Source organism: Rhizobium sp. 05N430 (assembly GCF_056396985.1).
In genome coordinates this window covers 673,846-729,245 of the sequence record NZ_JBFTMO010000001.1, presented here as the reverse complement: position 1 = coordinate 729,245, position 55,400 = coordinate 673,846, and the positions used below count along the sequence as shown (strand labels likewise).

The following is a 55,400-nucleotide window of genomic DNA, read 5'->3' as shown; positions in this document are numbered from 1 at the left end:
GACGATCTCACGGCGGATCGCTTCATCCACCTCGGTCAACGCCGTCATGTCGAAGTCGTCGCCGAGCAGGCGCACCAGCGCCAGGCGCTGATCCGGCTGGATCGCTTCGAGCAGGTCGCCGATTTCCGATTCGTGCAGGCGCGCCACATTCTGGCGCAGGAAAATCGTGTCGCGATCAGCGATCGCCGCGCCGAGCAGCGCTAGAAAATCGCTGCGAACGTTGCCGTCCTCGTCATAGATGTCGGCGTCTTCGTCCTCTGGACGCTTGCGGATGCGTTCGTCTTCTTCGCTTGCCGTCATTTGCGCCTCGCATCCAGGATCATAACAGTTACGGCTTTCCTGCCGCGTTCGAGAATGGCGGCGGAAAAGGCATTGTCAACAAGCGGATAAACGAACCCCGCCAGCCGTTGCGGCAGCATAAGTCCCCGTCCCTGCTAACCGAATTGGCTCCTTGCGTCTAGCGTCCAAAACCATGTCTGCGGATGACAATGCGCCGTTGCGGCGATAGTTTCCGCAACCCGAATATCAGGAGCTTATGAAAACATGACGATCCGCCCGATCCTGCGCTATCCGCATCCCGGATTGAAAACAGTCTGCGCACCTGTCAGCACCTTCGACGGCGATCTGCAGAGCCTTGCGGGCGATCTCCTGGACACCATGCGGGCCGCACCCGGCGTTGGGATCACGGCGGCCCATATCGGCATCTTCCAAAGGGTGGTGGTGATCGAACTCAGCAAGGCCGATGGCGTGCGGACCTATGTCAATCCGGAAATCCTCTCGTCTTCGGCGGAACCTTTGCGCCAGATGGAAGGCAGTGTCTCCATGCCCGGCGCGACAGAGGAGGTCATCCGGCCCGGCGCAATCCGTTTCCGCTATCAGACCGTGACCGGCGAGACGAAGGAGGAAAACGCAGATGGTTTTCTCGCCATCTGCATCCAGCATGAGATCGACCAGCTCGATGGTATCTTCTGGCTGCAGCGCCTCTCCAAGCTCAAGCGCGACCGGCTGATCCGCAAATGGGAAAAGGCCGCCCGCTAATTTCATAAAACTTCCACGAACCAATCCGGCCGATGAGCGTTCTTTGAGCATGACCTTGAAGGAGGACGATCATGCCGAAGACCGACGACAAGAGCACCATTTCACGCGAAGAAGATTATCGCGACTACGAGGAGCGCAATCTCGATGACGGCTGGCCCTATTCCGACAGCCCCGGCGCATCCTCGGCAAAGCCCGCCAACGGCGCCTATGGCGAGACATCAGCCAATTTCGACCGTGACCGCAACGGCGGCTTCCGCATCGATGGAACCGACGAGGACGGCAATGAGAACCGTCTGAGGGATTCGCTGACGGCAGATATGATCGATCGCAGCGAGAGCGACGATCTGGAAGCCCGCGTCTCCGAAAACCTCGAAAACATTCCTGATCTCGACGCAGACAGCATCGACGTCCATGCCGACGGCCATACGATCACGCTGGAAGGTTCAGTCGAGACGATCGGAATTGCCCGCAAGGCCGAACTCGGCGCGCTTTCCGTCGATGGCGTCCACCACGTTCGCAACCGTCTTGAGACGACAGGCGTCGACTCGCATATCCCGAACGAGGATTAGCTTCAATAATTGTAGAAACGAATGATGTATTCATGGGTTGTATGTTTCGATAAACCCGGCCGCACACGCGGCCGGGTTTTGTTGTTTTGATAGGTTGCTAACCTATGTCACAAAACGGTGAAATATCGCCACAGAATCGTGAATTACATGGACAATTCGTAATCCGCACTGGCCATACGCTCCCACAATTTCGCCTCAATTCAGGAGCGAACTCGTACCTGCCGAGGGTTATCGTTTCGTTGTTGATTGCAACAACTGATTGAGGAGATATCACATGAGAATCAAACTTGCAGCCACCGCGGCCCTGTTTGCCATTGGCGTCGCATCGTCCGCTTTCGCCGCTCCCATGTACGACGACAGCTACGTCCGCCCGATCCGCATCAGCCCGCCGAAGCCTGTTCACTACACCGAACATGCCCCTCCGGCCTATTCCGACGACTACACCAATGACAGCGACGGCTGGTACCAGACCAAGATGGCCGCGCCCAAGAAGATCAACTATTCCAAGCTCGAAGCCCAGCGCCTTCCGCCGTGCAAGAACCCGGCCGAACTGACGGGCGTGCAGACCAGAGCCGGTGATGGCGGAGCTTCCGATACCGATGCCTGCCGCGACGTTGGCACGCACTGACCGCGACGAAAACGCAACAAGAGCCGCATGTGCGGCTCTTGTTTCATCCCCGCGGCGATCAGCCTCGAACCTGAAGCAATGTGGCCGGACCGCCCGGGAGACTATCGTCGAAAACCGCGCAGGAGAGTTTTCCCCCGAAGACACAGCCGCTGTCGAGATTGGTCCGATTTCCCGTCGTTCGCGGATTGGCCGGTGACGGCGTATGCCCGTGCACCAGATGCTTTCCCCAGAACTCACCTGATACATCGTCTTCGAAGCGCAGCCACATCAGGTCATGCGGCGCTTGATCCTCTAGATAGAGCCCTTCCCTGACGCCGGCATGCACGAAGATGCGATGCGGATCCGTGTGTAGAAGCGGCAGTGCCGCCATCCAGTTCAAGTGCGGCGATGGAACCGGTCCGCCGTAAGAGGTCAGCGTCTCGATCCCGCCATTGTCCAGCCACCACGATTCGTTATGCCGCCCATCATGAGCACCCGTTGCCATGTCCTCGTGATTGCCCTTCAGCGCGATCCATTGCCAGTCCGGCGAGCGCGGCCCTGCCATCAGCGTCTCCACGACGGCACAGCTATCTGGGCCACGGTCGATATAGTCGCCGAGAAACACGACCTTTCCTGATGGCGCATAGTCTTCCACCCGCTCGATGATCCGCAACAGCGGGCCGATGCAGCCGTGGATATCTCCAATGGCAAAGGTGAGGCTCAATGCGCCGCGCTCCCTGTCGATATGACAAAGGAATAACTAGCGTGAGGCAGCCAGTCGTCGATAGCGCCGAAACAGCTGCCAGCGGCTCAGATTTTACGTCAGCAGAATGAGATAAGAAACTGTAGAAAAAGAAAAACCCGCCGAAGCGGGTTTACTTTGGTGCGGTCGAGAAGACTCGAACTTCCACGGGTTGCCCCACAGCGACCTCAACGCTGCGCGTCTACCAATTCCGCCACGACCGCATCGTGGTAGAGCCGATTTGCGTCGGCGAGGCAGCATGTAGCAAAAGCATTTTGGGCGCACAAGAGCGATATGACAGATTTTTTCAAAACAAATCACAGCATTTGAATTGGTTATCAAACGAGGCCATATAGCAGCATGCCGCTGAGCCTTTGCGGCAAGGGAAAAGTCCATGCTGCGTACCGATCTTCAACTCTCCATGTTTCCACAGGCCGGCAACAAACCCGTGCGCTGGCGCATCGCCGATGAGCTGGTGCCCTATGAGCTTGCTGTGGAAACCATGGAGCGCGAAGTGGCGTTGATTGCCGATGGCGGCGACGAGCTCGTCTGGCTCGTCGAACACCCGCCCCTCTACACGGCAGGCACAAGCGCCGATGCCAAGGATCTCGTGCAGCCCGACCGGTTTCCGGTCTTTGCGACCGGCCGCGGCGGTGAATACACTTATCACGGCCCCGGTCAGCGCGTTGCCTATGTGATGCTCGATCTCAAGCGACGCCGTCAGGACGTTCGCGCCTTTGTCGCAGCCCTCGAGGACGTCGTCATCCGCACGCTCGATTCGATGAATGTCCGCGGCGAGCGGCGCGAGGACCGCGTTGGCGTCTGGGTGCGGCGGCCGGAAAAGCCGTTGCTGCCGGATGGCACGATGAGCGAGGACAAGATCGCCGCCCTCGGCATCCGCCTGCGCCGCTGGGTGACCTTTCACGGGCTGTCGCTTAACGTCGAGCCTGATCTCGATCATTTTACCGGCATCGTCCCCTGCGGGATCTCCGCCTATGGCGTCACCAGCCTAGTCGATCTCGGCCTGCCGGTGATGATGTCAGATGTCGACATCCGTCTGCGTCAGTCGTTCGAATCGGTTTTCGGAGAAACCATCTCAGACGCCTAGATCATATTGATCCGGCGCGGTTCCTGTGGTTGATGGCTGTGTTCCCGAAAGCGCAGCATGTCTCAGCCACAATCATACCAGAACCCGCTTCAAGGCATGGCCATCATGGCCAGCGCCATGATCGTCTTGCCGGCCATGGATGCGATCGCCAAATATATGGCGACGTTCGAATCGATGTCGCCGGGCCAGGTCACGTTCTACCGCTTCTTCTTCCAGCTGGTCTGCACGCTGCCGCTGCTGCTCTATATCTTCCGCTGGAAGGCATTGTCGGCCAAGCGTCCGTGGATGAACCTGTTGCGCGGCGCGCTGCATGGCGCAGCCAGCCTGCTGTTCTTCGTCGCCGTCAAATACATGCCGCTCGCCGATGTCTTCGCCATCTATTTCGTCGAGCCGTTCATGCTGACGGCGATGTCGGCGATGTTCCTGGGCGACAAGGTCGGCTGGCGGCGCTGGACGGCCATCGTGGTCGGCTTCGGCGGCGCGATGATCGTGATCCAGCCGAGCTACGAGATCTTCGGCCTGAAGGCGCTGCTGCCAGTTTTCTGCGCCTTTCTCTATTCCCTCTACCTGTTCCTGAACCGGGCGATCGGCGATGCCGATTCTCCGATGACGATGCAGACCATGGCCGGCATCGGCGGCACGCTGTTCATGTCCGTGGCACTTGCGGGCGGTGCAGCCGCAGGCATTCCGGATTTCGAGATTTCGCTGCCCTCGTCCGTCCTCGGTCTGGTCCTGCTTCTGCTTCTCGGAACGATCTCCGGTTATGCCCATATGCTGATCGTGCGCGCCTTCCGCCTGGCGCCGCTCTCGCTGCTTGCTCCATTTCAGTACTTCGAGATCATCTCGGCAACGGTTCTCGGCTACGCGCTGTTCAATGATTTTCCCACACTTTCCAAGTGGATCGGCATCGCTATCATTGTGGCCTCGGGGCTTTTCATCATCTGGCGCGAGCGGGCGCAGTCGAAATCTGTCAATTCCGTCTGAACGGCGCGGCATTTCGTTAACTGTCGTTGTTCAGGGATCTTCAATTCGCCCGCGCTAGAACCGTCTCCGGCCTCATGATGAGGTTCTGGAGACAAAAAATGAGCGAATTTCGACTCGCTTTCCCGGCATGTGTCATCGCCGGAAAGCATCGGCTTGCCGCCGACGATATCGGCCTTTTGCGCAAGCACAGCTTTCCGGACGGCGTCCGGACATCCGACGACGTCGTCGTCATGCTTGCCCTCAACAATTCCTGCCCCGAAAAATGCCAGGAATGGAACGCGTTCTTCGTCGAGAACCTGGCAGGCTTCATCGTCAACTACACCTATCCGCAGGGCTCGCTCGACGCGATCAACGTTGCCTGGATCATGCGCATGTTTGCGACTGACGGCGTCGTGAATTCCGCACTCGAGCTGGAGTTGGTGCTGCACATCATGGAGATTTCCTCCCATGTGCCGGACGAGCTGCGCGCCTTCGCCCTCGACCAGCTGCGTCTTGCGATCACCGACAATGTCGGCGGTTACAAGCTTTCGCGCGCCGTCGATCGCAAGGGCATCACCCGCCAGGATATCGATTTCGTCATGCGTGTGCTGCGCAATGTCAGCGAAGGCGGCGTCATTCCGGTTTCGCCGGTGACCCATGGCGTTCTCAGGCGGATCGAGACGGAGACCCTGCCCGCCTCGAACCATCCCCGCTGGGTGGAAATCATGCGGGCGCTCGAACTTCGCGACTATCACCAGCCGCGCACCAGCCGCTGGCTACGGATTGTCGATGACGAGCAGGCGGTCGCCTGACCCCCACGCCATAAAGCTGAATATCTGCAAGGTTTTCGCACGATTGTGCGTTCTGAAGTTTCTGCGTAGAACTTCAGGACGCATTTTTCGGGTGGAGTCTGCATGTTCAAGAAAATCCTGATCGCGAATCGCGGCGAGATCGCTTGCCGCGTGATCAAGACTGCGCGGCGTATGGGTATCCTGACGGTCGCAGTCTATTCCGACGCGGATCGGGACGCGCTTCATGTCGAAATGGCAGACGAAGCCATCCATATCGGCCCCGCCCCGGCTTCGGAAAGCTATCTGGTGGCCGGGAAAATCATCGCTGCCTGCAAGGAAACGGGCGCCGAAGCCGTACACCCCGGCTACGGCTTCCTCTCCGAACGCGCCTCCTTCTGCGAAGCGCTGGAGAAGGAAGGCATCGTCTTCATCGGACCGAAGCCCAAAGCGATCCTCGCCATGGGCGACAAGATCGAATCGAAGAAATTCGCCAACGCCGCGAAGGTCTCAACGGTCCCCGGCTATCTCGGCGTCATCGAAGATGCCGTCCATGCGGAAAAGATCGCCGGCGAGATCGGCTACCCCGTCATGATCAAGGCCTCTGCCGGTGGTGGCGGTAAAGGCATGCGTATCGCCTGGAGCGAGAGCGAAGTCCGCGACGGTTTCGACCGGGCACGCTCCGAAGCAAAGAGCTCGTTCGGCGACGACCGCGTCTTCATCGAGAAATACATCGTCGATCCCCGTCATATCGAGATCCAGGTACTCGCCGACGGGCACGGCAATACCGTCTATCTCGGCGAGCGCGAATGCTCGATCCAGCGCCGCAATCAGAAAGTCGCCGAAGAGGCGCCCTCGCCGTTCCTCGATGAAAAGACCCGCAATGCGATGGGCGAGCAGTCTGTCGCGCTTGCCAAGGCCGTCGATTACCAGAGTGCAGGAACCGTCGAATTCATCGTCGATCGCGACCGCAACTTTTATTTCCTGGAAATGAACACCCGGCTGCAGGTCGAGCATCCGGTGACCGAACTCGTCACCGGCGTCGATCTCGTCGAACAGATGATCCGGGTTGCCGCCGGTGAAAAGCTCCCCTTCGTGCAGAAGGACATCAAGCTCAACGGCTGGGCGATCGAAAGCCGTCTCTATGCCGAAGACCCCTATCGCAACTTCCTGCCCTCGATCGGCCGCCTGACGCGCTACCGCCCGCCCGAAGAAGGCAAGCAGGGCGACGTGATCGTCCGCAACGACACCGGCGTCTACGAGGGCGCCGAGATTTCCATGTATTACGACCCGATGATCGCCAAGCTCTGCACCTGGGCGCCGGACCGGCTGGCGGCTATCGATGCGATGGCCGAGGCGCTCGACGCCTTCGTCGTCGACGGGATCGAACATAACGTCCCGTTTCTTTCGGCACTGATGAAACATCCACGCTGGCGCGAGGGCCGCCTGTCGACCGGCTTCATCGCCGAGGAATATCCCGATGGTTTTGCCCCGTCCGAACCGGACGCCTGGCAGCAGACTGCTCTCGCAGCCATCGCGCTCTCGGCATCGCTGATCGAAACGAGCCGCCGCGAGCGCCACGCCGACCGCCTGCGTGCGGCCAGCAGCGATCTGCGCAGCGACTGGGTGGTGAGGATCGGCAAGGACTATGTCGGCCTCTCGCTGACCGACGGCCATGTCACCATCCCCTTCGACATGGGGATGAACGCAGGCGGTAGCGAAATCCAGGTTGTCACCACTTGGAGACCGGGCGAGCCCGTCTGGTCCGGAACGATCGGCGGCGTCAAAGTCATTGCCCAGATCCGCCCCATCCTGAATGGTTTGCGGATCGACTGGCAGGGGCTTTCTGTCCGGACGAAGACGTTTACGCCGCGCCACGCGGAACTCGACAGGCTGATGCCGGTGAAGCTGCCGCCCGATACGTCGAAACTCCTGCTCTGCCCGATGCCCGGCCTTGTCGTGTCGATCTCGGTGTCCGAAGGCCAGGAGGTCAAGGCCGGCGAAACGCTGGCGGTGGTCGAAGCCATGAAGATGGAAAACGTCCTGCGCGCCGAGCGCGACCTCGTCGTCGGCAAGGTCAAGGCGAAGCCGGGTGAAAGCCTGGCGGTCGATGCCGTCATCATGGAATTCGCCTGACCCATTCCGGGACAGCCGCAGCCTTTGAGAGCCTGAAAGCCAAGGATTTTTGTTAAGACGCCCGCTCTATGATGAGGCGTTTTCGTCCTGTGGCTGGGCCGGAGTTGCGAATGACGGCCCTTCAATCGGCAGGCTTGCTGCTATCGATCAATCTTGGCCTGCTCTGGCTGTTGATGCGTATGCCACTCGGGCAGCGCACGATCAGCGTCGTCAGAACCTTCCGTTGTCCGCCGGAAACACTCTGGAAGGCGATCAATCCCGCTGGCGAAGCCGCTGATTGGCATCACGCCGTCATCAGCAGCCGGCCGATCGCACATCGTCCTGGGTTCGTCGAGCAGGTTTACAGTCATCTCGACCGCAATGGAGAGCCGCTGCGCCGCGTCCTGGCGCTCGACCCGCTCCCGGCTGGCGGCGTTCATGCCTTCCGCTCGCGGATTGCCGACGATAGCACGCTCGATCCGCAGTTCTGGACGCATTACACCGAGAGCCGCATCATCAGAGCAACGCCCCAAGGGTCCACACTAGAGATCAGTCAGACCGATCACTATCGCGGTCTCGCTTTCCTGCTCTTCCGCTATTTCGTTCTGCAGCGGGAGGTAAGGTCGCTGCAGGGCTGGCTGGAAACCGGCATTTCGAAGCCGCAGGGTTACTTCGAAGGTCCGTTGGTGCAGACAGGCCTGGCGATCCTCTCGACGCTTCTGCTCTGGCCGTTTTTCGGGCTCAACGTCAGCGGCCTGATGATCTCCACCTTTCTCACGCTGGTCATCGTGCTCCATGAGCTTGGCCATATGGCTGCCTATCGCGCCTTTGGACACAAGTCAGTGCGGATGATCTTCGTCCCCCTGCTCGTCCGTATCGCCATTGGCGGGCGGCCGTACAAGAATCTCTTCGAGGTCGCGGCCTGCGCGCTGATGGGCGCCGGCATGTCGGCTTTCCTCGTGCAGATCGTCATCACCGCATACCAGGGGATCGGTCATGGCCTTCTGCCTGCCAGTTTCGGACGGCCACTGCTTGTCTTCCTGCTGATTCTTGGCGCCTTCAATCTGCTGAACCTCCTGCCCATGCATCGCTTCGACGGTGGACAGGTTCTGCGGCAGATCTTTCGCACCCGCCATTCGCTGATGACGGCGAGTTTCGCTGTCACAGGCTGCATTCTCGCAATCGGCTGGGAAATCGGATTGTCGAACAACCTGCTGATCGCCGGCCTCGTCGTCTTCATCCTGCTGAGCATGATCGGCTCGGGATCCGTCAAGCCGCGCCAAAAGCTTGATGAGATGAATGATGGTGAGCGCATGCTTGTTGCATTCGGGCTTTATGCGGCAATCGCGATGCACGGCTATGCCATTATTTTCGCGAGCGAAAACCTCTTCTGACGTTTGCGGCAAACTCGCTGCCGCATCCCGGACAAAGTGTCTTTTGATCAAGCTTTTTGCTTGAGCCTCCCTCACCCGGCGTGCCAATGTCCGCCATCAAATCATATGAGGGAGATCAGACGATGGACGTTCGCGCCGCAGTCGCCGTTCAGGCCGGCAAGCCGCTTGAGGTCATGACAGTTCAGCTTGAGGGACCACGCGCCGGAGAGGTGCTGGTCGAGGTGAAGGCGACTGGCATCTGCCATACCGATGATTTCACCCTGTCGGGCGCCGATCCGGAAGGCCTCTTCCCGGCAATTCTCGGTCACGAAGGTGCAGGCATCGTCGTCGATGTCGGCCCCGGCGTCACCTCGGTGAAGAAGGGCGACCACGTCATTCCGCTCTACACGCCTGAATGCCGCGAGTGCTATTCCTGCCTGTCGCGCAAGACCAACCTCTGCACATCGATCCGTGCGACGCAGGGCCAGGGGCTGATGCCCGACGGCACCTCGCGCTTCTCGATCGGCAAGGACAAGATCCACCACTATATGGGCTGCTCGACCTTCTCGAACTTCACTGTTCTGCCGGAGATCGCCCTCGCCAAGGTCAATCCGGACGCCCCGTTCGACAAGATCTGCTACATCGGCTGCGGCGTCACCACCGGCATCGGCGCCGTCATCAACACCGCCAAGGTCGAGATCGGCTCGACGGCGATCGTCTTCGGTCTCGGCGGCATCGGTCTGAACGTGCTGCAGGGCCTGCGCCTTGCCGGCGCCGATATGATCATCGGCGTCGATATCAACCCCGACCGCAAGGAATGGGGTGAAAAGTTCGGCATGACGCATTTCGTCAATCCGAAGGAAGTCGGCGACGATATCGTGCCCTATCTCGTCAACCTGACGAAGCGCAACGGCGACCTGATCGGCGGCGCCGATTACACGTTCGATTGCACCGGCAATACCAAGGTCATGCGTCAGGCGCTCGAATCATCGCATCGCGGCTGGGGCAAGTCTGTTATCATCGGCGTTGCCGGCGCCGGCCAGGAAATCTCGACGCGTCCGTTCCAGCTGGTCACCGGCCGCAACTGGATGGGCACGGCCTTTGGCGGCGCGCGCGGCCGCACCGACGTGCCGAAGATCGTCGACTGGTACATGCAGGGCAAGATCCAGATCGACCCGATGATCACCCATACGATGCCGCTCGAAGACATCAACAAGGGCTTCGAGCTGATGCACAAGGGCGAAAGCATCCGGGGCGTGGTGGTCTACTGAGGAGAGTGATGCGGAATGCGGTTCGACGTTGAAATCGCCTGCGGCTTTGTCGCAAATCGATCCTGATTTGGGAGCCGTGGGCAGCTGAGGAGGAGAAGCTGAACATGGCAAACCAGGTATCGATACACCCGCTGCTCGATGGCGGGGTGAAGAAGGGTCAGGCGAATTTCAACGGCGGAACGCTTGTCTGCGCCTGTACGGACAAGCCCGTGAAGGTGGCGGTCAAGGGCACGGTACTGCACAACCATGCCTGTGGCTGCAGCAAGTGCTGGAAGCCCAAGGGCGCCGCATTCTCGATCGTGGCAGTGGCGGCGCATGAGAATGTCTCGGTTCTGGAGAATGGCGACAAGCTTCACGTCGTCGATCCCGAAGCGCTGATCCAGCGCCATGCTTGCAAGCAGTGCGGCGTTCACATGTACGGACCAGTGGAGCGCGATCACGCGTTCAAGGGGCTGGATTTCGTCCATCCCGAACGCTTCCAGGAAAGCGGTTGGCCTGAACCGGGCTTTGCGGCTTTCGTCTCCTCGATCATCGAGACCGGCACGCCGCCTTCAGCGATGGCGGGCGTGCGGGGCAAGTTCAGAGAGATCGGCCTGGAGACCTACGACTGCCTCAATCCGACGCTGATGGACGTCATTGCCACCTGGGTGGCAAAGAAGGCCGGCACACTGAAAGAAGCCTGACATCTTGAACCGATGGCAGCCGCCGGACTATGAGAGCCGAAAGAAAGAACGCTACGCGGTAACGCGCGGCGTTCCAGCAAGAACAGATTGAACTTCATGATCTATGTCGATGCAGACGCCTGCCCGGTCAAACCGGAAATCCTGAAGGTTGCCGAGCGCCTCGGCATCGAGGTCACCTTCGTCGCCAACTCTGGCCTACGCCCATCGCGCGATCCGATGGTGAAGAACGTCATCGTATCCAATGCGTTCGACGCGGCTGACAACTGGATCGCCGAGCATGCAGGTCAAGGTGACGTCGTCGTCACCGCCGATGTACCGCTTGCCGTGCGCTGTGTCGCAACCGGCGCGCTCGTCAGCGGCCCGACCGGACGCGTCTTCGACGACACCAATATCGGTATGGCGAGTGCCATGCGCGACCTCGGCGCCCATCTTCGCGAGACCGGCGAGAGCAAGGGCTACAACGCCGCCTTCAGCCCCAAGGACCGCTCACGGTTCCTGGAAACATTCGATCGCCTCTGCCGGCGCGCCAAGGCCGCCAGCCCCAATACGGACAATCAGCCATGATCATCATTTCCCAGGCAACCGCTTTCGGCGGCATGCAGGGCGTCTTCAGCCACGCTTCAGAAGCCTGCAACTGCGACATGACCTTTGCAGTCTTCGTGCCGCCGCAGGCGATCAAAGAGCCCTGCCCTGTGCTCTGGTATCTCTCCGGTCTCACCTGCACCCATGCAAACGCCATGGAGAAGGGCGAATACCGGCGCATGGCCGCCGAACTTGGCCTGATCATCGTTTGCCCCGACACCAGCCCGCGCGGCAACGATGTCGCCGACGAGCTGACCAATTGGCAGATGGGCAAGGGCGCCGGCTTCTATCTCGACGCAACGGAATCGCCCTGGGCCGAGCACTATCAGATGTACACCTACATCACCGAAGAGCTCCCTGCCCTGATCGCCGAACAATTCCGGGCCGACATGAGCCGTCAGGGCATCTTCGGCCATTCGATGGGCGGTCACGGTGCGATGACCATCGCGCTGAAGAACCCGGAGCGTTTCAAGAGCTGCTCGGCCTTCGCGCCGATCGTCGAACCTTCGACAGCAGACTGGTCGGCACCTGCGCTCGGAAAATATCTCGGCACGGATGAGACCAAATGGCGCCAGTATGACGCCTGCGCGCTGGTAAGCGATGGCGCACGGTTCCCGGAGTTGCTGATCGATCAGGGCAAGGCCGACGGCTTCCTGGAAAAGGGCCTGCGCCCCTGGCTGTTCGAAGAGGCGATCAAAGGCACGGACATCGGTCTGACGCTCCGCATGCACGAGCGCTACGACCACTCCTACTACTTCATCTCGACCTTCATGGACGACCATTTGAAGTGGCATGCCGAGCGGCTTGGGTAAGGCGCAAGAAACGGGTGGCATGGCAGCTATGCCAATTCCTACCTTGAACTCGGCCGTTACTCCGCGCATATAGAAATCAACGCAGACGACTGCGGCGCCCGATCCCCTCGGGCGCAAATGTCGCGGGGACGGCCTCGCTCTTGAAAAGGAGAGTAAGATGGCTTGGTTCCTGCTGTTTCTAGCCGGACTTTTTGAATGTGGTTGGGCGATCGGTCTGAAATATACTGATGGCTTCACGAAACCCATGCCGACCGTTCTCACCGTCATCTCGATGGTGATCAGCGTCGTACTTCTGGGACTTGCAGTAAAGACACTGCCGATCGGCACGGCTTACGCGATCTGGACCGGTATCGGCACGGTCGGCACGGTTCTTCTCGGCATCTGGCTGCTTGGCGATCCCGCCACCGCATCTCGCCTCGCCTGCATCGCACTGATCGTTGCAGGCATCGCGGGGCTGAAGCTCACCGCATGAGATAAAAACGCCGCGGGCTAAAACCCGCGGCGTCTTCTTTAGGCGTTGCGCTTGTCCACCGACAGCGCGCCAGCTCCGGCGAAAACCAGGAACAGGAAGATGAAGCAGAACAGGATCGCTTCGCCGCCGCCGTTGACCGCCGGGTAGAAGCCGCGCGGGAAATGCGCCATGAAATAGGCGATCGCCATCTCACCGGACAGCAGGAAGGCAACCGGCCGCGTCAGGAAGCCGACGAGAACGAGCAGACCACCGATAACCTCAAGCAATGCGGCAACGAGGAAAAGCGGCGGCAGCGAACCACCCTCGCCTTGCGGGATGGGAAAAGCGAAAAGCTTCATCGTGCCATGCTCGATAAAAAGCAAAGCGGTGAAAATTCTGAGCGCAGCCAGCGCGAAGGGTTGGTAGGCGTTCAGGCGATCAAAAATACCAGACATAAGGACTCTCCTTTTAGGGGCGCAAGAGCGTTAGCGCGTCGCCATTCCCAAGAAAAATCACGGAATGCCAACGTCTATTCACTTCTTCGACAGTGCGTAAACAGCTGAAAGGACAGTTTTATTCGCTCATAACGGAATGTTGTCATGCTTCTTCCAGGGATTGGAGAGATCCTTGTTGCGCAGCATCTTCAATCCGCGCGCCAGACGGCGGCGCGTCGAGTGCGGCATGATCACCTCGTCGATGTAACCGCGCTCGGCGGCAACGAAAGGCGACAGGAACCGGTCCTCGTACATTTTCGTATGCGCCGCGATCTTCTCGGGATCGGCAATATCCTTGCGAAAGATGATCTCGACCGCGCCCTTGGCTCCCATGACGGCAATCTGTGCCGTCGGCCAGGCATAGTTCAAGTCGCCGCGCAGATGCTTCGACGCCATCACGTCATAGGCGCCGCCGAAGGCCTTGCGGGTGATCACCGTCAGCTTCGGAACCGTCGCTTCGGCATAGGCAAACAGCAGCTTTGCTCCATGCTTGATCAGGCCGCCATATTCCTGCGCCGTCCCGGGCAGGAATCCCGGCACATCGACAAAGGTCACCAGCGGAATGTTGAAGCAATCGCAGAAGCGCACGAAGCGTGCGGCCTTGCGTGACGCGTCGCTGTCGAGCACGCCGGCCAGCACCATCGGCTGGTTGGCCACGAAGCCGACCGTAGAGCCCTCGATGCGCCCAAAGCCGCAAACGATATTCTTGGCAAAGCTCGCCTGAATCTCGAAGAAATCGCCCTCATCGGCGACCTTCAGGATCAGTTCCTTGATGTCATAGGGCTTGTTGGCGTTGGCGGGCACAAGCGTATCGAGCGACTCGTCCACCTCTGTCACCGGCTGGTAACATTCGATTTCCGGGATCGGCGATGTGTTCGACAAGGGCAGGAAATCGATCAGGCGGCGCACCTGCAGCAGCGTATCGACATCGTTGTCATAGGCGCCGTCGGCAATCGACGAGCGCGTCGTATGCACGGAGGCGCCGCCGAGCTCTTCGGCCGTGACCGTCTCGTTGGTCACAGTCTTGACGACGTCGGGCCCGGTCACGAACATGTAGGACGTATCACGCACCATGAAGATGAAATCGGTCATAGCCGGCGAATAGACGTCGCCACCGGCACAAGGCCCCATGATCACTGATATCTGCGGGATGACGCCCGATGCCAGCACGTTGCGCTGGAACACTTCCGCATAGCCGCCGAGTGCCGCAACACCTTCTTGGATGCGCGCGCCGCCCGCGTCATAGATACCGATGACCGGCGCGCGGTTCTTCAGCGCCATATCCTGCACCTTCATGATCTTCTCGGCATGCGCTTCCGAAAGCGAGCCGCCGAAGACGGTGAAATCCTTGGCGAAGACGAAGACGGTACGACCGTTAACCGTGCCCCAGCCGGTGACGACACCGTCGCCGGCAAAGCGGGTTTTTTCCATGCCGAAATCGGTCGAACGGTGCTCGACGAACATGTCGAACTCTTCGAAGGATTCTTCATCGAGGATCAGGTCGATTCGCTCGCGAGCCGTAAGCTTGCCACGCTTGTGCTGCGCATCGATGCGCGCCTGCCCGCCGCCAAGCCGCGCTTCGTCGCGCCGGCGCTCAAGCTCCTCGAGAATTTCCTTCATGAAAACTCCTCCTGCCGCCAGCGTGGCATTGATCAGCCGCGCCCGGCCGTCAGCTTGAATGCCGAGCGAAGCCGCGCGGCAATATCTTCTGCGAGAATCTGATCGGCCATCGCAGGATCGTTGGCGAAGCTCGACACGTCGAAGGCCGAGACGCCGATCACCGACCCGTCGTCGACAGAGGCAGCATCGGCGGTAATCTTCGCGACGTTGCGGTTGTTGTCGAAGCCCTGCCCCTTAGTGACGGAAACGATGCGGATCGTCAGCACGACGCGCGGATAGACGTCGGTGCGGACCGTGGCATTGATGGCGGCATTGACGCGGTCGCTGATGCCTGACAGCAGAGGCCCGGCGATCCCGGGACCACCGAGAACCACGGCACTTCTGACGTCATATACAGGGGCTGGCGGCTCGCTCGAACCCATGCCGGCGCAGCCGGTCAAGGCAGCGCAGATCATCGCTATCTGGCAAAAACACAACCGCAGCAACTTCATTGAAAAAACCTGCACCCATCCCCACTCAGGAGTCGCAGAGTTCGTCATTATGGCGGTCAAAGCAATATGTTTCAGGCCCTTAGCGCCAAAAAAACATCCGCCGACGCCTTGAAGTCCTCGAAGCGCTTGGCGCGGCGCTCTTCGGCTTCCTCGTCGCTGCCCCAATGCTCGATCGTCCAGTCCTCGTCGAGATGCGCAAGCGACCAGGCTTCGTCCATCGTCAGGTGCCGCTCGGCAAAAGCCAGCGCCAGAATTGCCGATCCAGTCAGCGTCGTCATCGTATGCAACGCGGCAAGCGCCAGCGCGCTATTATGGCGGCGAAGCGTCACGTCGAAAGCCGCGATGGCGTCACGCGGCTGCTCATGATGGATCACGCCCTCGATCAGCAGGAAGCGCGCGCCGAGATCGCCGGCCGCCCAGTCGAGCACCGGATCCCAGCGCTCGGCCTGGCGCTGCACCAGCAGCTCCGGCTGGTCGGCGCGGTAGCAGAGAAGATCGCTGGAGGAAAAGCGCACAATATCGTCGAACACCGCCTGTGTGTCCGTCGCCACGCCGTCGAGCGCCGTGTTCACCAGCCGCGTCACAGGCATGGTCGCCGGATCGATCACCTCGGCCTGCGCCTGCCATTCGGCAGAGAGCAGATCGGCAAGCGGCTTGGTCGGCACGGCAAGGATTTTCTTGGCAGGCGTGCGGACAGGCCGGCCGTCGAGCAGAATCGCAAATCCGGCATCCTGCTCGGCAACGGAAACGTCCTTGTAGAAGCGCTTCGGCAGGGGCTTCTTCATCTGGATCTGCGCGCGGCGGATCGGATCGGGATGGCTGAGTCCTTCGGAAAGGTCGTTCAACAGGTCGCGCATGGCGTCACCTCAAAAATGGTCGAGCACGTCGTTCGGATGATGGGCGATGGCATCGGCACCTGCAGCAATCAGCTCATCGACACTGGCATATCCCCAGGATACACCGATCGCTTTGGCGCCCGCGGCCTTCGCCATCTGCATATCGTAAATCGCATCGCCGATGACAACGGTATCCGCAGCATTCATCCCGGTTTCGTCACAGCATTCGCTCACCATGGCCGGATGCGGCTTCGACGGGCAATCGTCGGCTGTGCGCGAAACGATGAAGTGTGGCGTAAAGCCATGGATTTCAAGAACGCTGACGAGGCCACGCCGGGACTTGCCGGTCACGGCACCGATCAGGATATCGTCGCGTGCCGCAAGCGTTGCAATGACGGGCTTGATACCGTCGAAGAGCGGCACGTCCATGCCGGGTTCGCCGCGCACATCCATGTAGATTTTCTTGTAATGCGCGGTCATCGCCACCGCCTCGTCATCAACATGCGGTTTGCCCTGCATCCGGGCAATGGCGATATCGAGCGTCAGGCCGATGATCGACTTGGTGCTTTCGATCGCAGGCCGTGGATGGCCGAAGGCCACGAAAGTCCGTGCCATAACTTCATGGATCAGCGCAGCACTATCGACAAGCGTGCCGTCGCAATCGAACAGGGCGAGCTTCATTCGTAGTCTTCCCGATCCGCCTCTGCGAGGTCGAGGCCGAGCAGGTTCCAGGTCTGCACCATATGCGGCGGCAGCGGCGCGGTGACCCGCAGACGGCCGCCATTCGGATGAGGAACGTCGATCTTGCGCGCATGCAGATGCAGCTTCTTCTGCACGCCGCCGGGGAAATCCCAGTTATGGTCGTCGTCGAAATATTTGGGGTCGCCGATGATCGGGTGGCCGATGTGCAGCGCGTGCACACGCAACTGGTGCGTACGCCCGGTATAGGGCTCCATCTCCAGCCAGGCGAGGTTCTGCGCTGCCGTTTCGCGCACCTTGTAGTAGGAGATCGCGTGGTCGGCCCCCTCCTCGCCGTGCTTGCAGACCCGCATGCGGTCACCGTCCGGCGTCTGCTCCTTGACGAGCCAGGTCGAGATCTTGTCCTCGTGCTTGCGCGGTACGCCCTTCACCAGCGACCAGTAGGTCTTCTTGGTGTCGCGCTCGCGAAACGCCGCCGTCAGCTTTTGCGCCGCGCCGCGGGTGCGGGCAATCACCAACACGCCCGAGGTGTCGCGGTCGAGCCGATGCACCAGCCGCGGTTTCTCGCCCTTCGGGCTGGTCCAGGCCTCAAGCATCTTATCGATATTGCGCGTCACGCCCGATCCGCCCTGCACAGCAAGGCCGGCCGGCTTGTTGAGCACGATCACCTTGTCGTCCTCGTGCAGGACCATACGCTGCAGCAATTCGTAGTCGCCACCATGCTTCAGATCATGGCCGGCGATCGGAGTGTTCTTCTTGGCGTCAACGTCGATCGGCGGAACGCGTACCACCTGCCCGGGCTGTACCCGCGCATCGGTCTTGACGCGGCCGCCATCGACACGCACCTGGCCGGAGCGCAGGAGCTTCTGGAGAGGACCGAAGCCCAGGCCCGGAAAATGGATCTTGAACCAGCGATCGAGCCGCATGCCCGCCTCGTCCGGTTCGACGGTGATATGTTCAATGCCAGCCATGAAAGTACTTTCGGAAAGAGTTGCCAGCGCCAGGCGCGGCCTTTGCCGGTGGCTTTAGAGCATTTTTGTCGAAAACGGAAACCCGAATCTCAGATCAGCGCCCGCATCAGCGCAAGACCGGCGACAACGGCAGCCATCGAGAGACCGACGCTGGCAGCGATATAGACGCCGCCAAGCACGGCTTCGCCGCGTTCGAAAAGCGAAATTGCGTCCAGAGAAAAGGCTGAGAACGTCGTGAAACCGCCGAGGAAGCCGGTGATCAGCAAGAGCCGCAACTCTACCGACGCATTGAAACGGCGGGCGATCATCTCGGCAAACACGCCGATGACGAAACATCCGGCGACATTGACGATCAGCGTGCCCCACGGAAAGTTGGGACCCCACAGCCTGAGCGACCACTGGCCGACGAAATAACGCAGGAGAGAGCCGAGAGCGCCACCGGCGGCAACGAGAAAAGCCTGGAACATGGCTCTGTTTAGCGCAGCAGAAGAGCATTTCCAATCGTTTCCCGGTAATTCCGGCAGATCGGTAAAATGCGAGTATTTTCCTTAGCCGGGAGCCAACGCCACACCGGTATCGTCGAAAGCATGACACAGGTCGTGACCATATCGGCAAGCACTGCGGCTGCCGCCTTCGACTCGTTGCGGATCGCTCCGCGCGTTCCGGCAAGCATGGCCGCGAAGGATGCCCGCAGGATTGCCGAGCGCCAGCTGCGCGGCGTCGAAGCGGCCGACGAACATGAAGAAATGCCGAACATCATCCAGTCGACGGAAGTGGCGCTGGACCTGATGACCAAGGGCAACAAGCAGCCGCAGGCAGGCCTGCAGCACGCGCTTAAATCCTACGAAGACTTCTAACTTCTGTCCCCGGAAGGCAGAAAGGCCCGCGGTCTGTGACGCGGGCCTTTTTGTTAATTGCCTTGACGGGCGTGTTACTTGCCCTGCGCCGAAAGCACCTTCAGCGTCACATCGACCTTGCCCGCCTTTTCGAATGTCAGCGTCACCGGAACTGTGTCACCCTGCTTGAAGGGCGCCGTGACCTTCTGGAACATCAGATGCAGGGCGCCGGGCTCAAGCTTGACGGTCCCGCCCGCAGGAATGGCGATGCCACCCTTCAGCTCACGCATCTTCATGACGTTGTTCTCGGTCTTCATCTCGTGCATCTGCACCTCGCCAGCATTTGGCGACGTGATGGCGACAAGCGTATCATCGCTCTTGCCGTTGTTCTTGACCGTGAAGAAGCCACCGCCGACAGGTTGGCCCGGAAGCATCGCCTTGGCAAAGGCACCGGATATTTCGAGATCGCCGATCTTCGCCTCGTCGCCCGCGGGCGCCGCCATGGCCATTCCGGCCATGCCGCTCATGTCCATGCCGGCCATGTCGTCGTGGCCATGGCCGTGATCGCTGCCCTCGACCACCTTCAGCACCGGCGCCGGGCTCTTCAGCTTGTGCGGATCGCTGCCATCGGCGGCGATCTGATCCCAGGCCTCGACGGTATCGCCGCAGAGCTGCGTGACCGGGAAAGCCAGCGAGGTGCCGGCATCGACGCCGGAGACCTTACCCTGGATCACGAAGGTGTCGTAGAAATCATCGGAGAGATTGCCGCCCTTCCAGCGGATCTCGATCGCGCCCGACTTCACCGACGTACCGTGATTGTCGTAGCTCTTCTTGTAGTCGCCCTTGATGACTTCGAGCTCCCAGCCGGCCTTCGGCTGCGGCTTGGCGAAGACGAAGCCTTCCGGCAGCTTGACGCGAACCTCGTTGGTCGGCTTGCCGTCACAGCCATGCGGCACCTGCAGCGTTGCAAGGATCGTCGCTTCCTGCGGCGCGTCGGCGTCGAGGAAGGTCACATGAGCGCTTGCCGCGGTTGCGGCAAAGGACAGGGCGGCGGCAAGGCCAAGTGTCTGGGCAGTCTTCATCGGATATCTCCTGGCCGGCATCCGCATAGCTTGTGGCGGTGTCCGGCAAATATAGCGTTTCGGTTCAGGCTGGAGATCAGGCCAGAACCGGCGGCCCCCGCGATTTCGGCTGAGCCACGGCGCGAAGCGGCAGGGCGGCGATATCGCTCGTCAGGCCGTTCTCGAACGAAGCAAAATCGAGCTTCAACCATCCGGCAGCGTCCGGCGCGGGCAGGATCACCGAAGCAGCGAGGCGACAGACGTCGCAATTCGGCCCCATCGGGATCCGCTTGCCTTCGTCATCCTTGACGGTGACGCAGAGCGAGGCGAAGGAACCGTCAGGCAGTGTATATTCAGCAGCGTTGTAAAGCGGCTCGGCGCCGAGTTGCGGCAGCTGGTGCCCAAGGCCGAGCAAAAGCAGGCTCAGCGCGCAGATCATGCGCGTCAGCATCCCGGCTTTTCGGCTCCTTGCAGTCATCCAATCCCCTCACCGCTGATGTCGCGATTAATCACTTTATTGGCGAAAAGCAAAAGCCGATTTGCCGCAGAATGCAATTCGCGCCGGGGCGGCGCGACAAAAATTTGCTCGGTGGCGACATTCCCCTCTTGCCAAGCACCCGTTCCGCCCGATAATTGCCGCAACCTTGTTGGGAGAAGCTGGTTTGCAAGAACCGGTGCCGAAGGAGCAACCGCCCCGGAAACTCTCAGGCAAAAGGACCACAAGGGGCAGACGGAACTCTGGAGAGAGGCGTTCTCGAAACGCTCGCCGAAGGGATAACAATCTCAGGCGCAAGGACAGAGGGGGCTCGATAACAGGGCGTAACCGCGCCTTCATTTGAGCCCGCGCATGGACTTCCACGCGCAACGACCGGAGGCGTCATTGGACGATACTGCTGCCCTCAAGAAAACCCCGCTTCATGCGATGCATCTGTCGCTCGGCGCCCGCATGGTTCCCTTCGCAGGCTACGACATGCCGGTGCAATATCCGGCCGGCGTGATGAAGGAACATCTGCAGACCCGCCAGGCTGCGGGCGTCTTCGACGTTTCGCATATGGGCCAGGTGATCGTTAAGGCGAAGACCGGCAAGTATGAGGATGCGGCCCTTGCGCTCGAAAGCCTCGTGCCCGTCGATATTCTCGGCCTCGCCGAGGGACGCCAGCGCTACGGCTTCTTTACTGAAGAGCACGGCGGCATCCTCGACGATCTGATGATCTCCCATCTCGACGACCACCTGTTCGTCGTCGTCAACGCCGCCTGCAAGGACGAAGACGTCGCCCATATGCAGAAACATATCGGCGACCGCTGCGACATCACCGTACTCGACCGCGCGCTCGTTGCGCTGCAGGGACCGCGCGCCGTCGATGTGCTCGCCGAACTCTGGGCCGATGTCGCCGCCATGAAGTTCATGGACGTGCGTCACTGCCGCCTGCACGACGTTTCCTGTCTCGTTTCCCGTTCGGGCTATTCCGGCGAGGACGGCTTTGAGATCTCCATTCCTGCGGACAAGGCCGAGGATGTCACCAAGCGGTTGCTTGAGCATCCCGATGTCGAGGCAATCGGCCTCGGCGCCCGCGACTCGCTCCGCCTCGAGGCCGGTCTCTGCCTTTATGGCAACGACATCGACACGACGACGACGCCTGTCGAAGCGGCCCTCGAATGGGGCATGCAGAAGGCCCGCAAGACCGGTGGCGCCCGCTCCGGCGGTTTCCCGGGTGCTGCACGCATTCTCTCCGAACTCGACAATGGCGCCACGCGCCGCCGCGTCGGCCTCAAGCCCGAAGGCAAGGCGCCGGTGCGCGGCCATGCCAAGCTCTACGCCGATGCCGAAGGCAAGACCGAGATCGGCGAAGTCACGTCCGGTGGCTTCGGCCCGAGCGTCGAGGGACCTGTCGCCATGGGTTACGTGCCCGTTTCGCACGCGGCTGCCGGAACCGAAATCTATGCTGAAGTGCGCGGCAAGTATCTGCCTGTTACCGTCAGCGCCCTGCCCTTCATCACGCCGACCTACAAACGCTGAACCTTTTCCAGAGAGGACCTTTCCATGCTGAAATTTACCGAAGAACACGAATGGCTGAAGATCGAAGGCGGCGTTGCAACGGTTGGCATCACCAATTACGCGGTCGACCAGCTCGGCGACCTGGTTTTCGTCGAACTGCCTGAAGTCGGCGCAAGCTTTGGCAAGAACGACAACGCAGCGACCGTCGAATCCGTGAAGGCTGCTTCCGACGTCTATTGTCCGCTTGATGGCGAAATCACCGAAGTGAACCCGGCCATCGTTGCCGATCCGTCGCTGGTCAATTCCGATCCGCAGGGTGCCGGCTGGTTCTTCAAGCTGAAGCTTGCAAATGCGGCTGATGCCGATGGCCTGCTCGACGAGGCGGCCTACAAGGAGCTCATCGCGTAATGACGACGCCGACGGAATTCCAGTTTACCGACTACCAGCCCTATGACTTCGCAAACCGCCGTCATATCGGACCGTCTCCGGCCGAAATGACCGATATGCTCAAGGTCATCGGCTATAGCAGCCTCGACGGGCTGATCGACGCGACCGTGCCGCCCTCCATCCGCCAGAAGGCGCCGCTTGTCTGGGGCGCGCCGATGACGGAACGCGAGGCGCTCGACAAGCTGCGCGAGACCGCCAACAAGAACAAGGTTCTGACCTCGCTGATCGGCCAGGGCTATTACGGCACGATCACGCCGCCGGTCATCCAGCGCAACATCCTGGAAAACCCGGCCTGGTACACGGCCTACACGCCCTACCAGCCTGAAATCTCGCAGGGCCGCCTCGAAGCGCTGCTGAACTACCAGACGATGATCTGCGATCTGACCGGTCTCGATGTCGCCAACGCATCGCTGCTCGACGAAGCGACGGCTGCTGCCGAAGGCATGGCGATGGCCGAGCGCGTCTCGAAGTCGAAGGCCAAGGCCTTCTTCGTCGATGCCGCCTGCCATCCGCAGACGATCGAGCTGATCAAGACTCGCGCCGAGCCGCTCGGCTGGAGCGTTATTGTCGGCAACCCGTTCACTGATCTCGACCCCGTCGATGTCTTCGGCGCGATCTTCCAGTATCCCGGCACCCATGGCCACGTCCATGATTTCACCGGCCTGATTTCCCGCCTGCACCAGACCGGCGCCATCGCCGTCGTTGCCGCCGATATCCTGGCGCTCACGCTGCTCAAGTCTCCGGGCGAAATGGGCGCCGATATTGCCATCGGCAATTCGCAGCGCTTCGGCGTTCCGGTCGGTTACGGCGGTCCGCATGCGGCCTATATGTCGGTCAAGGACGCACACAAGCGTTCGATGCCCGGCCGCCTCGTCGGCGTCTCCGTCGACGCCCGCGGCAACCGCGCCTACCGCCTGTCGCTGCAGACCCGCGAACAGCATATCCGCCGCGAGAAGGCGACGTCGAACATCTGCACCGCGCAGGTTCTGCTCGCCGTCATGGCCTCGATGTATGCCGTCTTCCACGGCCCCAAGGGCATCAAGGCGATCGCACAGCAGGTCCACCAGAAGGCCGTGCTGATGGCCAAGGGTCTCGAAAAGCTCGGCTACACGATCGAGCCCGAGACCTTCTTCGACACTGTAACCGTCGATGTCGGCCACATGCAGGGCGTCATCCTGCGCTCGGCTGTTGCGGAGGGTGTGAACCTGCGCAAGGTCGGCGCCACCAAGATCGGCATGAGCCTTGACGAGCGCACCCGCCCGGCAACGCTGGAAGCCGTCTGGCGCGCATTCGGCGGCAACTTCGCAGTTGCCGAATTCGAGCCGGGCTATCGCCTGCCGAAGGGTCTCGCCCGCACCAGCGAGTACCTGACGCATCCGATCTTCCACATGAACCGCGCCGAAAGCGAGATGACCCGCTATATCCGCCGGCTCTCCGACCGCGATCTGGCACTCGACCGCTCGATGATCCCGCTCGGCTCCTGCACGATGAAGCTGAACGCCACGGCGGAAATGCTGCCGATCACCTGGCCGGAATTCTCGGACATCCATCCTTATGTCCCGGCGGACCAAGCGCTCGGCTACCGCGAGATGATCGACGATCTGATCGAAAAGCTCTGCGCCGTCACCGGCTATGACGCCTTCTCGATGCAGCCGAATTCCGGCGCGCAGGGCGAATACGCGGGCCTGCTGACGATCCGCAACTACCATATCGCCAATGGCAATGGTCACCGCGACGTCTGCCTGATCCCGACTTCGGCGCATGGCACCAACCCGGCTTCGGCCCAGATGGTCGGCATGAAGGTCGTGGTCGTCAAGGTTCGCGAAAACGGCGATATCGACCTCGACGATTTCCGCGCCAAGGCCGAGCAGTATTCTGAGAACCTCTCCTGCTGCATGATCACCTACCCCTCGACGCATGGCGTATTCGAGGAAACGGTGAAGGAAATCTGCGACCTCGTGCACAAGCACGGCGGCCAGGTCTATCTCGACGGCGCCAACATGAACGCCATGGTCGGCCTGTCCCGCCCAGGTGACATCGGCTCCGACGTCTCGCACCTCAACCTGCACAAGACCTTCTGCATTCCGCATGGCGGCGGCGGTCCCGGCATGGGTCCGATCGGCGTCAAGTCGCATCTGGCGCCCTTCCTTCCGGGTCACCCGGAAAGCGACGGCCGCCCGGGTGCGGTCTCCGCGGCAGCTTTCGGCTCGGCATCGATCCTGCCGATCTCCTGGAGCTACTGCCTGATGATGGGCGGCGACGGCCTGACGCAGGCAACCAAGGTGGCGATCCTCAACGCCAACTACATCGCAGCCCGGCTAAAGGGCGCCTATGACGTGCTCTACAAGTCCGAAGCCGGCCGCGTGGCGCATGAGTGCATCATCGACACCCGCCCGCTGGTCGACAGCTGCGGCGTGACGGTGGACGACGTCGCCAAGCGCCTGATCGACTGCGGTTTCCATGCGCCGACCATGAGCTGGCCGGTTGCCGGCACGCTGATGATCGAGCCGACGGAATCGGAAACAAAGGCCGAACTCGACCGTTTCTGCGAAGCCATGCTGGCGATCCGCCAGGAAGCCCGCGACATTGAGGAAGGCCGTTCCGACAAGGCGAACAACCCGCTGAAGAACGCCCCGCACACGGTCGAAGACCTGGTCGGCGAATGGGATCGCCCCTATTCGCGCGAACAGGCCTGCTTCCCGCCGGGCGCTTTCCGCGTCGACAAATACTGGTCGCCGGTCAACCGTGTCGACAATGTCTTCGGCGACCGCAACCTGATCTGCACCTGCCCGCCGCTGGAAGACTATGCCGAAGCGGCCGAGTAAGGTCTGAACAACGAAACGCCCGGCTTGGTCCGGGCGTTTTCTTTTCTCGAAAGCTTGTGAGCAGCCCGAGTGAAAGCTAAGGGTCTCCCACTTTCAGGCAATCACAGGTGACACTGCCATGGCAAAATCCGACGACGATCTCACGCAGGTTCCCTGGGAAAAACCCGTGCTGCTCGCGCTGGAAGAACCCGGTGTCTACGTAACCATCAACACGACACAGGCAGCCTCCTGGGCGATGATCGAGGACTGGCCGACGGAAGACGGCCCGGCGCTCGACAAGGCGCTGCTGATCTGCGCCGACGTCATCAGGGGCAAGGCCAGCAATGAGCAGGCCCGTCAGGCCTTTATCGCCGCGGCTGTCGAAGCAGGCATCGATATCAAGAAGTGACTGGCAATCAGGGTATCCTGCCGCGGCAGGCCCAGGCGATGTTGGCAAAGGAACGCGGGCCGTCGGGCCGCCCGGCTTCATAGGCATCGCGTACCGCCGCATCGGCCTGCGCCCTCTCCGCGCCGCCGAGCTTGCCCATGAATGCGCCGAGCGGCCCTTCCCCCGCGGCAATCGGTTTCCAGTAGTCCTCGAAATTCTCGTAATCCATGCGAACGAGCAGCTGCGTCTCCTCGACATCGAGAAGACCGCCGTCGACGAAGGCCTGCTTCATCTCGCCGGGCTGCATCATCGGCTGAAAGCAATAGCGGGCGCGGAGCTGCCGCCCGCCCTCGCCGAGAGCGGCCACTGTATCGATCATCATCCGCATGCCCGGCATGCCGCCGAGATGATCCCAGACCGCCGCCGCAACCACGCCACCCGGGCGCACGACACGCCGCATTTCGGAAATGGCCTTCGGCGCTTCCGGAACGAAATGCAGGACGAGCAGCGCCAGCGCCCGGTCGAAACTCTTCGCCTCGAAAGGCAGCGCACAGGCATCCGCCTGCCGCACCGTAATGCGCGGATCGTTGTTGTGACGGATCACCTCGTCGATGAATATCTGCGAAAAGTCGATTGCCTCGATCGCGCCGACATTAACGGTTTCTAACAGCGAGAAGGTAAGGCTTCCTGTGCCGCAGCCGACATCGAGCACCCGATCGCCATCCTCGACACCTGAAAACGCAATGAATGACGGCGCGAGCTTGCGGCTCCAGCGGCCCATCAGCTGCTCGTATCCATCCGCCTTGTGAACATTGAAGCTTGAAGACATCGCCGCCTCCACCATCAGGCCGCATCGTACTCCCCGGTCGCAACGACGCCAAGTGCGGACCGCTCAGCCAGCATTCACGACCTGCACCAGTTCGACACAGATCGTGCATCCAGCTGCGGCCACCGTTAACGAAACGCGTTCAGCATTCACTAAGCTCCGGCTGCTATAGGACAGTGACGGGACGCGTGGGGAATACCGGCCGATGAACATCTCAAGCATCATGAATACTGCATCGTCGGGCATGCGGGCGCAGACCAACCGCTTCGCCGCCGCTGCCAACAATGTCGCGAACTTGAGCACCCCGGGCTACAGCCGTGTCGACCCCGCAACGCTCACCACGGATGAAGGCCAGCCGGCCGATCTCGCCTCCGAGATGACCGACATGATGCAGGCGACGCAGGCTTACAAGGCAAACGCCGTGGTTTTCGAAACCGGAGCCGACATCTGGCAGTGGCTGGCCACCATCAAGCGCGACTGAATTACCCGAGAAGATTGATCGCGGCATAGCCAAGCACGGCAATGCCAAAGCCAATGATCAGCCAGCCGGAAATGCGGCGGATCAGCAGCGTCACGTCGCTGGAAATCCTGTCCCTGGCAAGATTGACCGCCGCACTCAGCGCCACCCACCACGCCATCGCCCCGAAGAAGACGCCGATGACGATCGCTGCCGTCTCCGTGACCGTATTGCCGTCAACAAGCCCGAGGCCCGCGAACAACCCGCCGAAGGATAGCAGCGCCCCCGGATTGGAGATTGCCAGCAGAAAGGTCGAGGCGATCAGACGGAAGAGATTACCGGCGCCCACTTCCCGCGCTGTAGCCGGCGGCGTCACCAGGTCGCGGATGCCGAGGAAGAGAAGCAGCACGCCGCCGACGGCAGCGATCATCAGCGAATAGGTATCGACGACGTCGGAGACCATCGCGAGACCCGCAGCGGCAACCAGCGCGTAGATGGAATCTCCGAGTGCCGCCCCGATGCCGATCGCCGCACCCGAGACGAAGCCACGGTTCAGGCTGCGGTCGATGCAAAGCGTCGCGATCGGGCCCGGCGGTATCGTGATGACGAGACCAAGCAGAGCGCCTTTGGCAAACAGCAGAAGCAGCGTTTCGATGATCATGCCTGAGAGATGTTACGCCGCCGCGATCGGACAACTGCAAAACAAAAAAGCCGCCATTGCTGGCGGCCTGTTGGTGGCCATCGGACCGCCTATCAATGCGAAGCGGTCACGACGGGATTGCCCTGAGCGGCGAGTGCCGCGAGATCGGCGGGCTTCAGCTCGACGGATTCGCCGCAGCCGCAGGCCGATGTCTGGTTCGGGTTGGTGAAGGTGAAACCGGAGCGCAGCGTCGTCTGTTCGAAGCCGAGCTGGGTCCCGAGCAGATAAAGCACCGCCGAGGGCTCGATCCAGACGCGCGCGCCATCGCGCTCGATCAGGTCGTCCTTCGGATTGGGCTCTGTCACCATGTCGATGGTATATTCCATCCCGGCGCAGCCGCCCTTCTTGATGCCGACGCGAATACCCTTGGCATCCGCTCCTGCACCGCCGACGATCGCCTTCACGCGATCGGCCGCTTCCTGCGTCATGCTCATCACTGCAAAGCCCATCGGCTCATTCTCCTTACGCACACGGATTGAAGGTCCGGTGTTTCATGAATCAAATGTAGTGCCAGTGGCTTAACCGATCAATACCAGCCGCCAATTAGTACCAGCCGACAGCAACCTGCGCCTCTTCCGACATTCGGTCAGGCGTCCACGGCGGATCGAAGGTCATTTCGACCTCAACACCGGACACACCCTCGACGGAACCGACGGCGTTTTCCACCCAGCCCGGCATCTCGCCGGCCACGGGGCAACCGGGCGCCGTCAGCGTCATCATGATCTTCACCATGCGGTCGTCTTCGATGTCGATCTTGTAGATCAGCCCGAGTTCGAAGATATCGGCAGGAATTTCAGGGTCGTAGACCGTCTTCAGCGCCATGATCACGTCGTCGCTGAGGCGTGCCAGCTCTTCGGCCGGAATGCTGGAATGCACGATACCCTCGCGCACGTCGATCTTCTGTTCGCTGTCATCCAGGCTCATAACTTATTCCTCAAGCAAAGAACTTGCGCGCGTATTCAAGCGCTTCGGCCAAAGCATCGACCTCGGCACGGGTATTATACATGCCGAAGGATGCACGGCATGTGGAGGTCACGCCGAAGCGTTTCAAGAGCGGCATGGCGCAATGCGTCCCGGCGCGAACCGCAACACCGCGCCTGTCGATCACCGTCGAGACGTCATGGGCATGCAGGCCGGCAAGCTCGAACGAGAAGATACCGCCCTTGCCGGGCGCCGTGCCGATGACCCGCAGCGAGTTGACGTCGCGCAGCCGCTCCGTGGCATAAGCCGTCAGATCGGCCTCATGGCGGGATATAGCTTCGCGGCCGACCTTTTCCATGTAGTCCAGCGCATAACCGAGACCGATCGCTTGCACGATCGGCGGCGTACCGGCTTCGAAACGGTGCGGCGGCTCGTTATAGGTGACGTTGTCCTCGGTAACCTCGAAGATCATCTCGCCGCCGCCCTGGAATGGGCGCATGGCACGAAGCCGATCCTTCTTGCCGTAGAGAACGCCGATGCCCGACGGACCATAGAGCTTGTGGCCGGTCATCACATACCAGTCGCAATCGAGATCCTGCACGTCGACAGGCATATGAACCGCACCCTGCGACCCGTCAACCAGGACAGGAATGCCGCGCTCATGGGCGATGCGGCAGATTTCCTTGACCGGAACGACGGTGCCGAGCGCATTCGACATATGGGTAATCGCCACCAGCTTGGTGCGTTCCGTCAGGCTCCTTTCGAAGGCCTCGATGTGAAACGCGCCCTCGTCATCGACATCGACCCAGACCAGCTTGGCGCCCTGGCGCTCGCGGATGAAATGCCAGGGAACGATATTGGAGTGATGCTCCATGATCGACAGCACGATCTCGTCGCCCTCGCCGATCTCCGGCATGCCCCAGCCATAGGCGACCGTGTTGATCGCTTCGGTCGAGGACTTGGTGAAGACGATATCGTCAACCGAAGGCGCGTTCAGGAAGCGGCGCACCTTTTCGCGCGCAGCCTCGTAAGCCTCGGTTGCCGCATTCGAGAGAAAATGCAGGCCGCGATGCACATTGGCATATTCGTTCGAATAGGCATGGCTGATCGCGTCGATCACCGCCTGCGGCTTCTGCGCCGAGGCGCCGTTGTCGAGATAGACCAGCGGCTTGCCATAGACCTCTTTCGCCAGGATCGGGAAATCCTTGCGAATTGCTTCGACATCATAGGCGGCCGGCGTAGTCTGGTCCATAGCAGACCCTTTCGGTTCTCGCTCCTTGATGGAGCCTTAGTAGTAAGGCGTCGGGCATACCGACAAGCGTCGCCCCTTGCTCCGCGTCATCCTCGGGCTTGTCCCGAGGATCCAATCACGTCGCAGCGCGCTCGATGGCGGTAGATGCTCGGGACAGGCCCGAGCATGACGAGAGAGGAGAAACCTCCCTCCCTTCGCAACCTCAGGCGTGCTTTTCGAGCCAGACCGAGATTACGCCCTCGAGCGCTTCGACCAAGGCCTCGTCTTCCAGTTCTTCGACGATTTCGGCGACGAAGGCATTGACGAGCATCGCCCGCGCCTTGTTCTCCGGGATGCCGCGCGCCATCAGGTAGTAGAGATGGTTGTGGTCGATATCGGCAACCGTCGCGCCATGGCCGCACTGCACGTCGTCGGCGAAGATTTCGAGCTCCGGCTTGACCGAGAACTCGGCATCATCGGACATCAGCAGCGTATTGCAGGCCATCTTGGCGTCGGTCTTCTGCGCATCCGGAGCAACCCGGATCATGCCCTGGAAGACGCCCTTGGCGCGGTCGAACACGACGTTGCGGATGATCTCCGTCGAGCCGGTGTTCGGCACGTTATGGCCGAGAACCATGGTGACGTCGGTATGCGTATCGCCGCCGAGCAGGTTGATGCCGCGCAGCGTCAGGTCGGAACCCTCGCCCGTCGCCTTGATATGCAGTTCCTGGCGCACCAGCTTGCCGCCGGCATTGATGACGAAAAGCCTGAACTTGGCGTCAGCGCCGAGATCGACGCGGATCTGGGCGAGATGCGTGTCATCGGCGCCCTGCTGCTGCAGGATGATCCAGGTGAGCTCAGTGCCTTCGCCGATCGTGATGTCACTGACGTGAGATACCAGCGCCGCATCCGATGTCACCGTCAGGTGGCGTTCGATCACGGTCCCCTTGACGTTGGCGCCGAACGTCACCGGCAGACGCGTATGGATCTGACCGCCGGCATGGACGATGTCGATTTCGAGAGGCTTGTCGAGTTCGGTGCCATCGGCAACGTCGATCACGTAACCGTCGCGCACGAAGCTGCCATTGATACGGCCGACCGCGTCATCGGCACCGAGTGCGCCGAGCGACGTCGCAGCCGAACCGTCGAGCAGATGCTGCGCGTAGCTGGAGACGTCGAGATCGCGGACCGAAGCCTTGGCATCGACATGACCCTGGACGATCGAAAGCACCGAGGATCCCTCGACGAGCGGCTTCACGCTCTTCGACGCGGCATCGCCGGCAACAGCCGGAACCGCGCGCAGCAGGTTCTTCAGATCGGTATAATGCCAGGCCTCAACGCGGCGCGTCGGCAGACCGGACTTCTTCAGATCGTCAAGCAGGCGGTCGCGCGTCGCGGTGACCGCGCCGTCGCCCGGCAATTCGCCGAACTGGTTGTTGAAAGCCTCGATCAGCGCTGCTTCCGCAGCAGTCAGGCGGCTCGTCGTCTGCATGTTCATGGACGTCGTCCTTTCCGCCTCGATCAGGCTGCCGCTCCGATGATGTCGGCATAGCCATTGGCTTCCAACTCATGCGCCAGCGTCTTGTCGCCTGATTTGATCACCTGGCCCTTGTAGAGAACGTGGACGGTGTCAGGCACGATGTAATCGAGCAGGCGCTGGTAGTGGGTGATGACGATGACGGCGCGATCCGGCGAACGCAGCGCGTTGACGCCGTCGGCCACGATCTTGAGCGCGTCGATGTCGAGGCCGCTATCTGTCTCGTCGAGAATGCAAAGCTGCGGCTGCAGGAGCGCCATCTGCAGGATTTCGGCGCGCTTCTTTTCGCCGCCGGAGAAACCGACGTTGAGCGGGCGCTTCAGCATCTCGGTGTTGATCTGCAGCTTGGCGGCCGCATCCTTCACCAGGCGCATGAAATCAGGCGTCTTCAGCTCGTCTTCGCCGCGCGCCTTGCGCTGCTCGTTCATCGCCACCTTCAGGAACTGCATGGTGGCAACGCCCGGAATCTCGACCGGATACTGGAAGGCGAGGAAAATGCCCTTGGAGGCACGCTCGGCAGCGTCGAGCTCGAGAATGCTCTCGCCATTATAGAGAATGTCACCCTCGGTGACTTCATAGTCTTCGCGGCCCGACAGGATGTAGGAGAGCGTCGACTTGCCGGAGCCGTTCGGCCCCATGATCGCAGCAATCTCGCCGGCCTTCACCGTCAGGTTCAAACCACGAATGATCTCGGTGCCGTCTTCGGCGATGCGGGCGTGCAGGTTTCTGATTTCAAGCATGTTCTTTTTCCATAAAAGCGTTCGGAAACGGGCGCGCTCAGTCGCGCCCCTGAATAGTCAATCGCGACGGCGTCAGCCGACAGACCCCTCGAGCGAGATGCTGATCAGCTTCTGCGCTTCGACGGCAAATTCCATCGGCAGCTCCTGCAGGACTTCCTTGACGAAGCCGTTGACGATCAGGGCGATCGCCGCTTCGGTCGGAATGCCGCGCTGCAGGCAGTAGAAGAGCTGGTCTTCGGAGATCTTCGAGGTGGTCGCCTCGTGCTCGAACTGCGCGGTCGAATTTTTCGCCTCGATGTAGGGCACCGTATGGGCGCCGCACTTGTCGCCGATCAACAGCGAGTCGCACTGCGTGAAGTTGCGGGCGTTGGACGCCTTGCGGTGGGCCGAGACCTGGCCGCGATAGGTGTTCTGCGAGACGCCGGCAGCGATACCCTTCGAGACGATGCGGCTCGACGTGTTCTTGCCGAGATGGATCATCTTGGTGCCCGAGTCGATCTGCTGATGGCCGTTGGAAACGGCGATCGAGTAGAACTCGCCCCTGGAATCGTCACCGCGCAGAATGCAGGACGGATACTTCCAGGTGATGGCAGAGCCGGTTTCGACCTGCGTCCACGAGATCTTCGACCGGTCGCCGCGGCAATCGCCGCGCTTGGTGACGAAGTTGTAGATGCCGCCCTTGCCCTGGGCGTCGCCCGGGTACCAGTTCTGGACCGTCGAATACTTGATCTCGGCATCATCGAGCGCAACGAGTTCGACGACAGCCGCGTGCAGCTGGTTTTCATCGCGCTGCGGCGCTGTGCAGCCTTCGAGGTAGGACACATAGGCGCCTTCTTCAGCAATGATCAGCGTCCGCTCGAACTGGCCGGTGTTCTTCTCGTTGATGCGGAAATAGGTCGACAGTTCCATCGGGCAGCGAACGCCCTTCGGAACGAAGACGAACGAGCCGTCGGTGAAGACGGCAGAATTCAGCGTCGCATAGTAGTTGTCGGTCGTCGGGACGACGGAGCCGAGATACTTCTGAACCAGCTCCGGATACTCGCGGATCGCCTCGGAGATCGACATGAAGATCACGCCGGCCTTCTTCAGCTCCGCCTTGAAGGTCGTAACGACGGAAACGCTGTCGAAGACCGCATCGACGGCGATCCGGGGCTTTTCGACACCGGCCAGGATTTCCTGTTCCTTCAGGGGAATGCCGAGCTTCTCGTAGACCTTGAGGATCTCGGGATCGACTTCGTCAAGCGACTTCGGGCCCGGCGTGCTCTTCGGCGCGGCGTAATAATAGAGGTCGTTGAAATCGATCTTCGGATAATCGACGCGTGCCCAGTTGGGCTCTTCCATCGTCAGCCAGCGCTTGTAGGCGTCAAGGCGCCATTCCAGCATCCATTCCGGCTCCTGCTTCTTGGCAGAGATGAAGCGGATGATGTCTTCGGACAGGCCCTTGGGTGCCTTGTCCATTTCGATGATGGTCTCGAAACCGTATTTGTACTGATCGACGTCAATCTCGCGGACGCGATCAACCGTTTCTTGTACGGCTGGCATGTCGTTCTCCAATCTCGCCGGATAAAGGGCCGGCAGGCTGTCGTGCGGGCATTTTTTGATTGCCCCTTATGTAGTGGGCCAAAAGGGCCTTTTCAGCCCTGATGGCAAGCGGAAATTTCCGTTTCCGCAATTTTCTGAGACGCTCAGGCCGCCTCTCCGGCCAGCCTTCGCCGCCCGGCAATTTTCGCAAATGCGCCGAGCGCCCGGTCTATGTCTTCGTCACTGCTCGCAAAGCCGAGCGAGATTCGCAGCGCCCCCAGTTGCGGGTCATGGCCCATGGCGACCAGGACATGGCTTTCGCCCACCTTGCCCGAAGAACAGGCCGAACCCGCCGAAATCGCCACACCTTCGAGATCGAAGGCGATCTGCCCCGTCTCGGCTTTCAGCCCCGGCAGCGTGAAAAACGTCGTGTTGCAGATTCGCGGCCCCTCAGCGCCATAGATGACGACGTCAGGGGCGGCATTCCGCATGCCGTCTTCTAGGCGGCGCTGCAAGGCCGCGATACGTCGGTTCCGTTCGGCAAAGTCCGAGAGAGCCGCAGCGGCTGCAGCGCCGAAACCGACGGTAGCCAGTGAATTCTCTGTCCCCGAACGGTGACCCTTCTCCTGCCCGCCGCCATGGATCAACGGCTTCGGCATCAGGATCTCACCGCGCGACACCAAGGCGCCGGCACCCTTCGGGCCGCCAAGCTTGTGCGACGAGAGGATCAGGAAGTCGGCACCCAGCGCATTGATATCAATCTCAACGCGTCCCGCTGCCTGAACCGCATCGACGACCAGTAGTCCGCGATGCGTTTTGACGATCTCGGCAGCCTCGCGGATCGGCTGGATGATGCCGGTCTCGTTATTGGCCAGCATGATCGCCACCATCGGCAGGCCAGACGCCACGTCATGATTGGCCAGCAGCGCCTGAAGCGCCTCAAGGTCGACCACACCTTCCGATGTGACCGCAATTTCGCTGGCCTTGTCCTTCGGAAAACGTCCGCCCTCGCGCACGGCCGGATGTTCGACGGCGCTATAATAGAGATGTCCGATCGCCAGCGGCGTGCGCCCCATGCGGAATTCCGGCGTCAGCACCATATTGGATGCTTCAGTCGCGCCGCTGGTCAGCACCACATGCGAAGCCTCAGCGCCGACAAGCGCTGCGACCTGACGGCGCGCAAGCTCGATCGCGGCCCTGACGGCACGACCCTCGGCATGCACGGAATTCGGATTGCCAAACAGATCCATGGCGCGCAGCATGGCCTCGCGCACTGCAGGATGCAGGGGCGCCGTCGCGTTCCAATCAAGATAAAGGCGGGGCAACGCCATGATCTCAGGTCCTGCGTTTGGTTTCTGCTTTGGCCGCCCGGCTCATTTTTCTTGAAATTTCCGTCGGGCTTGCCGTATGACACGTTCCACACGACGTGGCTTGCCATGCAAAGTTTCGAATTGTTCTAAACTGCGTTTTAGAAAAGCTGACAACGTCCGTCAAGTCTGCGCAGTCCGAACGCGAAAATAAAACCCGGAGTACCGATGCCCGAAGTCATTTTCAACGGCCCAGCCGGCCGTCTTGAAGGCCGCTACCAGCCCTCCAAGGAAAAAAGCGCCCCGATTGCTCTCATTCTGCACCCGCACCCGCAGTTCGGCGGCACGATGAACAATCAGATCGTTTACCAGCTCTTCTACATGTTCCAGAAGCGCGGCTTCACGACACTGCGCTTCAATTTCCGTGGCATCGGCCGCAGCCAGGGCGAATTCGACCACGGCGCCGGCGAACTCTCGGATGCCGCTTCGGCGCTGGATTGGGTGCAGAGCCTGCATCCCGATTCGAAGACCTGCTGGGTCGCCGGCTATTCCTTCGGCTCCTGGATCGGTATGCAGCTTCTGATGCGCCGCCCTGAGATCGAAGGCTTCATGTCGATCGCCCCGCAGCCGAACACCTACGATTTCTCGTTCCTGGCGCCCTGCCCGTCCTCGGGCCTGATCATCAATGGCGATTCGGACAAGGTTGCGCCCGAAAAGGACGTCAACGGCCTCGTCGAGAAGCTGAAGACCCAGAAGGGCATCCTGATCACCCACCGCACGGTGCCGGGTGCCAACCACTTCTTCAACGGCCAGGTCGAGCCGCTGATGGCCGAATGCGAGGATTACCTCGATCGCCGCCTCAACGGTGAACTGGTTCCGGAACCGGCTGCCAAGCGCATCCGCTAGGAATTGCTATTCGTGGCGCCCACCTCAAAGGTCGGCGCCACGAAGCCATCAATATGGCGCGGCGCAATCTGCCGCATCCCGGCCTTTCGCAAAACATGCTGCGACGCATGATTGTCCGGATGGGTGAAGGCGATCAGCCGGCCCATGTTTCTTGCCGAAAACCAGTCGATCAGTGCCCGGGCCACTTCCGTCGCAAAGCCCTTGCCCCACTCATCTTCGCGAAACGCGTAACCCATCTCGTATTCGCCGGTTTCCCGATCGTGCAGCGATATTCCCGCGCGCCCGATAAAGCGGCCACCGTCCCGGCTGAGAACCTTGTATTTCGTCGTCCCATCCTCGGCCTGTTCACGGAACCATTGAGCGATGCGCTCCTCGCACCTCGTCATATTCCACGGCTCGCCACCGGACATGAAGCGGCTCGTCGCCATTGTCGAATGCAGGTCATGTACCAGCCGCGCATCATCCGGCTGCCACATCACGAGGCGCGTCCGCTCAGTCTCGAGAATGGTCTCCACGTCTCACCTCCGCAAGCACTCCACCACTGACAGGCTCCCGCACACCCGTCGTTCCCGGATAGGTCAGCGGCAATCCTTCGAGCGAGCGGACTGCCAGATAGGCCCAGGCCTCGGCCTCCATCGCGTCGCCGTTGAAACCGGCATCCTCGGCGGAAATCACCGCTGCGTCCTGCCTGGCCGCTAGGTCCGTCAGGTCACGCATGATCACCCGGTTCAGTCGCCCGCCGCCGCAGATCACATAGAGCGCAGGCGTCACCGGAAGGTGACCGGCGGATTTGATGATCGAGGCCGCGGCTACATAGGCAAGCGTGCGTGCGCCATCGGCGAGCTCAGCATCGCTACCTGAAGGCGGCAAAAAATCGTTGCGGTCGAGCGAACGGCGTTTCGCGGCGGTAAAGAACGGGCTTGCGAGATAGCGCTCCGCCAGATGATCGGCGATACGCCCCTCCGAGGCGATCATCCCGCCCTGGTCGAAGGGAATGCCGGCATGCGCCTCGACCCACTGGTCGATCAGCGTATTGCCGGGACCGCTGTCATAGGCGATCACCGTCCCGTCAGCACCGACATAGGTCAGGTTCGAGATCCCGCCGATATTGACGAAACAGACCGGCAGTTTGGCGCCGTCTATGTTGGCAGCCAGTGCCGCGTGATAGGCGGAAACCAGCGGTGCACCCTGTCCGCCATGCACCATGTCGTTGGCGCGCATGTCGAAAACCGTGGCAATCCCGGTCTCCTTCGCCAGCAGCGCGCCATCGCCGATCTGGACGGTCAGCGCCTCGTCTGGACGATGCAGAACGGTCTGGCCGTGAAAACCGAGCACATCCACCGCTTCGGCAGCAATCCCGTTCGTGTCGAGAAATTCCCTAACGGCAGCCACATGCCGTAGCGTAAGCTCGTGCTCGATGGCTGCCAGATCGCCCGGCCGCTCTGTCCGCGTCGTGATCGTCTTTGCCTGTTCGAGCGCCAGTTTCAGCCGGTTGCGGAAGGAAGCATCATAGCCGACGCCCAGAAACGGCCCGCGCTCGACGACGCTCACGCCGTCCGTCCGCACCAGAGCCACATCGATACCGTCCATCGACGTACCGCTCATCAGGCCGATCGCGGTTCTCACTCCGGGCATGCTTCCTCCAAAAACTCTGCGGCCGAATAGTGCACTTTCGGCAAAACAGTGCTAAACGCGCCGCGGCGCTTCAACAAGTGCCGATCGCAATTCCCTCCGAAGCCTCAAGAGACGAAGTTCATGTCCGAGTTCAAATCCGATTTCCTGCGCACTCTGAAAGAGCGCGGCTTCATTCATCAGATCTCCGATGAATCCGGCCTCGACGATCTTCTCGCCAAGGAAACCGTGACTGCTTATATCGGCTATGACCCGACGGCTTCGAGCCTTCACGTCGGCCATCTGACGCAGATCATGATGCTGCACTGGTTCCAGGCGACCGGCCACCGTCCGATCTCGCTGATGGGCGGCGGAACCGGCATGGTCGGCGACCCCTCCTTCAAGGAGGAAGCGCGCAAGCTGATGACGATCGACATGATCGAAGACAACATCGCCTCGATCAAGCGCTGCTTCTCGAACTACCTCGATTACGGCAAGCCTGCCAATGCGGCGCTGATGATCAACAATGCCGAGTGGCTCCGCTCGCTGAACTACCTCGAATTCCTGCGCGATGTCGGCCGTCACTTCTCGGTCAACCGCATGCTGTCCTTCGATAGCGTCAAGACGCGCCTCGACCGCGAACAGTCGCTGTCCTTCCTCGAATTCAACTACATGATCCTGCAGGCCTACGACTTCGTCGAGCTTGCCAAGCGCTACGACTGCCGCCTGCAGATGGGCGGTTCCGACCAGTGGGGCAACATTATCAACGGGATCGATCTCGGTCACCGCATGGGGACAGAGCAGCTCTACGCGCTGACCTCACCGCTGCTGACAACCTCGTCGGGCGCCAAGATGGGCAAGTCCGCGTCCGGCGCCGTGTGGCTGAATGCCGAGCTTCTGCCGGTCTATGACTTCTGGCAGTACTGGCGCAACACCGAGGATGCCGATGTTCCGCGCTTCCTCAAGCTGTTCACCACCCTGCCGATGGATGAAATCGCCCGCTTGTCGGCCATTGGCGGCGCAGAACTGAACGAGGTCAAGAAGATCCTCGCGACCGAAGTGACGGCTATCCTGCATGGCCGTGCAGCGGCCGAGCAGGCAGCTGAAACCGCCCGCAAGACCTTCGAGGAAGGCGCGCTTTCCGACAATCTTCCGTCGGTCGAAATTCCATCCGCCGAACTGGATGCCGGTCTCGGCCTGCTCTCCCTGATCGTCCGCGCCGGTCTCGCGGCATCGAACGGCGAGGCGCGCCGTCATGTTCAGGGTGGTGCCGTGCGCATCAACGATCAGGCCGTCAGCGACGAGCGCAAGATGATCGGCAGCAGCGAAATTACCGCCGATGGCGTCATCAAGCTGTCGCTCGGCAAGAAGAAGCACATCCTGATCCGTCCTGCTGCCTGATGGGCGGGCAGGTCAGCCATTATCGAAAGCCGGCCTCGCGCCGGCTTTTTTATTGGAATTCGAAGATGTTGCGGAAGACGCCGGGCGCAATGATCGATAGCGGATTGATCTGCAGGTTCGGCTTGTCGAACTTGCCCGTCAGCTTGAAGGTGATGCCGATCAGGCCGCGATCGGAACCGTTGCCGAGAATGATGCCGATAACCGGCAATTCTGCGAACAGGCGGTTCAGCCCATAGGCCGGCATGAACGTGCCGGTCATGTCCATATTGCCCTTCGGATCGCGGATGGTGCCCTGAAAGGTCGCGCCGATCTGCTCGCCGCGCACCACACCGTTTTCGATGCTGACGATGCCGTTCTGCGATACGATACGGGCAAAACCGCGCTGGAAGCGCTGTGCCGATGTATCGATATCGCGCTTGACCGCCGAATTCAGGCTTCGCTGGTCCTGGCCGACAGGGGTCGAGACGATCGAATGCAGCCTGTCTTCGTTGACGATCGAAAACCGCCGGACATCGGCAGAACCGTCCCAGCCGCCATTGCCGAAGCGCACCGTCATATTGAGCAGCCCGCCGCGCATATGCTTGTAAAAATCGGCAAAGCGCGACACGGAGCCAGCGTCACCGGTCGTGACGTTCAGGATCCGCCCGTCCTTCATCTGCGTTACCACCGCCTCGCCGCTATCGGTCACGCCTGAAAGGTTGAGGACCTGCAGATCGCCGTCGCGCATCATGTAGAGCGCATCGAGGCTGCGCAGACGCTCGTCATTGAAGCCGACCACCTGTCCAAGCTTGGCGCGCACCGTGATGTCGCCGCCGCTGTCGGACTTCCCGTCGCCGTCGCCGCTACCGTTCTGGCCGTTCTTCAGCCTGGCCAGGATCGGCCGCGCATCCGCGGTGTCGCCGGAAACCGAGACTTCGAAGACACCCTTGGCGCGGCGGATGGAGATTGCGAAATCGTCGAGCGACGACAATTTCACGCTATCGAATGTCGCAGAGGTTAGTCCGCCCTTGCTGACCACGAGCGAGCCGCTGGCGCCAAAACCGTCGCCCTTCAACTTGAAATTCTTGACCTGCGTATTGTCCGCCGGACCGGATATCTCGAAGTCCGCCCCAGCCGGAATGCCCGCGCCTTTCGACCATCCGATCCACGGAAGCTGCAGCGTCGAGCGCGACAGGTCGATACTGACGGCCTGACGGTCGTTGTCGATCCGCGTCAGCTCTACCTTGATGCTGCCGTCGATGATGCCTGACAGACCGGGCAACAGCTTTTCTCGCTGGTCGTTGGTCAATGTCGCGGTGATTTCGCGCTCCGGCGCGATGCCCGAATTCTTGTCGACCGGCTCCAGCAGCGAAATATCGGCAGGAACGCCGTCAATCTGCCCCTTGCCGTCGAGCGTGACCTGTTTCGGATCGGCGTTGAGCGTACCATCGAGATTGGTGATCTTGCGGCCGGACACCGGCTTGGCGACATCGACGCCCGAAAGCTGCATCGACGCCTTCCAGTCCGGTGGTGGCGGGTTCTGGGCGCTGACCAGTCCGAAACGGGCCTGTACCGTGGCGCTAATCTTGCCGCTGAGATCCTGCGGCACGAGGTTGGCGCGCTGCAGCACCTGCACGGGCTTATAGGTAAGCAGTTCGCCGACGGCATCGGCAGCCCCCGATATGGCAAGCTGCATCTCCGCCATCAGCGGCTTGTCGTAAGTCGCCGGCAGCACGAACGTGCCTTCGCCGAGATCCACCGTACGCCCGGACGGAAAGAACGACCGGCCGCTTTTGATCGACACCGTCGCCCGCGGTCCCTTGAGATCGAAATGCGCCGCCGTATCGCGGATCGGCGGAATATCGCCGGCAACGTTCATCCGCGCATTGGCGATATCGAAATCGATCTTGATCTGGTTCTCGTCGAGCTTCAGCCCCTTGCCGACAGCCTCGTCCAGCCGGCCGAAGGGGATAAAGACCGAAATCGAGGCATCGCTCACCGTTCCGCCGAACAGGTTCTTCAACACCCAGTCGCGCGCCTTCGGCGCCATCCAGAACGGCCAGAGCTGCTTGATCGCCGCCGTCTGCAGTTGCTGCGACTGCCCGGCAAAACTTATCTCCGGCGAGACGTTGCCGAATTTCACATGCAGAGCGCCGTAAAGCTGTCCAAGTGGACTGGAGGCCGTGATGCCCGGGAATTGCAATTCGCGGGTAGCGACCATGAAGCGGCCGCTAGCCTGGATATCGAAAGGTACCGGCTGCTCGCCGGAACCAACGGGCGAAGCGCTGCCGCCGCTGACCAGGAGATCGACCCCGAAACCCTTGCCGGCCGCTGGATCGAGCCGGTCGAGATCGATCAGCGCGCCGTTGAACGGCACCGATGTGGCGCCGAACTGCCCTTGCGACTTGGCGATCTCGATCGTCTGCTTCTTGAAGTCGTAATCGAGATTGATCTGCCCGCTGGTGAGTTCCTGCTGGTCGCCATCGACATAGATCAGACCGGGCGCAAGCGTAATGCCGGCGCTCAGCGCGGGATCGGTACCCTCGCCGTCTCTCGCTGCCGACACCGTAAAATCGGCAAACGCATTGACCCCCTGCCGGATCTCGCCAAGTACGTTCCGCTTGATGGCAAACGGCGTGACATCGGCGTGGCTGAGCTTGGCGGTAAAGCGCTGGGTCTTGCCGTCGCGGTTGTCGGCCTGGACATCCAGCATCGCCGGCTCGCCGTTGATCGAGATCTGACCGGCCAGATGCAGCGCGGTTGCCGACGGACGGGAAAAGACGAGATCATCGACAACGATCGACAGCGGCCCGTTGGCGGTGTCGGCAATCTTGATGTCGATGCCTGAAATACGGATGCTGTCCGTACCGCCCCGCTGTGCGAAACTGTCGAACAGGTCGAGATGGGAGAAAGCCGCTTCCAGCGCCTCAGGGATCTGATCGACCCGCAGATTTTCGAGCTTTACCGGATTGCCTGACGGCAGAAGTGCCGTGTCGAGGGCGATATCCTCGGCCTCGACATCGGCAATCGCTATCCGCCCGCGAAACAGCGCCAGCGGATTGAGAGCCATGCGCATGGCGCCTGTTGTCGACAGATGCTGGCCGCTTTGCTGGTCGATCATGTTGACGTTACGCGCTTCGAGAGCCAGCCGAAGACCGGAAGTGAAACGGATCACGGTCGATCCGACCTCGGCCCTGTATCGCGGACCGATCGCCGAATTGAGCGCCATCTGCGCCTGCTTCGAGAGCGTCTGATCCACCATTCCGCTCTCGATGACGGCGGCGACGACAGCCAGAATGAGGACAAGCACGGCAAAACATCCACCGGTCCATCCGGCGGTGCGCCGCAGCTTGGAGCGCGGCGGCGGGCAATGCACGATCATGGGATCTTCGGTTTGGGCCGAAGGGAGTTCATGCAAGGCGACGATGTCTTTCTTGCGAAACGTAACTTTTTCGCCGCGGATCGCCGACATACGTCTTGGGTAACTCCTTGAATTCCAATTTCCGGTCTAGCTCGCCCGGTACTCGCCCAATATATATCGGCTGGGTTAAGTGTCACCCATAAACCCGGCAAAAGAAAGGTTTCCACATGGCGGATATCGGCATCGGCGCCGAAGCCCCGGACTTCGACCTCCCGCGTGATGGCGGCGGCCGCGTATCGCTCGCAGAATTCAGGGGCAAACCTCTGGTTCTGTTCTTTTATCCGAAAGATGACACGGCGGGCTGCACCGCCGAATCGATCGGCTTCACCGAGCTTGCCGGCGAATTCGAAAAGGCCGGTGCCGGGCTTGTCGGCATGTCGCCCGACTCGGTCAAATGCCACGAGCGTTTCATCAGGAAACATAGCCTCGCCGTCGCGCTTGCTTCGGATGAGGAAAAGACCGTGCTGCAGACCTATGGCGTGTGGAAACAGAAGAGCATGTACGGCCGCACCTATATGGGCGTCGAGCGCACCACCTTCCTGATCCGCGCCGACGGCACCATTGCCACCATCTGGCAGAAGGTCAAAGTGCCCGGCCATGCAGAGGCAGTGTTGCAGGCCGTCAGGAACCTCGCCGCATGACCGCACTGACGATGACGTCGTTGCGAGGTGGCGCGATCGACGCCATCCGCTCCGCCGATCTCGACAGGAAGACGGAGCTCGCCCAGGAAGTAGCGACGCGCTGGTTCGAGCGCCGGATTTCGCTGCGCTCGCCGCTCGATCCCCCATTGCCCGAGCGCCCCGGCCGCCCGGAAAAACCGAAGCTGGTTCCTCCGACCCAGGTCGAAAAGCGCTCGCTGCACACGGTTCACGGCCGTATCGCCCTGCTTCATTCGATCGCCCATATCGAACTCAACGCCGTGGATCTGGCCCTCGACATCGTCGCCCGCTTCACCACCGAACCGGTGCCGAACTCCTTCTTCGACGGCTGGATGCAGGTTGCCTTCGAGGAAGACAAGCATTTCCGCATGGTCCGCGACAGGCTGCGAGACCTCGGCGCCGATTACGGCGATGTTCCGGCCCATGACGGGCTCTGGCAGGCGGCGCACTCCACCCGTAACGACCTGACCGCCCGGCTCGCCGTCGTCCCGCTCATTCTCGAAGCACGCGGCCTCGACGTCACTCCGTCGCTGCAGGCCAAGATGCGTGAAACCGGCGACCTTGAGAGCGCCGCCGTGCTCGACGTCATCTACAATGATGAAAAGGGCCACGTGGCGATCGGCGCGAAATGGTTCCGGTTTCTCTGCGCCCGCGAACGCCGAGATCCGGCCCAGACCTTCCGAGAGCTCGTCCGGGCAAACTTTCGCGGCCCGCTGAAACCGCCTTTCAACGATCTGGCGCGTGCCGAAGCCGGACTGACACCATCATTCTACCGTTCATTGACATCGACAAGCAGTGGCTGAACCATTGCGTGCGCCGGCTCCATGGCCGAAGTAATTTGTTAACCTTAACAGTGTGTAATCAATCCAATTGAAGCACGGGCGCATCAATTGGGAGATTCTCCGTGACGCATGCACAGCACCAGCGCGTATTCGGCAAGCGTTCACAAGAGCATATTCTCATTCTGGCCAGCGGCGACAAGGTCCGTCACATGACGGTCAAGCCCTGGATGGCCGCCCTTGCATTCTGCTTTGTCGGCGTCTTCGCCATCGGCTATCTGCTCGCAACCTCCTATCTCGTACTCCGCGACGACCTGATAGGTGCCACCATGGCCCGCCAGGCCCGGATGCAGCACGATTACGAAGACCGGATCGCAGCCTTGCGTGCCCAGGTCGACCGCGTCACCTCCCGCCAGCTGCTCGATCAGCAGGTTGTCGAGGACAAGGTCGACAAGCTGATGGAACAGCAGATGGCGCTGACCTCGCGCCACGGGAAGCTCGGATCGTTGCTCGACCGCGCTGAAAGCTCCGGCCTGACAGATAAGGACACGCCGGCGCCGGTCCAGTCCTTCGTTCCCGATACCAAGGACAAGCGCGCATCGCTTTCGGGCGGCGCCGCAGCGATCAACAAGATGCTTTCAGGCGGCAGCGAACCGGCGGACGCCACGCCTGACAATACCACCCTCGCCTATGTTCCCGCACCTGAAACCGTCGGCGACCGCGCCGACCGCCTGTTTTCCAAGGTCACGCTTTCGCTGAAAGGCGTCGAGGAAGACCAGCGTTCGCGGGTCGATCAACTGACAGCCGATGCAGGCGATGCCGCCGATGCCATTTCCAGCGTCCTGAACCGCTTCAGCATTTCAGTCCCGCAGCAGACGGCAAAAGCCGGCGATGACGACAGCGCCGTCGGCGGCCCCTATGTCGAGCCGGAGAGCGAAGACGATTTCGACAATTCCCTTGTGCAACTCGACACGGCTCTGACGAGACTTGAGACCGTGCGCAACACCGCCGAATCCCTGCCCTTCCGCAATCCCGGCATCGGCAAGGACATCACCAGCCCATTCGGCAACCGCCGCGATCCGTTCCTCGGCCGCCTGGCACTTCATTCCGGCATAGACTTCCGCTTTGCCCCCGGCGAAAAGGTTCGCCCGACGGCCGCTGGCAAGGTCACCACCGCCGGCTGGACAGGTGGCTATGGCAACATGGTGGAAGTCGATCACGGTAACGGCATTTCCACCCGCTATGGGCACATGTCGCAGATCCTGGTAAAGGTCGGCGACACCGTCGATCGTGGCGATGTTATCGGTCTCGCAGGTAGCACCGGCCGCTCCACCGGCACGCATCTGCACTATGAAGTACGCCAGAACGGCCGCGCCGTAGACCCGATGTATTTCATGAATGCAGGGTTGAAACTGGCGACCTATATAAAATAACCAAAGGCAGTAACCACAGCTTTACCTGTGCAAGGGCTGCAAGGCCCGTATTCCTTGACTTGCAAGCCGTTTGGGAATATGTCGCGCTGCATTGCGGCATGCAATCCCGCCGACTCAGCCAGAGTTCGGCCGAACCTGAACGGAAATAGTTTTCCCTTTGACGACATTTGCTGATCTTGGCTTGAGCCAAAAAGTGCTTTCCGCCGTTACCGACGCCGGCTACACGATCCCGACCCCTATTCAGGCGGGCGCCATCCCGTTCGCCCTGCAGCGCCGCGACATTTGCGGTATTGCACAGACGGGTACGGGCAAGACGGCGTCCTTCGTTCTGCCGATGTTGTCGCTGCTGGAAAAGGGCCGTGCCCGCGCCCGCATGCCCCGCACTCTGATTCTCGAGCCGACCCGCGAACTCGCGGCCCAGGTCGCCGAGAACTTTGAGAAATACGGCAAGAACCACCGTTTGAACGTCGCCCTTCTGATCGGCGGCGTGTCCTTCGAAGAACAGGACCGCAAGCTTGAGCGCGGCGCCGACGTTCTGATCTGCACGCCCGGCCGACTGCTCGACCATTTCGAGCGCGGCAAGCTGCTGATGAGCGGCGTCGAGATCTTCGTCATCGACGAAGCCGACCGCATGCTCGACATGGGCTTCATCCCGGATATTGAGCGCATCGCCAAGATGATCCCGTTCACCCGCCAGACGCTGTTCTTCTCGGCCACCATGCCGCCGGAGATCCAGAAGCTGGCCGACCGCTTCCTGCAGAACCCGGAGCGCATCGAAGTCGCCAAGCCGGCTTCCGCTTCGAAGACCATCACCCAGCGTTTCGTCGCCACCCATGGCAAGGATTATGAGAAGCGCGCTACCCTGCGTGATCTCGTGCGCGCCCAAGAAGAGCTGAAGAACGCCATCATCTTCTGCAATCGCAAGGTGGATGTGGCCGATCTGTTCCGCTCGCTGGAGCGGCACGGCTTCTCCGTCGGCGCGCTGCATGGCGATATGGATCAGCGTTCGCGCACCACCATGCTGCAAAACTTCCGCGACGGCCAGCTCCAGCTTCTGGTGGCCTCTGACGTCGCTGCACGCGGCCTCGACATTCCCGATGTCAGCCACGTTTTCAACTTCGATGTACCGATCCATTCGGAAGATTACGTTCACCGTATTGGCCGTACCGGCCGCGCAGGCCGCTCCGGCGCCGCCTTCACGCTGGTGACCAAGCGCGATATGAAATTCACCGATGCGATCGAAAAGCTGATCGGCGAAAAGGTCGAATGGCTGAACGGCGATCTCAGCGCCCTGCCTCCTGCAGAGGAAAGCAAGGAGACGGATCGTCCGGGACGCGGCGGCCGTGGCGACAAGAGCCGCGATCGCGGCCGCGGCAAGGGCCGCGGCGCTTCGGGTCATAAATCTGATACCGCCGTCGAACATACTACCGCCGAAATCATCGAAGTCGCAGCACCAGCCCCAGTAAAGGTCGAAAGCGTGAAGCAAGAGCGCAAGGCAGAGAACAAGCAGCACAACAACGCGCGCAACGCTCGGCCCTATCCGGCAAACGACGACTCTCGCGACCGCCGCCGCTACCGCGACCACGATGACGGCCCGACACCGGTTGGTTTCGGCGACGACATCCCTGCCTTCATGCTGATCGCAGCCAGCGCTAAGGTCTGATCCCGCGATGGGTCAGCCCGGCATCGATTTCCCAGGCCTCGGCGTAGGCCTGGTGATTTTGCGTGACGGCAAGATTCTTCTCTATAACCGCGTCAAGGCGCCGGAACCGGCCCACTGGAGCATTCCAGGCGGCAAGGTGGATTTCATGGAAACCACCGCCGAGGCCGCACGCCGCGAGGCCGAGGAAGAAACCGGCCTCGAAATCCGCGCTGTCAGACTGCTTGGTCCGGCAGAGGTGCTGAGCCAGGCCGACAGGCAGCATTGGATTTCGCTGCTTTACATCGCCGACGAGTTTCGCGGCGATCCCGAGATCACTGAGCCGGATAAGCTTTCCGATTTCGGATGGTTCGGCCGCAATGAGCTGCCGCAACCACTCTCCGAATTTGCCCGCGCGGCAATCGATTTTCTCCGCGATACAGACCTTCGCTGATCACTCGGCGCGCAGGGCTGCCTCGTAGGCAAGCCTGACCCATTTCGCCATCTCATCCGGATCATCATAGGCATTCTCGGGGATAGACCAGTAGGGCATCTTCACCGGATTGCCCTTCTTGCCCTCGTAGGACCACTGGCTGGCGCCGGCATCGGCGAATTCCGGCGCGCTCTTCTCGTCGGCCTTCAGAAGCATCTCGTCGCGCAGCTCGATCGCGATGATCCGGCCGAGGTGATAGATACCCTTGCCGCCAAACATCCGCTTGATGGTGACAGGGCCAAGACCCTGAAACATTTCCTCGATCGCTGCGATATCCATTCTATCCCCTCAAAATACCACCGGCGGCCACAACGGCCTCCGGCGTATCCACGTCCAGATGTGCCGCATCGCCGATATCGACATCTATCACAGGCAATCCGGATGTCTCGATGATATGCCGCGCCCCGACATCGCCTTCAAGCCGCATCACGGCATCGCCGAGCGAGCGCGGAAGAATGACCGGGTTGCCACGCTTGCCGCAGGACACCGCGCGAACGATCGCCCGTCCGGACGCCGTGCGAAAGGCGGAGATCAGGGCGTCGAGATCGGCAACCGTCACGCCCGGCATATCCGCGAGCATGACAAGCACACCATCCGCGTCGCGTGCCGGCACCGCTGAAAATCCTGAAATGAGTGAGCTTGCCATGCCGGACGCATAATCGGGGTTCTCGATGGCAGTCACAACCAATCCCGAGAGGGCGGCCTCGATCTCGCTTCCCCGGTGACCAGTCACGACGATGACGGATGCCGCATCGGCAGCGAGCGCGGTTTCGGCGGCACGGCGCACCAGCGCTTTGCCGTCGAATTCCGCCAGCAGCTTGTGGGCACCACCCTCACCCATACGGCTGGCTTTGCCCGCCGCCAGGATGACCGCGGCAACCGTCACCGGCCGGTGACGATCCTCAGCACTGTCCCGCGGCCGCGGCCGTGTCTCGATCTCCATCAGCAGCCCTCCGACACCCATGCCCGTCAGATCATGGGCATCGGGTTTCTCTCCAGCCAGGATGCGATCCAGCACCCAGTCGAAGCCGTTCTCCTTCGGACTGCGGGCGCAGCCCGGCGCACCGACGACATAAGTCTCCCCGATCCGCCCGAGCACCATCAGATTGCCGGGGTCCACCGGCATGCCGACGCTCAGGATCTCACCGCCGGCTTGCCGGATCGCCGCCGGGATTACATCATCTTCGTCGATGACGGCCGACGCCCCAAAGACGATCACCAGCTTCGGGAAGCGATCGGCAGCCACCATTGCCTCACCAATGGCGACAGCGACGGCGTCGCGCCCGTGAGCCACACGCTGCTCGCGTGCCAACCGGTTGCCGGATGCTGCCAGCCGCCGCTCCAGAATGCGCGCCGTCTTGTCCATGACCACAGGTTTCAGCGACGGCAGTTCGGTAGCGACAAGCGATACCGCATATTCGGCGAAAGGCTTGACCTCGAAGGCCACCGCAGCCCGCAATGCATCGCACGCAGCCTCAACCTTGTGGCCTGACACCGCAAGCGGAATGATCTTGAAGGTCGCCACCATGTCGCCCGTCCGCACGCGCGCATGATCCGCAAGACAGGCGAGCGTGATTGCCGGATCGATGCGATTGACGCGGTCGACGATGGCGCGGTCCGCGACAAACAGCCCATCTGCCGCCGCATAGACATTCACCCGCCCCGTGGCTGCCTCTGAAAAGCGCAGATGATCCGGCGCGATTGCTCCAGCGAGCTGCCGCGCGGCTTCGTCTTCGCTGAGATCGCCGTCCTCGATGCGCGCTGCGGTGATGCTGGCAATACCGGCTCGCCGAAGCGTTTCGATATCCTCCGGCAAAACGCGGTGGCCTTTGTGCAAGGTCCGGCCGGGCAGTTTCACCGCATGCGCAAGCATCAATCCTTCGGCACCGGTGACCAGAAATTCGCCGAACTTCATCCCATGTCACCCTTCGGAGATAGGAGATTGCGCGAGCGCAGCGCCTCGATGATCTGCGCCAGGATGGCGACGGCGATCTCTGCCGGACTGGCTGCACCGATATTGAGCCCGATCGGCCCGTTGATGCGCGCCAGCGCCTCATCCGGGAAACCCTCGGCCCTCAACCGCTCGATACGCGAAGCATGCGTCTTCCGGCTTCCCAGCGCACCGACATAGAAACAGCCGCGGCGCAGCGCCTCGGCAATCGGAAAATCGTCTATCTTCGGATCGTGCGTCACCGCGACCAGCGCCGTATAGGGATCGAGCGGCTTGTCCTTCAGGACATCGACCGGCCAGTCGGCCGTCAAGTCGATCCCCGCAAAACGCTCCGGCGTCGCGAAAGCCGTCCGTGGATCAATGATCCTGACGTCGAAGCCTGCCAGCGCTGCCATTTGCGCCAGGACCTGGCTGATATGGACCGCGCCGATGATGACGATATCAGGCGGCGGCAGATGGACGTTGAGGAAATAGCGCCCGCCATCGGCCTCCACAATGCTCGAGCGACCCGAGCGAAAGGCAGCGGCTATGGCTTCGCCAAGCGCGCCGGAGAAATGGTCGCCTTCTGAAACGACGCTCGCCCGGCCACCACCGAGATCGGTGACGAGTGCGGCAGCGATCCGTGCCTGCCTCAAGGCATTCAGCCGCTCGAGCGCCGCCAGCTCCATCAGCCGAGCCTTTCGACATACACGCGGATCCGTCCGCCGCAGGAAAGCCCGACGCGCCAGGCCGTCTCGTCGGCAACGCCGAATTCCAGCATCTTCGCTTCGCCGCTGCCGATAACATCGAGCGCTTCGGTGATGACGGCGCCTTCGACGCAGCCGCCGGAAACGGAGCCTTCGAAATTGCCGTCGGCATCGATCACCAGATGGCTGCCCGCAGGCCGCGGCGCCGAGCCCCAAGTTTCGATGACCGTGGCGATTGCTACATCGCGGCCGCTTTTCCTCCAGGCTTCCGCCGTCATCAGCGGATCGAGGCCGCCAGACATCTCGCTCATACAGAGCCTCTTATTCTCTCCAGATACCGCCGCGGCTGGTACGCCTCGGCGCGGCCGGACCCGAGTGCCGCAGCAAGATCACTCAAGGAGGATAGATTGTGGACCGGCCGGAATTCGTCAACATGCGGCAGCATGGCGCGAACGCCGCGCGCCCGCGGCTCGAAGCCATCGAAGCGCAGCAGCGGATTGAGCCAGATCAGCCTCCGGCAGGAGCGATGCAGCCGGTCCATCTCGGCCGAAAGCTGCTCGACGCCCTCGCGTTCCAGCCCGTCGGTGATCAGCAGTACCACGGCTCCCTGCCCCAGCACGCGCCGTCCCCAGAGACGGTTGAACTCGTGCAGTGTCTCGCCGATCCGCGTTCCGCCCGACCAGTCGTTGACGGCGGCAGCGCAATCATCGAGCGCGTGATCCGGATCCTTGTTACGCATCTGCCGCGTCACGTTGGTCAGCCGCGTTCCGAACAGAAAGGTACTGACTCGGCGACGCCGCTCCGTCAGCACATGCAGGAAGTGCAGGAAGATCCGCGTATATTGGCTCATCGAGCCGGAAATATCGGCGAGCACCACCAAGGGCGGCTGGATCTCCTTGCGCTCGCGGTAGCGCGGCAGGATCAGCGATCCTCCGGTGCGAAGGGCAGCGCGCATCGTTGCACGGGGATCGACCGTCGCGTGGCGATGCGATGGCCTGAATCTCCGGGTGGCGACACGGTCGAGCGGCAGCTGCAGGCGTGCCAGCTCCTTCTTGGCGAGCGCCATTTCCGCCGCCGACATCTGCGCAAAATCCATGCGCCGGATGATCTCGTTGCCCGACATCGTGAAGCGCGCATCGATCTCGATATCGGGCTCTTCGCGCGGCGGCTTGTCGGCGCGCCGGTCACCGAGCAGCGCATCGCTTGCCCGGGTCTCTCCCGGTCTCTGCTTTTCCTTCTCCCGCGTATCCGGCGCCCGTGGCGACATCATCGCGATCATCTTCTCGACGAGATTGCGCGATCGCCAGAAAAGCCGGAACGCTTCGTCGAAGACAGCTGCATCCTCATGCCGCTTGACGAAGACCGCCGAGAGCGCCGCATGGAACTCGTCGCGCGATCCCATGCCGATCGCTTCCACCGCCTCGATGGCGTCAGCGATCGCGGCCGGGCCAACTTTCAGTCCGGCCTTGCGCAGCGTCCGGCCGAAGAAAACGATATTGTCAGCAAACCGGCCGTCACTCAACGGAAGCGGCGGAACGACGATACCATCCTCTGCCTTCTCGCCCTGCATCGCCTATCCCGCAACCCGCAATTCGTCCTGGACATCCTTCAGCACCCGTGCGCCCTCGCCGCCCTGAATGCGGGCGATGTCGTCCTGATATTTCAGGAGCGTGCCGATCGTGTCGGAAATCGTTTCCGGATCGAGCGCCAGCCGATCGAGCTCCGTCAGCGCCGTCGCCCAATCGATCGTCTCGGCAACGCCCGGGTTCTTGAAGAGATCGAGTGTCCGTAGCTGCTGCACATAGGCAACGATCTGGCGCGACAGCGTCTCGTTGCAGTGAGGCACCTTGCGGCGGATGATCTCCAGCTCCTGCTGCGCTTGCGGATAATCGACCCAGTGGTAGAGGCAGCGGCGCTTCAAGGCATCGTGCACCTCGCGCGTCCGGTTTGTGGTGATGATGACGATTGGTGGTTCGTCCGCCTTGATCGTCCCGAGCTCGGGAATGGTCACCTGAAAATCGGACAGGACCTCCAGCAGGAAGGCCTCGAAGGCCTCGTCGGTACGGTCGAGCTCGTCGATCAGGAAAACCGGCGCACGCCCGTCTGTGGAGGAAAGCGCCTGCAACACCGGGCGGCGGATCAGGTAGCGCTCGGAAAAGATATCGGATTCGATCCGCTCCCGGTCGGTCAGGCCAGAGGCCTCCGACAGCCGGATCTCCAACATTTGTGCCGGGTAGTTCCACTCGTAGACGGCAGAGGCAACATCCAGCCCCTCATAGCACTGCAGCCGGATCAACGGACGCCCGAGCGCCTTTGAAAGAACCTTGGCGATCTCAGTCTTGCCGACGCCCGCCTCGCCCTCGAGAAACAAGGGCCGCTTCATCTTCAATGCCAGGAAAAGCACAGTGCCGAGCGCCCGGCCCGCAAGATAATTCTGCCCGCCGAGCAGCGCGATCGTCTCATCGATCGACTGCGGCAGAAGCGGCGCGGTCTGATCAGCCATGTCTCCTCCCTTTTGGAGAAGTTATAGCGTGTGATAGTCGCGGTTCATATAGAGAAGAGCCGGTTTTGTTTCGTCAAAACGCACGCCGACCACCTCGCCGAAGATGACGTGATGCGTCGACATCTCCTTGATTTCCATGACGCGGCAATCGAAGGAGGCAAGTGAATCCGAAAGCACCGGCGCCCCGGTTACTAGCTTCTCGAACTTGCCCGTCGAGAACCTGTCCTCGTTGTCGAGCTTCATGCGTCCGGAGAAGGCGTCCGCCAGCCCCTGATGATGGGCGCCCAGCGTGTTCAGCGCAAAGATGCCGCTGCGGAAGAAGATTTCATTCTTCGGGTTGCTGTTGTTGAGGCAGACGAGCACGCAGGCAGGACTGTCGGAGACGGAGCATGCGGCCGTGATCGTCACGCCGCGCTTCTGATCGCCGAGCGCCGTCGTCACCAGCTGGACATGCCCGCCAAAGCGGCTCATGGCATCGCGATACAGCGCTGGATCGATCGGTTGCCTGCTCAACACAGAAGGTCTCCTGCGGCCTCGCCGCTTGTTGTTATGTCACTAATATGGCCGCCATCGGTTACATTTTCTACAATGAAGGCGACGAAATGCTGCCTATTACGCTGTTTTTCTTTGACGATTAGTATTCGCCGGATAAAAGGGCATGGACAAAGGTCAGGAGCCGGCGACTTTTATGAATATTCTGCGTGGCATAGCTGCTGTTTCGATGCTGCTGATGGCGGCGCCGGCAGGCCATGCAGCCGGCATCACAATCGGCGTCGTTGCGCCCCAGGGCGGCAATCTCCAGCAGCTCGGAACCCAGATCTTCGCCGGTGCGAATTTTCAGGTCACTAAGGATGGCAACACCTTCGTCGCGGTCAACGAACCCTGCGAGGACAACAGCGGCGGCACGATTGCCGACGCGCTGATCGCCGCCAAGGTCCAGGTCGCCATCGGCTTTCTGTGCAGCGAGACGCTGGAAGGCGCCCTGCCGAAGCTGAAGGACGCCAATATCCCCGCAATCACCGTGTCCGTCCGTTCGCGTATCCTGATGGAAGATTCACTGAAGAACGGCTGGCCGCTCTTCCGTCTTGGCCCACCTGATGGGGCTGAAGCCGCTCGCATCATCGAGGTTATCCTGCGCGACTGGGCGGCCGCGCCGATCGCCCTCATCGAGGACGGCACGATCCACGGCCGCGAACTGACCGAAGCCGTCAGGAACGCTCTTGAGCAGAACGGCCTGAAGGCGGCCTTCACCGACACCTACCGGCCAGGCCAGGAACAGCAGATCGCGCTTGTCCGCCGGCTGAAACGCGCCGGCGCCGCCAAAGTCTTCATCGGCGGCGACCGCTCGGACGTGGCGATCATCGCCCGCGATGCGGCGGCCGAAAAAATCCCGCTCGATATTCTCGGCGGCGACGCGATGCGGGCCGCCAATCAACCGCTGGCGCTGGCGGACGGCGTGCACGCTGTCGCGATCCCCGAATATGCAAGCCAGCCGGATGGCAAGGCTGCCGCCCAGGCGATGCGCGAACAGGGCATCGAACCGGAAGGCTATGTGCTTCCCGCAGCCGCAGCCGCCGCAATCGCGCAGCAGGCGGCCTCAGCGGCAAACAGCAAGCCGCTGGCCGATGTTCTGACCGGCACGCGCTTTGAGACGCCGATCGGTCCTGTCACATTCGGAGCCAATCACGAACTGACGGATAACCCTTACCGCCTGCAGGAATGGCGCAACGGCGCCTTCAAGATCCTCGGCGCGGCCTCGGAGTGATGCTGCAGATCGGGCACCTCGATCAGTTGCCCGTCGCGCCGCACACTGCTAAATCCGCGGCGAGCATCTTAACGAGAGAGAGTTCCCCATGACGCTGCCGATCCGCATCGCCCCCTCCGTCCTCGCCGCCGACTTCGCCAAGCTCGGCCAGGAAATCCGAGACGTGACCGCAGCCGGCGCCGATTGGATCCATCTCGACGTCATGGACGGCCACTTCGTTCCGAACATTTCCTTCGGCCCCGATGTCATCAAGTCCGTGCGCTCCCATACCGACGCCACCTTCGACTGCCATCTGATGATCGCGCCTGTCGATGCCTATCTCGAAGCCTTCGCCAAGGCCGGCTGCGACCGCATCACCGTCCATGCCGAATCCGGCCCGCATCTGCACCGCTCGCTGCAGACCGTCCGCAATCTCGGCAAGAAGGTCGGCGTGACGCTCAATCCGGCAACGCCGCTCTCCGTCATCGAAAACGTCATCGACGATATCGACCTGATCCTCATCATGTCCGTAAACCCCGGTTTCGGCGGCCAGAAGTTCATTCCGGCGATGGCCGGCAAGATCGCCGCCGCCAAGTCCCTGATCGGTGACAGGCCGATCGAACTGCAGGTCGATGGCGGCGTGACGTTGGAAACAGCACCCATCGTCGGCAAGGCGGGCGCCAATGTGCTCGTCGCCGGTTCGGCAATATTCAAGGCGGGATCGCCCGAAGCCTATCGCAGCGAGATCGCCGCATTGCGGGCGGCAGCCGAAGCCGGCCGCGTATGACGGCATTCTCCGCGATCGCCCGCTGACCATGGAACGCCTGCGCGCCGCAAAGCCACCGCTGCTCGATGTCCTTGCGGGCGCCCTGCTCTGGGGCCTGATGATGACGGCCTCGGCGACCGCGGCGCTTTATCTGCGCAACCGCTTCGAAACCAGCCATCTTGCCGAACTCGCGCTGCTCTATTTCTTCGGCGGCCTATTCGCCTGGCCGTTGATGCTGCCGCTCGCCCGCTTCTTTGCCTGGCAACGCCCGCTCGAAACCCGTTTCGCCGCCTTCTTCGCCTGCCTGACGATTGGCACGATCCTGATGACGGCGTTTCTGTTTTCGATGGATTACCGTATCTTCTATTCGCGCTGGCATGCGCCCTTCGGCAGCGTCATCTGGATTTTCGAGTTCATCTTTACCGGCGCCAATGCCGTCTACCA

The 55,400-nt window shown here is 61.3% G+C and carries 59 protein-coding genes, 1 tRNA gene and 1 riboswitch (2 of these 61 only partly in view); of the genes, 29 read left to right on the top strand and 31 right to left on the bottom strand.

Going from position 1 to position 55,400, the window contains the following annotated elements:
- Nucleotides 1-300: the start of a magnesium transporter gene (gene mgtE, locus AC1DJO_RS03595; protein WP_477969101.1), read on the bottom strand. It extends 1,116 nt beyond the left edge of the window; 300 of the gene's 1,416 nt are visible here — the first part of the coding sequence; its start codon is at nt 298-300; the stop codon falls past the left edge of the window.
- 243 nt (nt 301-543) lie between these two features.
- Here mgtE and AC1DJO_RS03590 point away from each other — a divergent pair, with 243 nt between their 5' ends.
- The 3 genes from AC1DJO_RS03590 to AC1DJO_RS03580 all read left to right on the top strand — a co-directional run bounded on the left by AC1DJO_RS03590 (nt 544) and on the right by AC1DJO_RS03580 (nt 2,235).
- Entirely contained in the window at nt 544-1,038 is a 495-nt protein-coding gene (locus AC1DJO_RS03590; RefSeq protein WP_477969099.1) for a peptide deformylase, read from the top strand.
- Between the two features lie 71 nt (nt 1,039-1,109).
- The gene (locus AC1DJO_RS03585; RefSeq protein ID WP_112387321.1) at nt 1,110-1,607 is read left to right on the top strand and encodes a BON domain-containing protein; all 498 of its coding nucleotides are present in this window, start codon (nt 1,110-1,112) and stop codon (nt 1,605-1,607) included.
- Between the two features lie 274 nt (nt 1,608-1,881).
- Complete coding sequence (locus tag AC1DJO_RS03580; protein WP_112387320.1) at nt 1,882-2,235, top strand: hypothetical protein; 354 nt, start codon at nt 1,882-1,884, stop codon at nt 2,233-2,235.
- A 58-nt stretch (nt 2,236-2,293) separates the two neighbouring features.
- Here the strand turns inward: AC1DJO_RS03580 and AC1DJO_RS03575 are convergent, their stop codons facing one another.
- On the bottom strand, nt 2,294-2,938 hold the full coding sequence (locus AC1DJO_RS03575) for a metallophosphoesterase family protein (protein WP_477969097.1): 645 nt from the start codon (nt 2,936-2,938) through the stop codon (nt 2,294-2,296).
- A 157-nt stretch (nt 2,939-3,095) separates the two neighbouring features.
- Nucleotides 3,096-3,180: transfer RNA gene (locus tag AC1DJO_RS03570), tRNA-Leu, on the bottom strand.
- Nucleotides 3,181-3,350: 170 nt separating this feature from the next.
- Between AC1DJO_RS03570 and lipB the strand changes: the two genes are divergently transcribed.
- From lipB to sugE, 10 genes are all read left to right on the top strand, one after another.
- Nucleotides 3,351-4,064: a lipoyl(octanoyl) transferase LipB gene (gene lipB / locus AC1DJO_RS03565; protein ID WP_112516204.1), complete on the top strand. Its 714-nt coding sequence runs from the start codon at nt 3,351-3,353 to the stop codon at nt 4,062-4,064.
- A 57-nt stretch (nt 4,065-4,121) separates the two neighbouring features.
- Nucleotides 4,122-5,048 carry a DMT family transporter gene (locus tag AC1DJO_RS03560; protein ID WP_477969095.1) on the top strand — a complete coding sequence of 309 codons (927 nt, stop codon included), beginning with the start codon at nt 4,122-4,124 and terminating at the stop codon, nt 5,046-5,048.
- A 98-nt stretch (nt 5,049-5,146) separates the two neighbouring features.
- Nucleotides 5,147-5,839 carry a hypothetical protein gene (locus AC1DJO_RS03555; RefSeq protein ID WP_112387316.1) on the top strand — a complete coding sequence of 231 codons (693 nt, stop codon included), beginning with the start codon at nt 5,147-5,149 and terminating at the stop codon, nt 5,837-5,839.
- 102 nt (nt 5,840-5,941) lie between these two features.
- The gene (locus tag AC1DJO_RS03550; protein ID WP_477969093.1) at nt 5,942-7,951 is read left to right on the top strand and encodes an acetyl-CoA carboxylase biotin carboxylase subunit; all 2,010 of its coding nucleotides are present in this window, start codon (nt 5,942-5,944) and stop codon (nt 7,949-7,951) included.
- Nucleotides 7,952-8,061: 110 nt separating this feature from the next.
- Nucleotides 8,062-9,324 (top strand): zinc metalloprotease, encoded by a 1,263-nt coding sequence (locus AC1DJO_RS03545; protein ID WP_477969091.1) that lies wholly within the window; start codon nt 8,062-8,064, stop codon nt 9,322-9,324.
- A gap of 122 nt (nt 9,325-9,446) precedes the next feature.
- Nucleotides 9,447-10,574 carry an S-(hydroxymethyl)glutathione dehydrogenase/class III alcohol dehydrogenase gene (locus tag AC1DJO_RS03540; protein WP_112387313.1) on the top strand — a complete coding sequence of 376 codons (1,128 nt, stop codon included), beginning with the start codon at nt 9,447-9,449 and terminating at the stop codon, nt 10,572-10,574.
- A 104-nt stretch (nt 10,575-10,678) separates the two neighbouring features.
- Entirely contained in the window at nt 10,679-11,257 is a 579-nt protein-coding gene (gene gfa, locus AC1DJO_RS03535; protein WP_112387312.1) for an S-(hydroxymethyl)glutathione synthase, read from the top strand.
- Between the two features lie 96 nt (nt 11,258-11,353).
- Nucleotides 11,354-11,821: a YaiI/YqxD family protein gene (locus AC1DJO_RS03530; RefSeq protein ID WP_112516200.1), complete on the top strand. Its 468-nt coding sequence runs from the start codon at nt 11,354-11,356 to the stop codon at nt 11,819-11,821.
- Nucleotides 11,818-12,651, top strand: a complete 834-nt coding sequence (gene fghA / locus AC1DJO_RS03525) for an S-formylglutathione hydrolase (RefSeq protein WP_477969089.1) — start codon at nt 11,818-11,820, stop codon at nt 12,649-12,651. Before AC1DJO_RS03530 ends, fghA begins: the two co-directional genes overlap by 4 nt.
- Nucleotides 12,652-12,808: 157 nt before the next feature.
- Nucleotides 12,809-13,123, top strand: coding sequence for a quaternary ammonium compound efflux SMR transporter SugE (gene sugE, locus AC1DJO_RS03520; protein ID WP_477969087.1), 315 nt, complete (start codon nt 12,809-12,811; stop codon nt 13,121-13,123).
- Between the two features lie 38 nt (nt 13,124-13,161).
- Here the strand turns inward: sugE and AC1DJO_RS03515 are convergent, their stop codons facing one another.
- From AC1DJO_RS03515 to crcB, 7 genes are all read right to left on the bottom strand, one after another.
- Complete coding sequence (locus AC1DJO_RS03515) at nt 13,162-13,557, bottom strand: DoxX family protein (RefSeq protein WP_112387308.1); 396 nt, start codon at nt 13,555-13,557, stop codon at nt 13,162-13,164.
- A gap of 126 nt (nt 13,558-13,683) precedes the next feature.
- Entirely contained in the window at nt 13,684-15,216 is a 1,533-nt protein-coding gene (locus AC1DJO_RS03510; protein ID WP_477969085.1) for an acyl-CoA carboxylase subunit beta, read from the bottom strand.
- A gap of 32 nt (nt 15,217-15,248) precedes the next feature.
- Nucleotides 15,249-15,707 carry a hypothetical protein gene (locus tag AC1DJO_RS03505; protein ID WP_477969083.1) on the bottom strand — a complete coding sequence of 153 codons (459 nt, stop codon included), beginning with the start codon at nt 15,705-15,707 and terminating at the stop codon, nt 15,249-15,251.
- Nucleotides 15,708-15,778: 71 nt separating this feature from the next.
- Nucleotides 15,779-16,564: an ATP12 family chaperone protein gene (locus AC1DJO_RS03500; RefSeq protein WP_477969081.1), complete on the bottom strand. Its 786-nt coding sequence runs from the start codon at nt 16,562-16,564 to the stop codon at nt 15,779-15,781.
- 9 nt (nt 16,565-16,573) lie between these two features.
- Complete coding sequence (locus AC1DJO_RS03495) at nt 16,574-17,224, bottom strand: HAD-IA family hydrolase (protein WP_477969079.1); 651 nt, start codon at nt 17,222-17,224, stop codon at nt 16,574-16,576.
- A complete protein-coding gene (locus AC1DJO_RS03490; RefSeq protein ID WP_112539202.1) occupies nt 17,221-18,213 on the bottom strand; it encodes an RluA family pseudouridine synthase in 993 nt (330 codons plus the stop codon). The genes AC1DJO_RS03495 and AC1DJO_RS03490 overlap by 4 nt, the downstream gene beginning before the upstream one ends.
- 89 nt (nt 18,214-18,302) lie before the next feature.
- Nucleotides 18,303-18,680: a fluoride efflux transporter CrcB gene (gene crcB / locus AC1DJO_RS03485; protein WP_310299912.1), complete on the bottom strand. Its 378-nt coding sequence runs from the start codon at nt 18,678-18,680 to the stop codon at nt 18,303-18,305.
- 120 nt (nt 18,681-18,800) lie between these two features.
- On the opposite strand from crcB, the gene AC1DJO_RS03480 reads away from it, so the two are divergent.
- A complete protein-coding gene (locus AC1DJO_RS03480) occupies nt 18,801-19,070 on the top strand; it encodes a hypothetical protein (RefSeq protein WP_112387301.1) in 270 nt (89 codons plus the stop codon).
- Nucleotides 19,071-19,144: 74 nt separating this feature from the next.
- Here the strand turns inward: AC1DJO_RS03480 and AC1DJO_RS03475 are convergent, their stop codons facing one another.
- Both AC1DJO_RS03475 and AC1DJO_RS03470 read right to left on the bottom strand, forming a co-directional pair.
- Complete coding sequence (locus AC1DJO_RS03475) at nt 19,145-20,131, bottom strand: copper chaperone PCu(A)C domain-containing protein (RefSeq protein WP_477969077.1); 987 nt, start codon at nt 20,129-20,131, stop codon at nt 19,145-19,147.
- 76 nt (nt 20,132-20,207) lie between these two features.
- Entirely contained in the window at nt 20,208-20,588 is a 381-nt protein-coding gene (locus AC1DJO_RS03470) for a hypothetical protein (protein WP_477969075.1), read from the bottom strand.
- Nucleotides 20,589-20,747: 159 nt separating this feature from the next.
- Nucleotides 20,748-20,840, top strand: a riboswitch (glycine riboswitch).
- A 150-nt stretch (nt 20,841-20,990) separates the two neighbouring features.
- Between AC1DJO_RS03470 and gcvT the strand changes: the two genes are divergently transcribed.
- From gcvT to AC1DJO_RS03450, 4 genes are all read left to right on the top strand, one after another.
- A complete protein-coding gene (gcvT, locus tag AC1DJO_RS03465) occupies nt 20,991-22,127 on the top strand; it encodes a glycine cleavage system aminomethyltransferase GcvT (RefSeq protein ID WP_477969073.1) in 1,137 nt (378 codons plus the stop codon).
- Between the two features lie 24 nt (nt 22,128-22,151).
- Nucleotides 22,152-22,514, top strand: a complete 363-nt coding sequence (gcvH, locus tag AC1DJO_RS03460) for a glycine cleavage system protein GcvH (protein WP_477969071.1) — start codon at nt 22,152-22,154, stop codon at nt 22,512-22,514.
- The gene (gcvP, locus tag AC1DJO_RS03455; protein ID WP_477969069.1) at nt 22,514-25,378 is read left to right on the top strand and encodes an aminomethyl-transferring glycine dehydrogenase; all 2,865 of its coding nucleotides are present in this window, start codon (nt 22,514-22,516) and stop codon (nt 25,376-25,378) included. The genes gcvH and gcvP overlap by 1 nt, the downstream gene beginning before the upstream one ends.
- Nucleotides 25,379-25,496: 118 nt before the next feature.
- On the top strand, nt 25,497-25,766 hold the full coding sequence (locus AC1DJO_RS03450) for a DUF982 domain-containing protein (protein WP_477969067.1): 270 nt from the start codon (nt 25,497-25,499) through the stop codon (nt 25,764-25,766).
- A 7-nt stretch (nt 25,767-25,773) separates the two neighbouring features.
- On the opposite strand, the gene AC1DJO_RS03445 is transcribed toward AC1DJO_RS03450, so the two are convergent.
- On the bottom strand, nt 25,774-26,574 hold the full coding sequence (locus AC1DJO_RS03445; RefSeq protein ID WP_477969065.1) for a class I SAM-dependent methyltransferase: 801 nt from the start codon (nt 26,572-26,574) through the stop codon (nt 25,774-25,776).
- A 202-nt stretch (nt 26,575-26,776) separates the two neighbouring features.
- On the opposite strand from AC1DJO_RS03445, the gene AC1DJO_RS03440 reads away from it, so the two are divergent.
- Nucleotides 26,777-27,052: a flagellar basal body protein gene (locus AC1DJO_RS03440; protein ID WP_112387295.1), complete on the top strand. Its 276-nt coding sequence runs from the start codon at nt 26,777-26,779 to the stop codon at nt 27,050-27,052.
- A gap of 1 nt (nt 27,053) precedes the next feature.
- Here AC1DJO_RS03440 and AC1DJO_RS03435 read toward each other — a convergent pair whose 3' ends face one another.
- The 8 genes from AC1DJO_RS03435 to AC1DJO_RS03400 form a co-directional block, all read right to left on the bottom strand.
- A complete protein-coding gene (locus AC1DJO_RS03435; protein ID WP_477969063.1) occupies nt 27,054-27,689 on the bottom strand; it encodes a LysE family translocator in 636 nt (211 codons plus the stop codon).
- A gap of 92 nt (nt 27,690-27,781) precedes the next feature.
- Complete coding sequence (gene sufA, locus AC1DJO_RS03430) at nt 27,782-28,177, bottom strand: Fe-S cluster assembly scaffold SufA (RefSeq protein ID WP_477969061.1); 396 nt, start codon at nt 28,175-28,177, stop codon at nt 27,782-27,784.
- 94 nt (nt 28,178-28,271) lie between these two features.
- A complete protein-coding gene (locus tag AC1DJO_RS03425) occupies nt 28,272-28,652 on the bottom strand; it encodes an SUF system Fe-S cluster assembly protein (RefSeq protein ID WP_112387293.1) in 381 nt (126 codons plus the stop codon).
- A gap of 10 nt (nt 28,653-28,662) precedes the next feature.
- Nucleotides 28,663-29,901: a cysteine desulfurase gene (locus AC1DJO_RS03420; RefSeq protein WP_477969059.1), complete on the bottom strand. Its 1,239-nt coding sequence runs from the start codon at nt 29,899-29,901 to the stop codon at nt 28,663-28,665.
- A 202-nt stretch (nt 29,902-30,103) separates the two neighbouring features.
- A complete protein-coding gene (sufD, locus tag AC1DJO_RS03415; protein ID WP_112516184.1) occupies nt 30,104-31,378 on the bottom strand; it encodes a Fe-S cluster assembly protein SufD in 1,275 nt (424 codons plus the stop codon).
- A 23-nt stretch (nt 31,379-31,401) separates the two neighbouring features.
- Entirely contained in the window at nt 31,402-32,157 is a 756-nt protein-coding gene (gene sufC / locus AC1DJO_RS03410; protein ID WP_112387290.1) for a Fe-S cluster assembly ATPase SufC, read from the bottom strand.
- Nucleotides 32,158-32,229: 72 nt separating this feature from the next.
- Nucleotides 32,230-33,699 (bottom strand): Fe-S cluster assembly protein SufB, encoded by a 1,470-nt coding sequence (gene sufB, locus AC1DJO_RS03405; RefSeq protein ID WP_112516183.1) that lies wholly within the window; start codon nt 33,697-33,699, stop codon nt 32,230-32,232.
- 143 nt (nt 33,700-33,842) lie between these two features.
- Nucleotides 33,843-35,009 (bottom strand): cysteine desulfurase family protein, encoded by a 1,167-nt coding sequence (locus AC1DJO_RS03400; protein ID WP_477969057.1) that lies wholly within the window; start codon nt 35,007-35,009, stop codon nt 33,843-33,845.
- A gap of 204 nt (nt 35,010-35,213) precedes the next feature.
- Here AC1DJO_RS03400 and AC1DJO_RS03395 point away from each other — a divergent pair, with 204 nt between their 5' ends.
- Nucleotides 35,214-35,891, top strand: coding sequence for an alpha/beta hydrolase (locus AC1DJO_RS03395; protein ID WP_112516181.1), 678 nt, complete (start codon nt 35,214-35,216; stop codon nt 35,889-35,891).
- Here the strand turns inward: AC1DJO_RS03395 and AC1DJO_RS03390 are convergent.
- Both AC1DJO_RS03390 and AC1DJO_RS03385 read right to left on the bottom strand, forming a co-directional pair.
- Nucleotides 35,888-36,367: a GNAT family N-acetyltransferase gene (locus AC1DJO_RS03390; RefSeq protein ID WP_477943140.1), complete on the bottom strand. Its 480-nt coding sequence runs from the start codon at nt 36,365-36,367 to the stop codon at nt 35,888-35,890. The genes AC1DJO_RS03395 and AC1DJO_RS03390 overlap by 4 nt on opposite strands.
- Before the next feature lie 16 nt (nt 36,368-36,383).
- Nucleotides 36,384-37,526, bottom strand: a complete 1,143-nt coding sequence (locus AC1DJO_RS03385) for an anhydro-N-acetylmuramic acid kinase (RefSeq protein WP_477969055.1) — start codon at nt 37,524-37,526, stop codon at nt 36,384-36,386.
- A gap of 120 nt (nt 37,527-37,646) precedes the next feature.
- On the opposite strand from AC1DJO_RS03385, the gene tyrS reads away from it, so the two are divergent.
- On the top strand, nt 37,647-38,903 hold the full coding sequence (gene tyrS / locus AC1DJO_RS03380; RefSeq protein ID WP_112387285.1) for a tyrosine--tRNA ligase: 1,257 nt from the start codon (nt 37,647-37,649) through the stop codon (nt 38,901-38,903).
- A gap of 49 nt (nt 38,904-38,952) precedes the next feature.
- Here tyrS and AC1DJO_RS03375 read toward each other — a convergent pair whose 3' ends face one another.
- Nucleotides 38,953-42,354: a YhdP family protein gene (locus tag AC1DJO_RS03375; protein WP_477969053.1), complete on the bottom strand. Its 3,402-nt coding sequence runs from the start codon at nt 42,352-42,354 to the stop codon at nt 38,953-38,955.
- A 116-nt stretch (nt 42,355-42,470) separates the two neighbouring features.
- On the opposite strand from AC1DJO_RS03375, the gene AC1DJO_RS03370 reads away from it, so the two are divergent.
- The 5 genes from AC1DJO_RS03370 (at nt 42,471) to AC1DJO_RS03350 (ending at nt 47,267) form a co-directional block, all read left to right on the top strand.
- Nucleotides 42,471-42,944, top strand: coding sequence for a peroxiredoxin (locus AC1DJO_RS03370; protein WP_112387283.1), 474 nt, complete (start codon nt 42,471-42,473; stop codon nt 42,942-42,944).
- Nucleotides 42,941-43,765, top strand: coding sequence for a ferritin-like domain-containing protein (locus AC1DJO_RS03365; protein ID WP_477969051.1), 825 nt, complete (start codon nt 42,941-42,943; stop codon nt 43,763-43,765). The genes AC1DJO_RS03370 and AC1DJO_RS03365 overlap by 4 nt, the downstream gene beginning before the upstream one ends.
- 101 nt (nt 43,766-43,866) lie before the next feature.
- Nucleotides 43,867-45,174 carry a M23 family metallopeptidase gene (locus AC1DJO_RS03360; protein ID WP_477969049.1) on the top strand — a complete coding sequence of 436 codons (1,308 nt, stop codon included), beginning with the start codon at nt 43,867-43,869 and terminating at the stop codon, nt 45,172-45,174.
- A gap of 157 nt (nt 45,175-45,331) precedes the next feature.
- A complete protein-coding gene (locus tag AC1DJO_RS03355; protein ID WP_477943027.1) occupies nt 45,332-46,837 on the top strand; it encodes a DEAD/DEAH box helicase in 1,506 nt (501 codons plus the stop codon).
- Nucleotides 46,838-46,844: 7 nt separating this feature from the next.
- Nucleotides 46,845-47,267: an NUDIX domain-containing protein gene (locus AC1DJO_RS03350; protein WP_477969047.1), complete on the top strand. Its 423-nt coding sequence runs from the start codon at nt 46,845-46,847 to the stop codon at nt 47,265-47,267.
- Here AC1DJO_RS03350 and AC1DJO_RS03345 read toward each other — a convergent pair whose 3' ends face one another.
- The 7 genes from AC1DJO_RS03345 to AC1DJO_RS03315 are packed head-to-tail and all read right to left on the bottom strand — an operon-like array spanning nt 47,268 to nt 52,962.
- Complete coding sequence (locus AC1DJO_RS03345) at nt 47,268-47,585, bottom strand: TfoX/Sxy family protein (protein WP_477969045.1); 318 nt, start codon at nt 47,583-47,585, stop codon at nt 47,268-47,270.
- A gap of 1 nt (nt 47,586) precedes the next feature.
- The gene (locus AC1DJO_RS03340) at nt 47,587-49,221 is read right to left on the bottom strand and encodes an NTP transferase domain-containing protein (RefSeq protein ID WP_477969043.1); all 1,635 of its coding nucleotides are present in this window, start codon (nt 49,219-49,221) and stop codon (nt 47,587-47,589) included.
- A complete protein-coding gene (locus AC1DJO_RS03335) occupies nt 49,218-49,925 on the bottom strand; it encodes an XdhC family protein (RefSeq protein ID WP_477969041.1) in 708 nt (235 codons plus the stop codon). Before AC1DJO_RS03335 ends, AC1DJO_RS03340 begins: the two co-directional genes overlap by 4 nt.
- Nucleotides 49,925-50,254: an XdhC family protein gene (locus AC1DJO_RS03330; protein WP_477943031.1), complete on the bottom strand. Its 330-nt coding sequence runs from the start codon at nt 50,252-50,254 to the stop codon at nt 49,925-49,927. Before AC1DJO_RS03330 ends, AC1DJO_RS03335 begins: the two co-directional genes overlap by 1 nt.
- Nucleotides 50,251-51,513, bottom strand: a complete 1,263-nt coding sequence (locus AC1DJO_RS03325) for a vWA domain-containing protein (RefSeq protein WP_477969039.1) — start codon at nt 51,511-51,513, stop codon at nt 50,251-50,253. Before AC1DJO_RS03325 ends, AC1DJO_RS03330 begins: the two co-directional genes overlap by 4 nt.
- Before the next feature lie 3 nt (nt 51,514-51,516).
- Complete coding sequence (locus tag AC1DJO_RS03320; protein ID WP_477969038.1) at nt 51,517-52,446, bottom strand: AAA family ATPase; 930 nt, start codon at nt 52,444-52,446, stop codon at nt 51,517-51,519.
- 21 nt (nt 52,447-52,467) lie between these two features.
- Nucleotides 52,468-52,962 (bottom strand): flavin reductase, encoded by a 495-nt coding sequence (locus AC1DJO_RS03315; RefSeq protein WP_112516167.1) that lies wholly within the window; start codon nt 52,960-52,962, stop codon nt 52,468-52,470.
- A 172-nt stretch (nt 52,963-53,134) separates the two neighbouring features.
- On the opposite strand from AC1DJO_RS03315, the gene AC1DJO_RS03310 reads away from it, so the two are divergent.
- The 3 genes from AC1DJO_RS03310 to AC1DJO_RS03300 all read left to right on the top strand — a co-directional run.
- Nucleotides 53,135-54,211 (top strand): ABC transporter substrate-binding protein, encoded by a 1,077-nt coding sequence (locus AC1DJO_RS03310; RefSeq protein WP_477969037.1) that lies wholly within the window; start codon nt 53,135-53,137, stop codon nt 54,209-54,211.
- A gap of 88 nt (nt 54,212-54,299) precedes the next feature.
- Nucleotides 54,300-54,977, top strand: coding sequence for a ribulose-phosphate 3-epimerase (gene rpe / locus AC1DJO_RS03305; protein ID WP_477969035.1), 678 nt, complete (start codon nt 54,300-54,302; stop codon nt 54,975-54,977).
- A gap of 28 nt (nt 54,978-55,005) precedes the next feature.
- Nucleotides 55,006-55,400, top strand: partial view of a hypothetical protein gene (locus tag AC1DJO_RS03300; protein ID WP_477969033.1) — the 5' portion only. It continues 91 nt past the right edge of the window; the window shows 395 of its 486 coding nt (coding positions 1-395); its start codon is at nt 55,006-55,008; the stop codon falls past the right edge of the window.

Bases quoted from the DNA above. Each gene is read 5' to 3' on its own strand.
- AC1DJO_RS03510 (WP_477969085.1), bottom strand. From the start codon at position 15,216: ATGAAGGAAATTCTCGAGGAGCTTGAGCGCCGGCGCGACGAAGCGCGG.
- AC1DJO_RS03550 (WP_477969093.1), top strand. From the start codon at position 5,942: ATGTTCAAGAAAATCCTGATCGCGAATCGCGGCGAGATCGCTTGCCGC.
- sufC (WP_112387290.1), bottom strand. From the start codon at position 32,157: ATGCTTGAAATCAGAAACCTGCACGCCCGCATCGCCGAAGACGGCACC.
- AC1DJO_RS03330 (WP_477943031.1), bottom strand. From the start codon at position 50,254: ATGAGCGAGATGTCTGGCGGCCTCGATCCGCTGATGACGGCGGAAGCC.
- crcB (WP_310299912.1), bottom strand. From the start codon at position 18,680: ATGTTCCAGGCTTTTCTCGTTGCCGCCGGTGGCGCTCTCGGCTCTCTC.
- AC1DJO_RS03555 (WP_112387316.1), top strand. From the start codon at position 5,147: ATGAGCGAATTTCGACTCGCTTTCCCGGCATGTGTCATCGCCGGAAAG.
- AC1DJO_RS03500 (WP_477969081.1), bottom strand. From the start codon at position 16,564: ATGCGCGACCTGTTGAACGACCTTTCCGAAGGACTCAGCCATCCCGAT.
- AC1DJO_RS03420 (WP_477969059.1), bottom strand. From the start codon at position 29,901: ATGGACCAGACTACGCCGGCCGCCTATGATGTCGAAGCAATTCGCAAG.
- gfa (WP_112387312.1), top strand. From the start codon at position 10,679: ATGGCAAACCAGGTATCGATACACCCGCTGCTCGATGGCGGGGTGAAG.
- AC1DJO_RS03505 (WP_477969083.1), bottom strand. From the start codon at position 15,707: ATGAAGTTGCTGCGGTTGTGTTTTTGCCAGATAGCGATGATCTGCGCT.
- AC1DJO_RS03325 (WP_477969039.1), bottom strand. From the start codon at position 51,513: ATGCAGGGCGAGAAGGCAGAGGATGGTATCGTCGTTCCGCCGCTTCCG.
- AC1DJO_RS03400 (WP_477969057.1), bottom strand. From the start codon at position 35,009: ATGGCGTTGCCCCGCCTTTATCTTGATTGGAACGCGACGGCGCCCCTG.
- AC1DJO_RS03370 (WP_112387283.1), top strand. From the start codon at position 42,471: ATGGCGGATATCGGCATCGGCGCCGAAGCCCCGGACTTCGACCTCCCG.
- AC1DJO_RS03580 (WP_112387320.1), top strand. From the start codon at position 1,882: ATGAGAATCAAACTTGCAGCCACCGCGGCCCTGTTTGCCATTGGCGTC.
- AC1DJO_RS03480 (WP_112387301.1), top strand. From the start codon at position 18,801: ATGACACAGGTCGTGACCATATCGGCAAGCACTGCGGCTGCCGCCTTC.
- AC1DJO_RS03590 (WP_477969099.1), top strand. From the start codon at position 544: ATGACGATCCGCCCGATCCTGCGCTATCCGCATCCCGGATTGAAAACA.
- sufD (WP_112516184.1), bottom strand. From the start codon at position 31,378: ATGAACATGCAGACGACGAGCCGCCTGACTGCTGCGGAAGCAGCGCTG.
- AC1DJO_RS03350 (WP_477969047.1), top strand. From the start codon at position 46,845: ATGGGTCAGCCCGGCATCGATTTCCCAGGCCTCGGCGTAGGCCTGGTG.
- sufB (WP_112516183.1), bottom strand. From the start codon at position 33,699: ATGCCAGCCGTACAAGAAACGGTTGATCGCGTCCGCGAGATTGACGTC.
- AC1DJO_RS03545 (WP_477969091.1), top strand. From the start codon at position 8,062: ATGACGGCCCTTCAATCGGCAGGCTTGCTGCTATCGATCAATCTTGGC.
- AC1DJO_RS03345 (WP_477969045.1), bottom strand. From the start codon at position 47,585: ATGGATATCGCAGCGATCGAGGAAATGTTTCAGGGTCTTGGCCCTGTC.
- sufA (WP_477969061.1), bottom strand. From the start codon at position 28,177: ATGGGCTTTGCAGTGATGAGCATGACGCAGGAAGCGGCCGATCGCGTG.
- AC1DJO_RS03475 (WP_477969077.1), bottom strand. From the start codon at position 20,131: ATGAAGACTGCCCAGACACTTGGCCTTGCCGCCGCCCTGTCCTTTGCC.
- AC1DJO_RS03445 (WP_477969065.1), bottom strand. From the start codon at position 26,574: ATGTCTTCAAGCTTCAATGTTCACAAGGCGGATGGATACGAGCAGCTG.
- gcvH (WP_477969071.1), top strand. From the start codon at position 22,152: ATGCTGAAATTTACCGAAGAACACGAATGGCTGAAGATCGAAGGCGGC.
- AC1DJO_RS03560 (WP_477969095.1), top strand. From the start codon at position 4,122: ATGTCTCAGCCACAATCATACCAGAACCCGCTTCAAGGCATGGCCATC.
- AC1DJO_RS03490 (WP_112539202.1), bottom strand. From the start codon at position 18,213: ATGGCTGGCATTGAACATATCACCGTCGAACCGGACGAGGCGGGCATG.
- AC1DJO_RS03310 (WP_477969037.1), top strand. From the start codon at position 53,135: ATGAATATTCTGCGTGGCATAGCTGCTGTTTCGATGCTGCTGATGGCG.
- AC1DJO_RS03435 (WP_477969063.1), bottom strand. From the start codon at position 27,689: ATGATCATCGAAACGCTGCTTCTGCTGTTTGCCAAAGGCGCTCTGCTT.
- AC1DJO_RS03440 (WP_112387295.1), top strand. From the start codon at position 26,777: ATGAACATCTCAAGCATCATGAATACTGCATCGTCGGGCATGCGGGCG.
- AC1DJO_RS03470 (WP_477969075.1), bottom strand. From the start codon at position 20,588: ATGACTGCAAGGAGCCGAAAAGCCGGGATGCTGACGCGCATGATCTGC.
- AC1DJO_RS03425 (WP_112387293.1), bottom strand. From the start codon at position 28,652: ATGAGCCTGGATGACAGCGAACAGAAGATCGACGTGCGCGAGGGTATC.
- AC1DJO_RS03395 (WP_112516181.1), top strand. From the start codon at position 35,214: ATGCCCGAAGTCATTTTCAACGGCCCAGCCGGCCGTCTTGAAGGCCGC.
- tyrS (WP_112387285.1), top strand. From the start codon at position 37,647: ATGTCCGAGTTCAAATCCGATTTCCTGCGCACTCTGAAAGAGCGCGGC.
- AC1DJO_RS03390 (WP_477943140.1), bottom strand. From the start codon at position 36,367: ATGTGGCAGCCGGATGATGCGCGGCTGGTACATGACCTGCATTCGACA.
- AC1DJO_RS03385 (WP_477969055.1), bottom strand. From the start codon at position 37,526: ATGCCCGGAGTGAGAACCGCGATCGGCCTGATGAGCGGTACGTCGATG.
- AC1DJO_RS03585 (WP_112387321.1), top strand. From the start codon at position 1,110: ATGCCGAAGACCGACGACAAGAGCACCATTTCACGCGAAGAAGATTAT.
- fghA (WP_477969089.1), top strand. From the start codon at position 11,818: ATGATCATCATTTCCCAGGCAACCGCTTTCGGCGGCATGCAGGGCGTC.
- AC1DJO_RS03540 (WP_112387313.1), top strand. From the start codon at position 9,447: ATGGACGTTCGCGCCGCAGTCGCCGTTCAGGCCGGCAAGCCGCTTGAG.
- AC1DJO_RS03320 (WP_477969038.1), bottom strand. From the start codon at position 52,446: ATGGCTGATCAGACCGCGCCGCTTCTGCCGCAGTCGATCGATGAGACG.
- gcvP (WP_477969069.1), top strand. From the start codon at position 22,514: ATGACGACGCCGACGGAATTCCAGTTTACCGACTACCAGCCCTATGAC.
- lipB (WP_112516204.1), top strand. From the start codon at position 3,351: ATGCTGCGTACCGATCTTCAACTCTCCATGTTTCCACAGGCCGGCAAC.
- AC1DJO_RS03495 (WP_477969079.1), bottom strand. From the start codon at position 17,224: ATGAAGCTCGCCCTGTTCGATTGCGACGGCACGCTTGTCGATAGTGCT.
- AC1DJO_RS03375 (WP_477969053.1), bottom strand. From the start codon at position 42,354: ATGTCGGCGATCCGCGGCGAAAAAGTTACGTTTCGCAAGAAAGACATC.
- AC1DJO_RS03365 (WP_477969051.1), top strand. From the start codon at position 42,941: ATGACCGCACTGACGATGACGTCGTTGCGAGGTGGCGCGATCGACGCC.
- AC1DJO_RS03340 (WP_477969043.1), bottom strand. From the start codon at position 49,221: ATGAAGTTCGGCGAATTTCTGGTCACCGGTGCCGAAGGATTGATGCTT.
- AC1DJO_RS03335 (WP_477969041.1), bottom strand. From the start codon at position 49,925: ATGGAGCTGGCGGCGCTCGAGCGGCTGAATGCCTTGAGGCAGGCACGG.
- AC1DJO_RS03515 (WP_112387308.1), bottom strand. From the start codon at position 13,557: ATGTCTGGTATTTTTGATCGCCTGAACGCCTACCAACCCTTCGCGCTG.
- AC1DJO_RS03530 (WP_112516200.1), top strand. From the start codon at position 11,354: ATGATCTATGTCGATGCAGACGCCTGCCCGGTCAAACCGGAAATCCTG.
- rpe (WP_477969035.1), top strand. From the start codon at position 54,300: ATGACGCTGCCGATCCGCATCGCCCCCTCCGTCCTCGCCGCCGACTTC.
- sugE (WP_477969087.1), top strand. From the start codon at position 12,809: ATGGCTTGGTTCCTGCTGTTTCTAGCCGGACTTTTTGAATGTGGTTGG.
- AC1DJO_RS03450 (WP_477969067.1), top strand. From the start codon at position 25,497: ATGGCAAAATCCGACGACGATCTCACGCAGGTTCCCTGGGAAAAACCC.